The following is a 57,671-nucleotide window of genomic DNA, read 5'->3' as shown; positions in this document are numbered from 1 at the left end:
CGCCCCGGCGGCGTGGAGGCCGTCGCCGCCGACGGCGCTGCCGCCGAGGAGGCTGTCGAGGTCCCCGCGGTGGACGCCGCGAAGGCGACCAAGGTGACCGGCACCGAGCCGATCATCGGCGGCGACCGCCCCGAGCTGACCGAGGCGTCGGTGGTCGTCTCCGGCGGCCGCGGTGTCGGCTCGGCCGAGAAGTTCGAGGTCGTGGAGAAGCTGGCCGACGCGCTCGGCGCGGCCGTCGGCGCCTCCCGCGCCGCGGTGGACTCCGGCTACTACCCGGCCCAGTTCCAGGTCGGCCAGACCGGCAAGACGGTGTCCCCGCAGCTCTACGTCGCCCTCGGCATCTCCGGGGCGATCCAGCACCGCGCGGGCATGCAGACGTCGAAGACGATCGTCGCCATCAACAAGGACGCCGAGGCGCCGATCTTCGAGATCGCCGACTTCGGCGTCGTCGGCGACCTGTTCGCCATCGCCCCGCAGCTGACCGACGAGGTCGGCAAGCGCAAGGGCTGAGCAAGCACCAGGCGAAGGGCGGTCCGGGATTCCCGGGCCGCCCTTCGCCGCGTCGCGAACCCGCCATTCACGGAAGGGCAACCGAAACGTCAGGGGAATGGGGGCGAGACCGTCGCCGCCGGGTGCGTATACCCATTCCCATGACCACATCCCAGGTCCTGCTGAGCACCCCGGAGACGGGGAAGGACGCCCAGCGCTACACGCTGCTGGTGGCGGGCGACGCCCAGGAGATCGCCGCCGCCCAGCGGCTGCGGTACGACGTCTTCGCCGGTGAGATGGGGGCGAGCCTGGACTCGCCGGTCCCCGGCCTCGACGTCGACCGCTTCGACGAGCACTGCGACCACCTCGTCGTGCGCCACGACGAGACCGGTGCGATCGTCGGCACCTACCGGATGCTCCCGCCGGAGCGCGCGCATTCCAGCGGGCTCTACTCGGAAACCGAATTCGACCTCTCCGCGCTGATCGGAATGCGCGGGAAACTGGTGGAGACCGGGCGCTCGTGCGTGCACCCCGACCACCGCAGCGGCGCGGTCGTCAGCCTCGTGTGGGCGGGCATCGCGCGCTACATGCTGCTCTCCGGGCACCAGTGGCTGGCCGGGTGCGCGTCGGTGCCGCTGGCCGACGGCGGCGAGCTGGCCGCGGGCGTGTGGAAGACCGTGAGCGCCAAGCACTACTCCGATGAAGGCCGCCGGGTCGTGCCGCTGCGGCCGTGGAACGTCGACTCCGTCGCCGCGCCCGAGCGCTGTGCGCTGCCGCCGCTGCTCAAGGGCTACCTGCGGCTCGGGGCGAAGGTGTGCGGCAGGCCCGCCTACGACGAGGCGTTCGGCGTCGCCGACTTCTTCGTGCTGCTGGGCATGGCCGACATCGACCAGCGGTATCTGAAGTTCTTCCTCGGGGAGTGAGGCGTGCACGCCTACTTCCCCGCCTCGCCGTGCGGGCCGAAGTGCCTGGACGGCGGCGAGCCCGCGGTCGGGCGGAGCGCCGCGGCCCTGCGGCTGGTGGCCGTGACCGGCGTGCTGCTGGGCGCGCTGCTGACGGCCCCGTTCCTGCCGCTGATCGGCCGGCGGGGGCGCGACGCCGTCGCCAGGACCGTGTTCCGGGGCGTCCTGCGGGCCGTCGGGATCACCCTGACCGTCTCCGGCGAGCTGCCGAGGTCGCCGGGCCGAGGGATGCTGGTGGTGAGCAACCACATCTCGTGGCTGGACGTCGCCGCGGTCTACGCCGTGCGGCCGATGCGCGCGATGGCCAAGACCGACGTGCGCGCCTGGCCGGTGCTGGGCACGCTGGTTGCCGGGGCGGGCACCGTCTTCCTGGACAGGGCGAGCCTGCGCGGGCTGCCGGGGTCGGTCGCCGAGCTGGCGGCGGCGCTGCGCGCGGGCGCGATGGTCTACGCCTGCCCGGAGGGCACCACGTGGTGCGGCCAGGACATCGGCCGGTTCAAGCCCGCGGTGTTCCAGGCCGCCATCGACGCCGGCGTGCCGGTGCGCCCGCTGGCGCTGCGCTACCACCTGCCCGGCGGACGGGAGACGGCCGCGCCGTCGTTCATCGGCGACGAGACGCTCATCGACTCGGTGCGCCGGGTGGTGCGGCTGCGCGGCCTGCACGTCGATCTGAGGGTGGGCCCGGAGATCGCGCCCGGCCGCGCCGCGGACCGGCGCGCGCTGGCCGCGCTCGCCGAATCCGCCACGCGCACCGCGCTGGGGCTGCGGGTGAGGATCCCCGCGCCGAGAAAGGGCTGGACCTCGACCGCGGTGGAGAGTGCACGATGGGCCGGTGACCACGACCGCGCCTGAGCCGAAGGCGGACCCGGACCCCGATTCCGCCGAGAACCCGCTGTGGGGCAAGCAGAACCGCGCGACCACCGTCGGCGTGCTGCTGCTGATCACCATCGGCGCTTTCGAGCACCTGGGCGTGAGCACCGCCATGCCGAGGATGCTCGCCGAGCTGCAGGGCGGTCACCTCTACTCGTGGCCGTTCACCATGTTCCTGGTGGCCAGCGTCATGTCGACGGTCATGGCGGGCCGCGTCGCCGACCGGATCGGGCCGCGCCCGGTGCTGCTCGTCGGACCGGCGGTCTTCCTCGTCGGCCTGCTCGTGGCGGGCACGGCGACGAACATGGCCACGCTGCTGGCGGCGCGCTTCCTGCAGGGGCTCGGCCTGGGGGCGGAGGTCGTGGCGATCTACGTCCTCATCGCGATGATCTACCCCGAGAGCCAGCGGCCCAAGATGTTCGGCCTGCTCGCCGCCGCCTGGGTGATCCCGTCGATCGTGGGGCCGACGGCGGCGGGACTGACCACCGAATCCGTCGGCTGGCGGTGGGTGTTCCTCGGCCTGGCGCCGCTGGCGCTGCTGGGCGTGGTGCTGCTGTTCCCGGCGCTGCGCGCGCTGCCCAAGCCGAAGCAGGCGACGGGCCCGGCCCGCCGCGGCCTGCCGGTCGCCGCCGTGGCGGCCGGTCTCGGCATCGCGGCCCTGACCTGGGGAGTGCAGCACTCCACGCTGTGGCTTGGGCTGCTCGGCATCGCCGCGCTGGCCCCGGCGCTGCTCGTCCTGCTGCCGAAGGGCACGCTGCGCGCCCGCTCGGGTCTGCCGAGGGTGGTGCTCGCCCGCGGCATGTTCGCCGGGGCCTTCTTCGGGGTTGAGGCCTTTGTCCCGCTCACGCTGACCTCGGTGCACGGCTACTCGGCCGCGCTCGCCGGGCTGCCGCTGACCGTCGGCGCGCTGGGCTGGTCGGCGGCGTCGTGGTGGCAGGGCCGGGTGGAGCTGCCGAGGCTGGTGCTCGTGCGCACCGGGTTCGCGCTGCTCGCGGTCGGGCTGGCGGGCATGGCGCTGATCGCCCCGGACTGGCCGCTGGCCTGGACGGCGTCGCTGTGGTGGCTCATCGCGGGGGCGGGGATGGGCATGGCGTTCCCGGCCGTCAACGTCCTGGCGCTGGGGTACGCGCCCGAAGGGGAGCGTGGCTTCGCCTCCTCGGCCTTGCAGGTCTCGGACATGGTGTTCAGCGGCGTGCTGGTCGGCGCGGGCGGCGTGCTGCTCGCCGCCCTGGCCTCGCCGGAGGACCCGACCACGGCGATCGTCCTGATCAACCTGGTCATGGCGGCCGTCGCCGCGACCGGCGTCGCGCTGTTCGCCCGTGCTCGCGACTGATCGGAGCCCGGAGGGGAACCCGGGTGGGAACACAGAGCGTGCGCGCGGTGTTGCAAGTGGGGTGCTGAGCCCCGAGCCGCGCGCCGCCCTGGTTACCCTGGTGGCGCGATGACATACCTCGACCACGCGGCCACCACGCCGATGCTGCCGGAGGCGGCAGCGGCGCTCACCGGGGCGTTGTCCACCGTGGGCAACGCGTCGTCGCTGCACACCTCGGGCAGGCGGGCCAGGCGCGCCGTCGAGGAGGCCAGGGAGTCCATCGCCGCGTCGCTGGGGGCGCGGCCGAGCGAGGTCGTGTTCACCTCCGGGGGCACCGAGGCCGACAACCTCGCCATCAAGGGCGTGCACTGGGGCAGGCGCGGCAAGAAGCGGCTGCTCATCGGCGCGATCGAGCACCACGCCGTGCTCGACGCCGCGGACTGGCTGGGCGAGCACGCCGGGGCCGAGGTCACCTTCCTGGAGGTCGACGACTTCGGCCGCGTGCACGACGACACCATGCGCGCCGCGATCGCCGAGAACCCCGACGACGTGTCGCTGGTCAGCGTCATGTGGGCCAACAACGAGGTCGGCACCGTCAACCCCGTCCGCGAGCTGGCCGAGACGTGCGCGGAGTTCGGCATCCCGTTCCACACCGACGCCGTGCAGGCCGTCGGATCGCTGCCGGTGGACTTCGCGCACTCCAACGCGAGCGCGCTGACGGTCTCCGGGCACAAGGTCGGCGGGCCCTACGGCGTCGGCGCGCTGCTGCTGGGCCGCGACGTGGCCTGCGTGCCGCTGGCCCACGGCGGCGGCCAGGAGCGCGACGTGCGCTCCGGCACCCTCGACGTGCCCGCCATCGTGGCGCTGGCCGCCGCGATCCGGGTCGCCACCGCCGAACGGGCCGAACGCGCCCTGGAACTGGAGCAGCTGCGCGACGAGCTGGTGCGCCGGGTGCTCGCCGCCGTGCCCGGCGCCGTCCTCAACGGAGACCCCGGCCAGACGCACATGGACGGCGGCCCGTCGCGGCTGCCCGGCAACGCGCACCTGAGCTTCCCCGGCTGCGAGGGCGACAGCCTGCTGATGCTGCTCGACGCCCGCGGCATCGAGTGCTCCACTGGCTCGGCCTGCACCGCCGGGGTGGCCCAGCCCAGCCACGTGCTGCTCGGCATGGGGGTGGACCCGAAGCCCGCGCGCGGATCGCTGCGCTTCTCCCTCGGGCACACCTCCACCCGCTCCGACGTCGACGCGCTGGCCGCCGCGATCGGCCCGGTGGTCGAGCGCGCCCAGAACGCCGGGCTGGCCGGGCTGCGCAGGGGGGAGTTCTGATGCGGGTGCTGGCCGCCATGAGCGGCGGGGTCGACTCAGCGGTTGCCGCCGCGCGCGCCGTGGCCGCGGGCCACGACGTCGTCGGGGTGCACCTGGCGCTCTCGGCCAAGCCCGGCACGCTGCGCACCGGCTCGCGCGGGTGCTGCACCGTCGAGGACGCCCACGACGCGCGCCGCGCCGCCGACATCCTCGGCATCCCGTTCTACGTGTGGGACTTCGCCGAGCGCTTCACCGAGGACGTCATCGAGGACTTCGTCGCCGAGTACGCCGCGGGCCGCACGCCCAACCCGTGCCTGAAGTGCAACGAGCGCATCAAGTTCGAGGCGCTGCTGGACAAGGCGCTGGCGCTGGGCTTCGACGCGGTCTGCACCGGGCACTACGCCCGCCTGGAGGACGGCGTCCTGCGCCGCTCGGCCGACGCGGCCAAGGACCAGTCCTATGTGCTCGCGTCGCTGACGCCCGAGCAGTTGCGCCACGCGATGTTCCCGGTCGGGGACTCCACCAAGGACGCGATCCGCGCCGAGGCCGCCGAGCGCGGGCTCGCCGTCGCCGACAAACCGGACAGCTACGACATCTGCTTCATCCCCGACGGCGACACCAAGGCGTTCCTGGAGTCGCGCATCGGCGCCAAGCCGGGCCGGCTGGTCGACGCCGAGACCGGCGCCGTGCTGGGCGCGCACACCGGCGTGCACGGCTTCACCGTCGGGCAGCGCCACGGGCTCGGCATCGATCGGCCCGCCGCGGACGGCCGCCCGCGCTACGTGCTGTCCCTGGAGCCGGTCGACGGGACGGTGAAGGTCGGCCCGGCCGAGCGGCTCGGCGTGGGGGAGATCATCGCCGATCGGGTGATCTGGCCGAACGGGAAACCCCTCGCCGGGGTGGTCGAGTGCGTGGCGCAGGTGCGCGCGCACGGCGGCACCAGCCCGGCCACCGCCGAGGTCCGCGACGGCGCGCTCGTCGTGCGGCCGAGCGCCGCGCTGCGCGGCGTCGCCCCTGGGCAGGCGGTGGTTCTGTACCGCGAGGACGCGGGCGGGGACGTCGTGCTCGGCAGTGCCACAATCCGCTCCACGGTCGCCGCGGCCACCTGATTCCGGTCACCGTCCGCTGCGGCCATTAGTGGGTCGCCGCCAAGTCATGATCTACGCAAAGTAGCTGTCATTACCCCACAGTGACTTCACGTCACCCCGTTACGCAGCAATTATGAAGACCGACGTATCTGACGTGTCGCTGGATGCTCTACTACCAATGGCAGCACAATCCACGACTTGGATACAGAACGTCACGAAGGGTGGGGCGATGGTGACGATGGGCCCGCAGGGTGGACCGGCTATCGACGAGGACTGCCCGCCGGGCGAAGGCACCCGCCTTCCCGTCGGCCCGGCGGTCGCGCTGCTGGAGCGCCACCGCGCCCGCGTCCTCGACCCGGCGTGCGCCCTGCCCGGTCCGGAGGGGACCAGGCCGGGCTCCACCTTCTACCGGGGCGACAGCCTGCTGGTGCCGCTGCGCGTCGTGCGCGACGCCGACGCGCTGGCCCGGCTCAACGACGTGCTCTCCCCGATCGGCGTGGTGCTGGAACCGGTCGTGCCCGAGACCAAGCGCTGGCGGGAGCTGCTGCCGCGGCTGTCCGGCGAGCTGCCCGTCTCGGTGCTGATCCGCCTCAGCGACGACTCGATCCTCGACCAGATGCCCGACCCGTGGTCCCTGCTCGTGCGCCTGCGCCGCAAGCTCGGCGAGAAGGAGACCCTCGGCATCGGACTGGAGCACTTGGCGAAGGCGGCATCGGTGGAACTGCACGGCACCCCGTTCGGACACGGACAGCCCTTCGGCCACGGTCAGCCGTTCGGCCACGGCCAGCCCTTCGGGCACGGACAGCCCTTCGGCCACGGGCAGGGCCCGGCCGGGCTGCCGCTGGCCACCGGCAGCCGCAACCCGGTGCGCCTCTTCGCCCCGCGGCCCCGCCGCCGCGACACCGCCGACATCGGCGCGGGCAGGCGCCCGGTCGTGGCGGTGCTCGACACCGGCATCGGCGAGCACCCGTGGCTGCCGATCGGCGAGCTGGCCACCGACCCGGTCGTGGAGATCGCGCCGGACTTCCAGCAGCTGCTGGCCGACTCCGAGGCCGCGCTGGCCGCCGCGAGCGGGCACCAGCCCGGTCCGTCGCTGGCCTCGCCCAACGACCAGCGCGACGTCGTGCAGCCGCTGCTGGGCCTGACCGACTCGCACAGCGGCCACGGCACGTTCGTCACCGGCCTGGTGCACCAGAACTGCCCGGACGCGCGCATCCTGTCGCTGCGGGTGCTGCACACCGACGGCGTCACCACCGACCGGATCGTGCTGCTGGCGCTGGAGTGGCTGCGCCTGCGCGTGCAGAAGGCCCTGGACGAGGGCACGCCGGAGAAGCTGGTCGACGTCGTCTCGATGTCGCTGGGCTTCTACCCCGAAGCCGACGACACCCAGACCGGCTACCTGCTCGCCGAGGCGGTCCGCAAGCTGACCGAGTTGGGCGTCACCGTCGTCGCCGCCGCGGGCAACGACGCGACGGGGCGGCCGTTCGTCCCGGCCGCGCACGCGCTCAACGCCGACGGCAGCAACGACGGCAACGCGCTGCTGGTCGCCGTCGGCGCGCTCAACGCCTCCGGCCAGACCGTCGCGGCGTTCTCCAACGACGGCGACTGGGTGACCCGCTGGGCTCCGGGCAACGCGCTGGTGTCGACGGTGCCGCTGTGGCAGGGCTCGGCGTCGGGGATGCTGGAGGTGGAGAACGGCGGCTTCACCCGATCGGGGCCGGACGGCGACGACCTCACCACCGGCTTCGCCGTGTGGGCCGGGACCTCCTTCGCCACCCCGGTCATCGCGGGCCTGCTCGCCGACCGCCTCGCCGACCGCCCCGACCCGGCCGACGTCACCGAGCGCCCGCTGCGCGCGGGCGCCGCGCTGGCCGAGGTCGACGTCCACCTGACCGAGTTGGGCTGGCGCCGGTAGCTGCTGCGAGGATGCGGCCGTGAGCAAGCCTTGTCCCTGCGGCATGGGCGACTACGCCGACTGCTGCGGCCGCATCCACGCGGGCACCGCCCGCGCCACCACCGCCGAAGCGCTGATGCGCTCGCGCTACAGCGCTTTCGCCGTGGGCGACACCGAGTACCTGCTGGCCTCCTGGCACGCCAGCACCCGTCCGCCGTCGCTGGAACTGGACCCCGCGCGCCGGTGGACGGGGCTGGAGATCCTCGACCGGGTCGGCGGCGGCCCGTTCGACTCCCAGGGCGAGGTGGAGTTCCGCGCCCACTACCGCGACGGCGGGCGCTCCGGGGTGCAGACCGAGCGCAGCCGCTTCCAGCGCGCGGCGGGGACCTGGTTCTACGTGAACGGTGATCACTGATCAACGACCGGCCATAGGTCAGGGGCCGCGATGACCGTACTGTGGTGAGCCGTGGCCAGCATCCGCGTTCGGGTCCTGCGCCGGGCCGGCCGGTTCCAGCTGCGGGCCCGGCACGCCGTGCACGACTACCGCTTCGCCGACGCGCGCACGGATCTGCGCTCGGCGCTCTCGGCCCTGGACAGCGTCGACCACACCGGTGATCCCGAGCTGACCGCGATGCGCGTGCGGGTGCTGGTCAGCCTGGCCTACGCCGAGGCCGAGAAGGCCGGGGTGCGGCTCGGGTCGCTGGACATCGCCCAGGAGCTGATCCAGCAGCTCGCGGTCGGGCCGCTGCGGCTGGAGCTGCAGGGGCTGGTGGAGCAGCAGCGCGGGTTCCTGCTGGTCCGCGCGGGCCGCGGCGGCGAGGGGATGCTGCTGCTGGACTCGGCGGTGCGGCACCTGGAGACCGGGCTCGAGCAGGGGGTCGGGGACCCGGACGTGCTGGCGGGCCTGCACATCAACCGCAGCCTCGTGCTCATGGACCGCGCCGACACCGACGGGGCGGTCGCGGAACTGCGGCGCAGCGTCGACCTCGCCGAGCGCTACGAGCTGAGCGCGGTCGGCATCAAGGCGCGGCACAACATCGGCTACATCGCCTACTTGATCGGGGATCTGCCGACCGCGCTGCGCGACTTCGAGCGGGCCGCGCACGAGTGCCAGGCGCGCTCGCCCAGCCTGCTGCCGGTGGTGCGCCTGGACCAGGCGCGGGCGCTGCTGGCCGCGGGCCTGCCCGAGGAGGCGGCCCGGCACCTGCAGGACGCGCTGCCGATGCTGCGCAAGCAGCGCGCCGGGCAGGACGCCGCCGAGGTCGAGGTGACGCTGGCCGCCTCGGCGCTGCTGAGCGACCGGGTGCGCGAGGCGCGCCGGTGGGCGCGCTCGGCCGAGCGGCGGTTCATCCGCAGGGGAAACCAGCGGTGGGCTGCGGTCGCCGCGCTCGCCGGGCTGCGCGCGGAGACCGCGGCGGCGCTGGCGGCTGGCCGGGTGCCCCCGGCGCTGCCCGCGGTGGCGGTGAAGCTGGCCGAGGAGCTGCGCGGCCTCGGCCTGGTGGACGAGACCGCGCTGGCGCTGATGCTCGCCGTGCGCCTGGAACTGCGCCGCGGCGACCGGGAGGCCGCGCGCTCGCTGCTGGCGCAGGTGCCCCGGCCGCGCCCGACCACGCCGGTGGACCACCGGATGCTGCTGCGGCTGTGCCGCGCCGAGCTGGCCGTCGCCGACAGCAACCGCAGGCGCGCACTGGCCCAGGCCCGCTCCGGGCTCACCGAGCTGGGCACCGCCCGCGACCGCATGGGCGGGCTCGACCTGGTGTGCGGCACCGCGGTGCACGGCAGGCAGCTCGGCGAACTCGCCGTGAAGCTGACCCTGCGCGGGCGGCCGAGGGCGCTGTTCGACTGGCTGGAGCGCACCCGCGCGCAGGTCTACCGCTACGAGCCGCTGCCCGACATCGACGACCCGCGCATCGCCCAGACCGCCGCCGAACTGCGCCGCAAGCGCCGCGAGGCGCAGCAGGCCCGGCTGTCCGGGCGCTCGGCGGGCGCGCTGGAGAAGCAGACCGCCGCGCTGGAGCGCGAGGTCGTGCGCCTGGGCTGGTACGCCAGCCCGTGGGGCAGGCCGCGCCCGGTGGCCTCGCTGGAGGAGGTCGCCGCCGCGCTGGGCGATGCCGCGCTGGTCGAGTTCGCCGCCTCCGACGGCGAGCTGGTCGCCGTGGTCATCGCCGACGGAGTCACCAGGCTGGTGCGGCTCGGGTCGATGGCCGAGGCGGCCGAGTGGGCGGCGCGGCTCTACAACGACCTCAACGCGCTCGCCCCCGACGTGCTGCCTCCGCCCATCGCGGCCGTGGTGCGCGACTGCGCGGTGCGCAGCGCCGCCCGGCTCGACGCGCTGCTGGTGCGCCCGCTGCTGTCGGTCATCGGCGAGCGCGACCTCGTCGTGGTGCCGACCGGCGAGCTGTACGCGGTGCAGTGGGGGAGCCTGCCCTCGCTCGTCGGCAGGCCGGTCGTGGTCGCGCCGTCGGCGACGGCCTGGCACAGCGCGGCGACCGCGCCCGCCGCGCCGTCGGCGCGGGTGCTGCTGGCGCGCGGACCCGGCCTGACCGGCCGGGTGGCCGAGGGCGCGTCGCTGCGCGGGATCTACCCGGACGCGGTCGACATCGACGGCGACCGGGCGACCGTGGCCGACGTGCTGTCCGTACTGGACGGCGCGGCGCTGGCGCACGTGGCCGCGCACGGCGAGCACGAGTCGACCAACGCGCTGTTCTCCCGCCTGGAGCTGGCCGACGGCCCGCTGTTCGCCTACGAGGTCGCCCGGCTCCAGCGCCCGCCGCGGCAGGTCGTGCTGGCCGCCTGCGAGCTGGCGCTGAGCTACGTGCGCCCCGGCGACGAGGCGCTGGGCTACGCGGGGGCGCTGCTGGCCGCCGGGGTGCCGACGGTCGTGGCCGCCACCAGCCGGGTCGGCGACGAGGCCGCGGCCACCGCCATGGTCGACTACCACCAGCGGCTCAAGGCGGGCCTGGGCCCGGCGCGCGCGCTGGCCGAGGCGGTGGCCGCCGACCCCTACCGCAGGCCGTTCGTCTGCCTGGGCTCGGGCTGAACCGCGCAATCCGGGCGGAAGGCCCGTAGACACGCGTTCGGGGCGCTACCTACGATCACCCCTCTGTGCCGTGACCCACGCCACCTGATCCACCCACCCCCCGAGAGGCGCCGTGATGAGTTCTCCCAACACCCTGTGCTCAGCGTTCCAGGACATCGCGGCCCGCCAGCCGGACCTGGTCGCGCTGCGCACCCCGGGCGACGCGGTGTCGCTGAGGTGGCGGGAGTACGCCGACCGCGCGCGTGCCGTCGCCGCCGGTCTGGCCGCGCTCGGCGTCGGCCGGGGCGACACGGTCGGGATCATGCTGGCCAACCGGCCCGAGTTCCACGTGGTCGACGCGGGCGCGCTGCACCTGGCCGCGGTGCCCTTCAGCGTCTACAACACCCTCGCCGCCGAGCAGCTCGCCTACGTCTTCGCCAACGCGGGCAACTCCGTGGTGATCACCGAGGAGCAGTTCCTGCCCGCGGTCAAGGCCTCCGGGGCCGACGTGCGGATCGTCTGCGTCGAGCCGGGCGTGGCGGGGACGATGTCGCTGGCCGAGCTGGAGGCCGGGGGCGCGGCGGACTTCGATTTCGAGGGCTCGTGGAAGGCCGTCGAGCCCGAGGACGTGGCGACGATCATCTACACCTCCGGCACCACCGGCCCGCCCAAGGGCGTGGAGCTGACCCACCGCAACGTGCTGGCGGTGGCCGACGCGGTGCGCGACGCCTTCGACATCCAGCACGGCGACAAGGTGCTCTCGTTCCTGCCGTCGGCGCACATCGCCGACCGGGTGGTCTCGCACTACAGCTCGATCCTGTTCGGCTCGGTGGTGACCTCGGTCGGCGACGCCAAGCAGCTGGCCGCGGGCCTGGCCGACTGCCACCCGCAGGTGTTCTTCGGCGTGCCGAGGGTGTGGCAGAAGTTCAAGCTGGCCATCGACACCGGCCTGGCCGCCGAGCCGGAGAAGAAGCAGAAGATCGCCAAGTGGGCGATTCAGACCGGCATCCAGCACGTGAAGCTCACGCTGGAGGGCAAGCCGGTGCCCGGCCTGCTGAAGATCAAGCACAAGGTCGCCGACAAGCTCGTGCTCTCCAAGCTGCGGCACAAGCTGGGCCTGGACGAGGCCAGGGTCGCCGTCTCCGGCGCCGCGGCGATCCCGGTGGAGACCATGGAGTTCTTCTGGGGCCTGGGCATCCCGGTCTACGAGGTGTGGGGCATGTCCGAGACCGCGGGCCTGGGCACCGCGTGCAGGCCGGGCAAGGTCAAGCTGGGCTCGGTGGGCGTCGCGGTGCACGGCACCGAGGTCGCCCTGGCCGAGGACGGCGAGCTGCTGGTGCGCTCGGACTCGGTGATGCGCGGCTACCGCGCCGACCCGGCGCGCACGGCCGAGACGATCGACAGCGACGGCTGGGTGCACACCGGCGACATCGGGGTGATCGACGCGGGCGGCTTCGTGTCCATCGTGGACCGCAAGAAGGAGCTGATCATCAACGCGTCGGGCAAGAACATGTCCCCGACGAACATCGAGAACGCGGTCAAGGCGGCCAGCTCGGTCATCGGCCAGGTCGTGGCCATCGGCGACGACCGCCCGTACGTGACCGCCCTCGTCGTGCTGGACGCCGACGCCGCGGCGGGCCTGGCGGGCACGCTCGGCATCGCCGCGGCGCCCGCGGCCATCGCCGAGCACGAGGAGGTCCGCGCGATGGTCGCCGCGGCGGTGCGCGAGGGCAACGGCAAGCTGGCCAGGGTGGAGCAGGTCAAGCGCTTCCGCATCCTCACCTCGGCCTGGGAGCCCGGCGGCGACGAGCTGACCCCCACCCTCAAACTGCGCCGCAAGCCGATCGCGACGAAGTACAGCCACGAGATCGACGACCTCTACGCCGAGTCCCCGACCCCGGCGACGGTCAGCCTCTGAACTTCCCGACCCCGTAGCCGGTGACGGCCGCGGCGAGGCCCACCAGGACCGCGCCCGCGGCCGTCACCGCTGTCGGGGCATGGACGAGTTCGGCGATCACCGCGGTGCTCTGCCCGATCGCCCCCACCTGCACGACCCGCAGCCGAGCCAGCGGCGTCCACCGGACCCCGTCGAGCAGGGCGGCGAGCACGGGCAGGACCGGCAGCGCCCAGAGCGGCTCGGCCGTCTCGGCGAGCACCGTGGCGACGGCGAGTGCGAGCGCGATGAACGCCGCCAAGACGGCGTGGGAGCGCATCACCGCTGGTCGTGACCGCATACCCCGATGGTAGGAGACCCTGGCGGGTGACTATACATTGAGTGTATACACTCGAAGGGGAGTGAGGGGTGCGCGAAACCGGCACCGAGTGGCAGAGACCTGCGCGGGCGAGACCAGGAGGGCTGCCGAGACCAGGGCTGTCTGGACCTGGGCTGTCGAGACCTGGTCGGGGCTGTCCACAGCGGTGACAGGGGACGGTGCGCCTCTCAGCCTCGGCGGCATAACCTGGCGGCGGGGGGCCGGATGCTCGACATCGGCGCCGAGAGCGCACCGTCGTGGAGTCGACGCCCGGCGGGTCAGCGCGGGGTGGGGGTCCAGTCGGAGTTGGCGCCGCAGAGGATCACGCAGGTCAGGCCGTCGATGCGGCCGGCCAGCCAAGCGGCGAAGGGGACGGCCGCGGCGGGTTCGACGGCGATGCGGAATTCCGTCCACAGGCGGTCGCGGGCGGCGAGGGTTTCGGGGTCGGTGACCAGTTCGGAGCGGGAGCCGCGCAGGACGGCGAACGGGGTCTCGCCCACTCGGGTCGCGCCGAGGGCGCTCGCGCACACCGAGTTCACCGGCGAGTCGACCGGTTCCCCCGCGGCGAGGGCGTGGTGCAGGGCGCAGCAGCCCTCGGGTTCGACGGCGACGACCGGCCTGCCGCCGCCCAGCACCGTGCCCGCCGCCAGCCCGCCCCCGCCGACGGCGACCGCGAACACCTCGATGTCGGGTGCGTCGGCGACCGCCTCGGCCGCGCAGGTGCCCTGGCCCGCGACCACCAGCGGGTCGTCGTAGGCGGAGACGTAGTGGCCGGCTTCGGCGCGGGCGGCGGCGTTGGCCTCGGCGTAGGTGTCGCCCACGCGGACCAGCTTCGCCCCCTCCGCCGCGATCAGGGCCGCCTTGGCCTGCGGCGCCGTGGTCGGCACGTAGACGGTGGCCGGGATGCCGAGCAGGCGCGCCGCCGTCGCCACCGCCACCCCGTGGTTGCCCCCCGACGCGGTGACGACGTGCTCGGGGACGGGCCCGCCGAGCAGCGCGTTGAGGGCCCCGCGCAGCTTGAAGGAGCCCGTGCGCTGAAGGTGCTCCAGTTTGAACACCAGCGGCCTGCCGTCGACCTCGGCGCGCAAGACCGGGGTGCGGCGGATGTGCGGTGCGATGCGCTGAGCCGCTGCGACGACGTCCATGCCCCCCACTCTGCCGCACCGGTGACCACCCACCCGCCGCCGCCTGCGAGACTGCCCCGGTGAGCGCCGCACCCTGGGTCCCGGGCGCCGCGACCGGCATCGGGTCGCTGCCCGGTCGCGAGCCGGTCGAGGCCGCCGCCGTCGTGCTCGGCGAGCTGCCGGAGCTGCCGCACCTTCCTGAGCTGCCCGCGCGCGGGCTCGGGGCCGACATGCTCGGCCGGGCCGCCGCGCTGCTGGTCGACTTCGCCGTGGAGCTGGTGCCCTCCGGCTACCGCATCACCGCGCGTCCCGGGCGGGACCACCGCGTGGCGGTCGACCTGCTGCGGCGCGACCTCGACGCCGTCGAGGAGGCGATCGGGAAAGCGGGCGCGGCGCCGCCGGTGCTCAAGCTCCAGGTGACTGGCCCGTGGACGCTGGCTTCCGGGATCGAGCTGCCGCGCGGGCACCGGGTGGTCACCGACAAGGGCGCCCTGCGCGACCTGGCCGAGTCGCTGGCCGAGGGCGTCGCGCTGCACGTCGCCGAGGTGAAGCGGCGGACGGGCGCGCGGGTCGTCGTCCAGTTCGACGAGCCCGGCCTGCCGTCGGTGCTCGCGGGCGCGGTCCCCACCCCTTCCGGCTACGGCACCGTTCCCGCCGTCGCCGCCCCGGAGGCGCGCGAGGTGCTCGCCGCCCTCGTCGACGCCGCGAAGGCCGCCACCGGCACCGCCGTCGTCGTCCACTGCTGCGCCTCGGCCCCGCCGCTGGCGCTGATCCGCGCGGCGGGCGCCGACGCGATCGCCTTCGACGCCACCCTGCCGTTCACCGCGGCGACGCTGGACGAGATCGGCGAGACCTGGGAGTCCGGCGCGGTCCTGTTCCTCGGCGTCCTGCCCGGCGCCACCCCCGAGCGCCCCCCGACGCTGCGCCAGGCCGCCGACCCCGCCCTGCGCCTGGCCGACCGGCTCGGCTTCCCCCGCGCCACCCTCGCCGAGCGCGCCGTGCCGACCCCGGCGTGCGGGCTGGCGGGCGCGACCCCGCAGTGGGCGCGCAAGGCGATGGCGCTGGTCCGCGATGTCGGCAAGGCCTTCGTGGAGCCGCCCGAGTCCTGGTGAGCTCAGCCGACGTGGGCGAGCAGCAGTTCCCGGAACGCCCGCGCCGCCGAGGTCGGGGGCGCGTCGCTGCGGTGGGCGATGGCCACCGTCCGCCGCATGCCCGCCAGGGCCGCCGAGCGCAGGCGCGGTCGGTCGGCCAGCACCAGGCGCGGCACCACCGCGACCCCCAGCCCGGCTTCCACGAACCGCAGGACCGCGTCCATCTCACCGCCCTCGACCGCCAGCGCGGGCTCGAACCCCGCCGAGCGGCACGCCGCCAGCGTGGTCTCGCGCAGGTCGTAGCCCTCGCGGTACATGACCATCGGCCGGGTGCGCAGGTCGGCCACCCGCATCCGCTCCGGCAGCTCCTCGGCGGAGGCGACCACCAGCTCGTCGCGCAGCACCGGGATGGCCCGCAGCGCCGGGTCGACGCCCTGCGGCGGCACGATCACCAGCGCCAGGTCCAGCTCACCGGCCACCAGCGCCGCGGTCAGGTCCCCCGACCCGCTCTCCTGCACCCGCAGGCGCACCCCGGGGTGCTCGTCGTGGAAGGCGCGCAGCACCGCGGGCAGCACCCCGACGCACAGGCTCGGCGTCGCGCCCAGCCGGATGCGCCCGCGCCGCAGCCCGGCCAGCTCGGCGACCTCCAGCCGTGCTGAGTCCACATCGGACAAGATGCGGCTGGCGATGGGGACCAGCGCCGCGCCCGCGGGAGTCAGGGCGACCGAGGGCGTCCGGGTGAACAGCGCCGACCCCAGCTCCGATTCCAGCACGCGGATCTGCTTGCTCAACGAGGGCTGCGCCACACGCGCTTCGGCGGCGGCCCTGGTGAAGTTGAGCGTCCTGGCCACTGCCAGGAAGTACGCGAGCTGCTGAAGCGTCATAGCCCCAGGCTATCGACTCCAGCCGTTTCATGTATTGGACGCCTGTTGGCGCGCGTGCCTACCGTGGCGGCATGCCCACGGAAACCCTGGTGCGCCAGCGGGTTCGGACCTCGGCGGGCCGCAAGGCGGTGATGGCCGTCACCGGCCTCGTCCTGCTCGCCTACGTCGTCGCGCACATGCTCGGCAACCTCAAGGCGTTCGCGGGGGCGGAGTCCTTCGACGGCTACGGCCGGTTCCTGCGCGAGTTCCTCGCCCCGGTCCTGGGCCACGGCGGGTTCCTGTGGCTGGCGCGGATCGTGCTGCTCGCCGCCGTCGTCGCCCACATCGCCGCCGCCGTGTCGCTGACGAGGCAGGCACGCCGGGCGCGGCCGGTCGCCTACGCGGTGCGGCCCAAGTCCTACGCGGCGCGCACCATGCGGTGGGGCGGGGTGATCATCGCGCTGTTCGTCGTCTACCACCTGCTGGACCTGACCTTCGGCGTGCTCAACCCGCACGGCGTGCCCGGCGAGATCCACGCCAACGCCGTCGCCGGGTTCACCCGCTGGCCGGTCACCGCGTTCTACGCGCTGGCCGTCATCGCGCTGGGCCTGCACATCCGCCACGGCATGTGGAGCGCGCTGCGCAGCCTCGGCCTGCGGGTCTCGGCCCAGCCGCTCGCGCTGGCGGTCGCGGTCGCGGTCACCGTCGGCTTCCTGTCCGTGCCGTTCGCCGTCCTGGTGGGGGTCATCGAATGAACTACGACGAGGGTTCCCCGCTGCGCGACACCCGGGCCCCCGACGGTCCGCTGGAGACACGCTGGGAGCGCCGCAGGCTCTCCGCGCGGCTGGTCAGCCCGGCGAACCGGCGGCGGATGCGGGTCATCGTCGTCGGCACCGGCCTGGCGGGCGCCTCGGCGGCGGCGACGCTGGCCGAGCTGGGCTACACCGTGCTGTCCTTCTGCTACCAGGACAGCCCGCGCCGCGCGCACAGCGTCGCCGCGCAGGGCGGCATCAACGCCGCCAAGAACTACGCCGGCGACGGCGACAGCGTCGCCCGGCTCTTCCACGACACCATCAAGGGCGGCGACTTCCGCGCCCGCGAGTCCAACGTGCACCGGCTGGCCGAGGTCAGCGGCGCGATCATCGACCACTGCGTCGCCCAGGGTGTGCCGTTCGCCCGCGAGTACGGCGGCCTGCTCGACACCCGCTCCTTCGGTGGCGCGCAGGTGTCCCGGACCTTCTACGCGCGCGGGCAGACCGGTCAGCAGCTGCTTCTGGGCGCGTATCAAGCGCTTGCACGCCAGATCCACGCGGGACGGGTGCTCAGCCACCCGCGCACCGAGATGCTCGATCTCGTCGTCTCCGCCGGACGCGCCCGCGGAGTCGTCGTCCGCGACTTGGTCTCCGGTGAGATCTCCACGCACACCGCCGACGCGGTGGTCCTGGCGACCGGCGGCTACGGCAACGTCTTCCACCTGTCCACCAACGCCAAGGGCTGCAACACCACCGCGATCTGGCGCGCCCACAAGCGCGGCGCGTGGTTCGCCAACCCGTGCTTCACCCAGATCCACCCGACGTGCATCCCGGTCGGCGGCGACCACCAGTCCAAGCTGACGCTGATGAGCGAGTCGCTGCGCAACGACGGCCGGGTGTGGGTCCCGGCCAAGCAGGGCGACTCCCGTGCGCCGGGGCAGATCCCGGAGTCCGAGCGCGACTACTTCCTGGAGCGCCGCTACCCGCGCTTCGGCAACCTCGTGCCGCGCGACATCGCCGCGCGGGCGACGAAAGCCGTCTGCGACGCCGGGTACGGGGTCGGTCGGGGCGTGTACCTGGACTTCGCCGACGCGATCGGCCGACTGGGCAAGGAGGTGGTCGCCGAGCGCTACGGGAACCTGTTCGAGATGTACCAGCGCATCACCGCCGATGACCCGTACGAGGTGCCCATGCGCATCTATCCGGCCGTGCACTACACGATGGGCGGGCTGTGGGTGGACTACGACCTGCGCGCGACCATCCCCGGGCTGTTCGTCATCGGCGAGGCCAACTTCTCCGACCACGGGGCCAACCGGCTGGGCGCGTCGGCGCTCATGCAGGGCCTGGCCGACGGCTACTTCGTCCTGCCCGCGGTCATCGGCGACTACCTGGCCGACGGCCCGTTCGACGAGGCCGTCGACGCCGAGGAGGCCGAGGACGGCGTCCGCGCCACGATCGCGGCGCTGCTGGCCGTGCGCGGCGACCGCACGCCGGAGTCCTTCCACCGCGAGCTGGGCAGGCTGATGTGGGAGCACTGCGGCATGGAGCGCTCGGCCGAGGGCCTGGCGGAGGCGTTGAAGCGCATCCCCGACCTGCGCGCGGAGTTCTGGCGGCGGCTGCGCGTCGTCGGTTCCGGCACGGCCCTCAACCAGACCCTGGAGCACGCCGGGCGCGTCGCGGACTTCCTGGAACTGGCCGAGCTGATGTGCCTGGACGCCCTGCACCGCACCGAATCCTGCGGCGGCCACTTCCGCGCCGAGAGCCAGACCCCCGACGGCGAGGCCCGCCGCGACGACGCCCGCTTCGCCTACGCCGCGGCCTGGGAGCACGCCGACACCCCGATCCTGCACCGCGAACCCCTGGAATTCACCGCGGTGCACCCGACCGAGAGGAGCTACCGGTGAAGTTCACCGTCCGCGTCTGGCGCCAGCGCGATGCGGGTGACCGCGGCGGGCTGGTCGAGTACGAGGTGGACGACATCACCCCGGACATGTCCTTCCTGGAGATGCTCGACGTCCTCAACGAACGCCTCCTGACCGACGGCGAGGACCCGGTCGCCTTCGACCACGACTGCCGCGAGGGCATCTGCGGCATGTGCGGACTGATGATCAACGGCGCCGCCCACGGCCCCCGGGCCGCCACCACGACCTGCCAGCTCCACATGCGCGAGTTCGACCCCCGCCGCCCCATCACCGTCGAACCCTGGCGCGCCCGCCCTTTCCCGGTCATCCGCGACCTGGTGGTGGACCGCTCGGCCCTCGACCGCATCATCGAGTCCGGCGGCCACGTCGGCGTCCGGCCGGGGGCCGCCCCGGACGCCCACGCCACGCTGGTCGACAAGCCCTCGGCCGACCGCGCCTTCGCGGCGGCGTCCTGCATCGGCTGCGGCGCCTGCGCGGCGGCCTGCCCGAACGGCTCGGCGATGCTGTTCACCGCGGCCAAGGCGGCCCACTTGGCGGAGGTGCCGCCGGGGCAGCCGGAGCGCGCCTCCCGGGCGCTGGACATGCTGACCACGCAGGACGAGCTGGGCTTCGGCGGCTGCACCCAGGTCGGCGACTGCGCCACGGCGTGCCCGAAGGAAATCGGCACCGATGTCATCGCACTTCTCAACCGGGACGCATTGTGGCGGGTAAACTCTTAACTAACCCGGTTGGGCGAGTTGCTCGTTTATGGCGCAGCTCACCCGGATATCACCTCAGGGTGCGAAGAGTGATGACCTCGGGCTGGTTCCTCACCGATTGTAGACAATCTGCCTACTTGTAGCAATCGTGCTGCTACTGTGAGTGCATTCGCCTATTTGGCTTCTTGCTTGCTTTTCGGCCGTCAGTGAGAGTTCTGTCCGCTTTCTCGTGACGGGCCGAGCGACGGTCCGCGCGTCCTTCCTGGGGGTTGGACCGAATGAGGCCGATGGCCGCGCGCCGCTGTGCGCGCTCTGCAAGGGTGCTCGCGCTGGGCATCGCCGTGCTGATGGGACCTGTCGTGGTCCCGCCGACGGCCGTGGCGGCCCCGGTGGCCTACCCGGACTCGGCGCCGACCGAGGCCACGGCGACGGTGATCGCGCGGCAGACGGGCAAGGCCGTGCGGGTGGACGCGCTGACCGACGGGTCCACCGAGGTCCTCGCCAACCCGGACGGCACCTTCACCATGACCCAGCACGTGCTCCCCGTCCGGGTCGAGCGCGGCGACGACTGGGTCCCGGTCGACACCACCCTGGTCCAGCGGCCCGACGGCGGCATCGGGCCGCGCGCGGCGGCGGTGGACATCGCGATCTCCCCCGGGGGCGAGGGCGCGCCGCTGGTCGCGGCGGAGCAGGACGGCGCCGAGGTCGGCCTGGTGTGGCCCGAGGCGCTGCCCCGGCCGATCCTGGACGGCCCGACCGCGACGTACCCGGAGGTGATGCCCGGCGTCGACCTCGCGGTGACCGCCGAGGTCACCGGGTTCTCCCAGGTCCTGGTCGTCAAGAACCGGGAAGCCGGGCGCAACGCCGAGCTGCGCTCGGTCGCCTTCGGCACGCACACCGAGAACGCCGAGGTCCGCGCCGACGAGGGCAACGGCGCGGGCCGCGACAGCGACACCGCGCCCGCCGAGCAGGAGCCCGGCGACGCGCTGGCGGTCGAGGGCGCCGACGGCGAGCCGGTGTTCATCGGCGACGCCACGCGGATGTGGGACTCGGCAGGCGAGGCGACGAGGGCCGAGCGGCTCACCGGCTCCGCCGACGGGGCCAACACCGCGGCCATGGACGCCACCGTGTCGCCGACCGCGGTGACCATCCGCCCGGACACCGACTTCCTCGCCGACCCCGACACCGTCTACCCGGTCTACCTCGACCCCAGCTACACCTGCACCAGCCCGAACTGCGGCAAGGCCCACCACGCGGTCGTCCAGTCGGCGTGGCCCACCGCGCGCAACTACAACCGCACCGACGGCGCCCTGAGCGACCTGAAGGCCGGCTACACCTGCAACGACAGCCCGTGCTCGGTCTCGCGGACCTACCTGGGCATGAAGACCGGCAGCCTCGCCGGGAAGATCATCCACTCGGCGGACCTGCACGTCGAGGTGATCAAGTCGGCGCGCTGCGGGGACGCCACCCCCACCGAGCTGTGGCGCAGCAACTCGATCAACTCCGACTTCACCTGGGCCACCCAGCAGAACTGGCAGCAGGGCTCCGGGTGGGGCACGCGGCTGAGCACGGGCAACGTGACCAACAACCCGACCTACTGCCCTGCCACGGGCACCGGGTCCGGAATGGACCTGAACGCCACCGCCGCCGTGGTCGACGCCGCCGCGGGCGGCTGGGCCGTGACCACGTTCATGCTCAAGGGGCAGAGCGAGTCCGGCGACAGCTCCTGGCGGCGCTTCGACCTGAACCCGTTCCTCGTGGTCACCTACAACTCCCGGCCCAACGCGCCCACCGAGCTGGGCATCACCGCCGCCACCAAGACCTTCCCGTGCACGACCGGCGCGGGCCGGGCCTTCGTCGGCACCCGCACCCCCAAGCTGCGCGCCCGCGTCTCCGACCCCGACGGCGCCACCCTGTCGGCGGGCTTCCGCGTCTTCGTCGGCCCGCACAACAACACCGGCGCCTCGACCGACACCACGGACTCGTCGACCCCGTCCGGGCAGTTCGCCGAGGTGACCCTGCCCGCCGGGCGGATCAGCGCCGACGGCGTGCACACCTGGCGCGTGTGGGCCAACGACGGCGACGTCTCCACGTGGAGCGGCAACTGCGAGATGCACATCGACACCGTCACCCCCGGCACGCCGACGATCACCTCCGCCAGCTACCCGGCAGGCCACCCCGGCGGCGGCGTCGGCGTCCCCGGGACGTTCACCCTCTCCCCGCCCGCGACCGACCCGCACCAGGACATCGACTACTACCTCTACGGCTTCACCGACACCGGCGGCGAGCCCGTCGCCAAGGCGAACCCGTCGCAGCTCAACGCGCCCGCGACGATCTCCTGGGTCGCGCAGAAGTCCGGTCCGCAGGTGCTGACCGTCAAGGCCGTAGACCGGGCGGGCAACACCTCCGCGGCGGTCAACTACCCCCTCACCGTCGCCGACTACCAGGTCGGGGTCTCGGGCAAGGTCGCGCACTGGTCGTTCGCCGACAGCCTCGCCGACACCAGCGGCATCAAGACCCTCGGCTTCACCGGCCTGCCGCCCGAGGGCAGCTACGGCCCCGGCGCGAACGACGAAGGCGCGGGCGCCCACTTCGCCCCCGACGCGGGGATGCACTACCAGACCTCCGGCGCCCTCGTGCGCACCGACCGCGCGTTCACCCTCTCCGCGTGGGCCAAGCTCACCTCCGACACCCAAGACCACGTCGCACTCGCGCTCACCGGCACCGTGGGCACGGCGGTGGACCTGCGCTACAGCCACGCCGACGCCGCGTGGGCGGTCGTGGCGACGGGCGGCGACGGCGGGTCCGTCATCACGAAGGTGACCGCGCCGGCGACCCTGGACGCCTGGACCCACTTGGCCGTCGTCTACGACCCGGCCGCGGGCAACGCCCTGCGCCTGCACGTCAACGGCGCCGTCGCCGGGCAGGGCACCGTCCCGGGAAGCCTGTGGAACGCCACCGGGCCGCTGTTCATCGGCGGGGGCAAGACCCAGACCCAGCCCGCCGACTACTTCACCGGCGCGCTGGACACCATCCGCCTGCACGACAGCGCCCTGGACACCACCCAGATCGCGGCGCTGCACGCGGGCACCGGCTCCCACGCCCCGACCGCGGAGTACCTGCTGGAGAACGACCTGCTCAACTCCGGCAGCAACTACGACCTGTCCTGGGCCTCGACCACGAACTACGGCACCGGCTACGACGGCAAGTCCATCGACCTCGACCGCAACGTCGGCCTGCGCCCGAAGACCTCCATGCCGGTGATCAGGACCGACCAGGACTTCTCGGTCGGCGCGTGGGTCAAGCTCAGGGACAAGGACCGCCACTACGCGGTGGTCAGCCAGGACGGCGACCGGATGGCGGGCTTCCTCGTCCGCTACGCCTCCGACGTCGACCGCTGGATCTTCGGCCTGGCCGACCAGGACACCGACGCGGGCACCTACCAGTGGGCCATCGGCACCACCTCCCCGAAGATCGGCGAGTGGACCCACATCACCGCCGTCCACGACGCCACCACCGACAAGATCCGCCTTTATGTCAACGGCGTGCTGGAAGCCGAGCGCACGCAGGCCACGCCGATGTTCACCGCGACCGGCGGCTTCGCCATCGGCAACTACCGGGCGCGCGGAACCGGCTCCGGGCACCTGAGCGGCGACATCGACGAGGTCGCGGTCTACAACGGCGTCCTGAGCCCGAGCGCGGTGGCGGACCTGGTGAACACCCCCGTCGAACGCGCCCGCTACCTGCTCGACGTCGACGGGGCCGACCAGGTGGGCGGGCCTGCCGCGTCGGTGTACGGCACGGGCGTGCAGTGGGGCAGCGCGGGCGGGCACCAGGCGGGCCTCTTCGCCGGGCACCACATGGAAGGGACGGGCGTGGTCTCCGGTGGGGCTCCATTGGCCCAGTGGTCCTTCGACAATGCGCTGACCGACGCGTCCGGCAACGGTCGGACCCTCCAGCACCGCAACGCCACCACGACGACGACGGCGACCTACGGCGCACCCTGGGTCGGCACCCACGGTGTGCAGCTCAACGGGACCGACCAGCGCCTGCAGACGACCGGCCAGCTGGTGAACACCGCGTCGAGCTTCACCATCTCCGCGTGGGTCAAGCTCGACCGGGCCAACGCCTCCTTCACCGTCGCCTCGCAGGACGGCAACCAGACGAGTCCGTTCATCCTCCGCCATTCCGGCACGCTCAGCCGCTGGGTGTTCGCGGTGACCAGTGCCGACCAGACCAACCCCGGGTTGACCCAGGCGGTGTCCACGCTGCCGGGCAAGGTCGGCTACTGGACACACCTCGTCGCCGTGTACGACGCGGCGACAGGCCGCGCCCGCTTGCACGTCGACGGCGAACTGGACCACGACGTCGCTGTCGCGGCTCCGTGGGCGTCGACCGGCCCGTTCGTGCTGGGCCGCCTCAAGGCGGGCAGCGGCCAGGGCGAGTTCCTGCCCGGCGCGCTGGACGAGGTCAAGGTCTACGACCGCGCCCTGGCCGCCGCGGACGTGCACAAGCTGTGGAACCTCGGCAGCGACGTGCACGCGCCGCTGCCTGAGGAGTTCCGCGCCGACCGGTCGTTCACCATCGCCGCGTGGGCCCGTCCCACCGACTACGGGCCGATCGCGCGCAAGGTGTTCTCACTGGGCGGTTCCGGCCGGTTCTCGGCCCTCACGGTGGGGTACCGGCCCGAGTGGCAGCGCTGGGGCGTGCTCGTCGAGGGCTCGGGCGGCGCCGTTCCCGACCCGAACTGGATCCTCAGCGACAACGAGGCCTCGACCTACGGCGCGAACAGCGACGGGTGGGTGCACCTCGCGGTGTCCTACGACGCCGTCCGGGAGAAGGTGCTCTTCTTCGTCAACGGCGTCGAGCAGACCACGGTGCCGGTTGACGGCACCACCGTCGAACCCGCGTCGGGGACGACGCCCTACCACTGGTACGCGGGCGCGGACCTGCAGATGCCCGACCTCGGCGACCAGCTCCTCATCGGCAGGATCACCTGGATGGGACTGGCCGCGCACAACTGGTCCGGCGCCATCCGCGACGTCCGGGTGTTCAGCGGGGTGCTCCCGCGGTCCTGCGACCACAACCCGGTGTGCTTCAGCCAGCTGCCCGTGCTGTGACCGTCCCGCGACCGGCTTCGGACAGATCTCGTTCCCTGGGGAGAACAATGCGCTACACCCTGCTCAAGTCAGCCGCTGTCGTGGCGGTGATGGCCGTGGCCGCCACGACGGTCACCGCCGTCGCCGCCCCCGTCCCCGCCGAGGCCCGCGACGCCGGTCCGGGGGTGAGCAAGGAGCGCTCGGTCCCCGGCAAGGCGCTCGCGGTCAAGGTGCCGCCGCGGGCGGAGCTGCCCAACCACGTGCCGTCCACGGTCGCCTGGCCCGCCGCGGGCAAGGCGGAGCTGGTGTCCGGGGGCGCTCAGGCGACCTCCGGCGCGCCCGTGCGGATCTCGCGGGCGGCGGCGAAGGTGACCGTCGAGACGTTCGGGCGGGAGGTCGCGCGCAAGGCCCGGGTCGACGGGGTCGTGATGAAGGTGTCCGGGGCCGCGGGCGGGTCGGTCACGGTCGACCTGGACTACAAGGGGTTCGCGGGCGCCTATGGCGGCGACTACGGCTCCAGACTGACCTTCACCCAGTACCCGGCGTGTCTGCTGAGCACTCCGGAGAAGCCGGAGTGCAGGCAGGGCACGCCGCTGAAGTCGGCCAACAACGCCCGTGACAAGCGGCTCACCGCGGCGGTCCCGCTGACCGCCGGGCCGACCCGGCAGCGGAGCACCGGGACGGTCGTCGTCGCCTCGGCGGGCGGGTCGGGGTCCGGGGGCGACTACTCCGCGACCGACCTCGCGCCGTCCGGGTCGTGGTCGGCGGGGACCTCCAGCGGTGACTTCACCTACTCCATCCCGATGACCATGCCGACCGCCCCCGCCGGGCCCGCGCCGCAGCTGGCGCTGGCCTACTCCTCCGGCTCCCTCGACGGGCGCACCTCGGCGACCAACAACCAGGCCTCCTGGGTGGGCGACGGCTGGGACCTGTCCGCGGGCGGGTTCATCGAGCGCGGCTACACCGCGTGCTCCGACGACCCCGGCAACCAGGGCGGCACGCAGGTCGGCGACCTGTGCTGGAAGGACCTGCCGGACGAGGAGCTGACCGTCTCCCTCGGCGGGCTGTCCGGCAAGTTCGTCAAGGACACCGCCACCGGCAAGTTCCGCCCGGAGAAGGACGACGGCTCGCGCATCGAGAAGCTCACCGGCGCGGTCAACGGCGACGACAACGGCGAGCACTGGAAGGTCACCACGATCGACGGCACCCAGTACTTCCTGGGGCTCAACCAGCTGCCCGGCTGGACCTCGGGCAAGCCGGTGACCAAGTCGGTCTTCACCATGCCGGTCTTCGGCAACAACGCGGGCGAACCCTGCCACCAGAGCGCCTACGCGAACTCGGTGTGCACCCAGGCCTACCGCTGGAACGTCGACCTCGTCGTCGACCGCCACGGCAACGCCATGGCCTTCTACTACGACACCGAGATCAACCACTACAAGCGCGCCGGCCAGCAGGGCACCGACACCCCGTACGTCGCGGCGGGCCGCATCAACCGCATCGAGTACGGCCTGCGCTCCAACGCCCTGCACGCCCCCGCGCCCGCCCGCGTCGTGTTCGACGTCGCCGAGCGCTGCCTGCCCTCGGGCGCGATCACCTGCGCCCCCGCGCAGCTGACCGAGGCCAACGCCGCGCACTGGCCGGACGTGCCCTTCGACCGGATCTGCGCCGCCGGAGAGGACTGCGCGCAGCGGTACTCGCCCGCGTTCTTCACCCGCAAGCGCCTGACGAAGGTCCGCACCCAGACCCACGACGGCACCGAGCACGTCGACGTCGACTCCTGGGCGCTGCGCCAGCAGTTCCCCGGCGCCGCGGGCACCGAGCCGTCGCTGTGGCTGGCGGGCGTCACCCGCACCGGGCACACCGGCGGGACCGCGGCCCTGCCCGAGATCACCTTCGGCGGGCTGGCGATGGCCAACCGCGTCGACGCCACCGAGGGCCTGCTGCCGCTCACCCGCTACCGGATCGTCCGGGTGACCGGTGACGCGGGCGCGGTCACCGAGGTCGTCTACGCCGACCGCGACTGCGTCCGCGGCACCCGCATGCCCGCCAACCCGCACACCAACACCATGCGGTGCTACCCGGTGTACTGGACCCCGCCGGGCGCCCAGGAACCGGTCCTGGACTGGTTCCACAAGTACGTCGTCAAGGAGATCTCCGAGGACTCGGTCACCGGCGGACCGCAGGAGATCATCACGAACTACGAGTACCCGGGCGGCGGGGCCTGGCACTACGACGAGAACGACGACGCCGACGCCGCCGAGCGCACGTGGTCGCTCTGGCGCGGCTACGGCCTGGTCCGGACCATCCAGGGCGCGGTCGGCTCCACCAGGACCATCTCCGAGGTCCGCTACCTGCGCGGTATGGACGAGGACGTCCTGCCCAACGGCGGCAAGCGGGACGTGCACGTCACCGACGGCGACGGCGGCACCATCGAGGACGACGACCGCCTGGCCGGGTTCGAGCGCGAAACGCTGCTGCACAGCGGCGGCCAGGTCGTCTCGGCCACGGTCAACACCCCGCAGCTGATCGAGACCGCCAACGACGGCGCCGAGTCGGCGTACATGGTCCGCACCCAGCAGACCGAGACCCGCAGCCGCCAGGAGAACGGCCAGTGGCGGCGGACCAGCACGGCCACCACCTTCAACTCCCTCGGCCTGGCCACGCGCGAGGACGTGGCCGGCGATGTCGCCGTGACCGGCGACGAGACCTGCTCGGAGACGACCTACCTGAGCGACAGCGCCACCTGGATGCTGTCCTACGCCTCGCGCGTGCGGACCATCGCCAAGCCGTGCTCGGCCTGGCCGGGCACCGAGGACGACGTCGTCACCGACGTCCGCTCCTCCTACGACGGCCAAGCGCACGGCACCGCGCCCACCCGCGGCGTCGTCACCACGTCCGAGCGCTGGACCGGCGGCAGCACCTACCAGGTCGTCAGCACCACCGAGGTCGACGCCTACGGCCGCGTCACCAAGTCGACCGACGCCGACGGCGGGGAAACCCTGTCCAGCTACGAGCCCGCGACCGGTGTGCCGCACACCTACCGCGTGACCAGCCCGAACGGCTGGGTCACCACGACCGTCCGCGACACCGCGCGCGGCCTCGTGCTCGCCGAGATCGGCATCAACGGCGAGCGCTCCGACCTGGCCTACGACCCGCTGGGCAGGCTCACCGCGGTGTGGAAGCCGGGCCGCTCCAAGGCCGACGGCAAGTCCGCGAACGCCCTATACGCCTACCAGTACCGCACCGACGGCCCCACTGTCGTCACGTCGCAGTCGCTGCGGGAGAACGAGACCTACGCGGTCAGCTACGACCTCTACGACGGGTTCCTGCGGCCCCGCCAGTCCCAGACGCCCTCGGCGATCGGCGGCAGGCTGGTCTCCGACACCTTCTACGACTCGCGCGGCAACGTCGTGCGCACGCACAACGCGATGTACAACCTCGACGCCCCGGCGCCGCAGCTGTTCACCGTCGCCAACGACGGCCTGATCCCGAACAAGACCGTCACCGACTACGACGACCTGTCCCGGCCGCTGGAGCTGGTCCAGTACACCTCGGGTGTCGAGGTGTCGCGCACGAAGACCCGCTACAGCGGCGACAACACCTACACGACCCCGCCCAGCGGCGGCGTGGCCGTCGGCGTCATCAAGAACGCCAACGGCGCGATCGTCGAGCGGCGCGAGTACCACCAGCACAGCGCGAACGGCGTCTACGGCCCGTCGGCCACCTACGACTCCACCCGCTTCGCCTACTCCCCGCGCGGGCAGACGTCGAAGGTCACCGACGCCCAGGGCAACGAGTGGACCTACGAGTACGACAAGCTCAGCCGCAAGATCGCCGACACCGACCCGGACCGCGGCCGCACCACCTACGCCTACGACGCGCTAGACCAGCTCGTGTCCACCACGGACGCGCGCGGCAAGACGCTGGCCTACGAGTACGACTCCATCGGCCGCAAGATCGGCCAGTACGAGGGCTCGCTGACCGGGACCAAGCTGGCGTCCTGGACCTACGACACGCTCCGCAAGGGCGCGCTGACGTCCTCGACCCGCCACATCGGCCAGGACGCCTACACGACCCGGGTGGACAACTACGACAACCTGGGCAGGCCGACGAAGACGTCGGTGGTGATCCCGTCGGCGGAAGGGCTGCTGGCCGACACGTACTCCTTCGAGGCGAGCTTCTCGGCGGTCAACGGTCAGCTGCTGTCGGAGAAGATGCCCGCGGCAGGCGGTCTCGCCGCCGAGAACGTGATCCACACCTACGACGCCAACGGGCTGCCGAACTCCACCTACGGCCTCAACACCTACGCCTCCGACCACCAGTACTCCCCGTTCGGCGAGACCCTCCTGCTGGCGATGGGCGTGAGCCCGCGCCGCGCCTGGCTCAAGAACACCTTCGAGGAGGGCACCCGGCGGCTGACCAACGTCCTGATCACCCGCAACACCAGCGCCACCACCACCGCCCAGGCCGTCAACCGGTCGCTGAGCTACGACCCGGCGGGCAACATCACCCGCATCTCCGACGTCCCGGTGGGCGGCCCCGCCGACACCCAGTGCTTCGAGTACGACCACCTCCAGCGCATGAAGTCGTCCTGGACCCCGTCCTCGGGCAACTGCGCCGCGGCCAAGTCGGTCGCCGCCCTCGGTGGCTCGGCCAGGTACTGGCACGACTACACCTTCGACACGATCGGCAACCGCACCACCAAGACCAGCCACGCCACGGCGGGCACCACCACCGAGACCTACGAGGTCCCCACCTCCGGCCCGGCCTCGGTGCGCCCCCACGCCGTCAACGCCGTCGTCCGTGTCGGCCCCAACGGCACCGCCCGCGACGAGTTCACCTACGACGCCGCGGGCAACACCGTCACCCGCAAGATCGGCGGCGACACCCAGACCCTGGAGTGGAACGCCGAGGGCAGACTGACCAAGGCGGTGGAGGCCGACGGCGACGAGTCGACGTATGTGTACGACGCCAACGGCAACCGCCTGATCAAGCGCGAGCCGACGGGCAAGATCCTCTACCTGCCCGGCCACGAGGTCATCGCCCTCGCAGGCGCCACGACGACCACCGGCAAGCGCTACTACAAGCACGCGGGCGAAACCGTCGCCCTGCGCACCTCGGTGGCCGGCCTGACCTACATGTTCGGCGACCACAACGGCACCGACACGACCAACATCGCTCCCGGCAGTGGTGCGGGCAGCATGTTCGTCTCGCGCCGCAACTCCGATCCGTTCGGTGTTCCGCGGGGCACTCAGCCGAGCTTCTGGCCGGACGACAAGGGCTTGGTCGACGGGGTGAAGGACACCACGGGCCTGACGTCGATCGGGGCCCGCGAGTACGACCCGGTGACCGGCCGCTTCATCAGCGTCGATCCGCTGATCGACATGGCGGACTCGCAGCGGATGAACGCCTACGCCTACGCCAACAACAGCCCGGTGACGTTCACGGACCCGACGGGGCTGAACTTCAGCTGCATGGAAGGCATCCTGCGCTGCGGCAAGGACGGCGGCCGGGAGCGGGCGGCGGAGAAGGAGAAGAAGCGCCAGAAGAAGCAGGTCGTCCAGCAGCAGTCGAGGAAGCAGGCCGCTTCCGAGGCGGGCATCTCCGAGCCGGAGATGCGGCAGCTGGAGGAGGACGCGGCCTCGGATAAGGGCTTTTGGGGGGTGATGAAGGAGGAGCTTCCGGAGATCATCGGTGACCTGACGGGGTTGAGCGATATCCGGGACTGCTTCACGAACTTCGACATCTGGGCGTGTGCTGGGCTGATTCCGGTCGGACGGCTGTTCAAGCTGGCGGCGAACATCGGCAAGGTCATCGGCGCTGTGCACAAGGCGCTGAAGTGGGAGGAGCGCGTCAGCAAGGCCCGCGCCCGCCTCAGCGGGGTGTACCGCCGTACCGAAGATCTCGTTCGCCAGGGGATGGCCAAGCTCGACGATGTCGCCGACACTGCAGGCGCCACGTGTAAGCGCCACAGCTTCCCGCCGGGCACCAGAATCCTGTTGGCGGATGGCTCAACGAAGCCGATTGAGACCGTAGTCGTCGGCGACAGGGTACTGGCCACTGACCCGCACGGTCGGACCACGAGTTCCCAGTCGGTCACGGCAACTTGGTTGCACAGCGATGAGCCCGACCGCACCACGTTGATGGTGAAGTCGAGTGCTTCGGCGAAACCCGAGGTCGTCTCGGCGACGGACTGGCACCCGTTCTGGGTGGACAACAAGAAGTCCTGGGCCGCAATTAGTGATGTTGCTGCTGGCGATGACCTCGTCTCCCATTCTGGACAAAGGCTGCGCGTTGTCGAAGCTTGGAAGTCTCGAGTGGTCGGCGTGGTGCACGATCTGACGATTGATCGTGTCCATTCCTACTATGTCATGGCTGGCCGCTCCAGCGTCTTGGTCCACAACTGTGGGACCCCGACTGATGACGATGCGGTGCCGGGGATCGTATGGCGCTCGCTCGCGAGAGGTGAGGATCCGGCGGTGGGGCTCAGGGCGCGTGATGTCTCCGCTGACAGTGTTTCCCCGCTTTCGCACGTCGCTGGTGCGAAGCGGACCCCGTGGGTGTCGACAAGTAAGCTTCCCAGTGTGGCTTTCGACAAGTACAACGGCGGACATGGCGTGGTCGCCATCGATCTCAGCCGAGTGGTCGGCACGGTGGAAGACGTGTCATCGGGATTCCCGGGGAAGGGGAGGATTGACGCCTACGCGAAACGTGACCAGGAAGTGCTCATCTTCGGTGAAGTGCCCGCTGACGCTATTGTGGGGTACTGGCCATGAGGTCTCACGATGACCCGGCTGTGTTGGAAGCGCTCGACCTCGCCTGGGATTCCGATGAAGGCTTTCTCGGGCAATTGCGTTCGGGAAGATTCTTGGCCGAGGCGGGCGCCGGTTATCTCGTACTCCTGCAGTCGATCGAAGTAAAGGAAGGCGAGCGCCTTCATGCGGACTTCGTCCGGCTGACCTGGTTCGCGCCGATGTTCATGGAGTGGAATGTGGAGCGGGCGGTGAATCGCGGAGCTGACAAGGAATCCGTGCATCGCATCGTCGATCAACTTCGGGAGCGAATCATGGAACTGCTCGGCACGCCGTGATGGCACAGGACGTCTTGGTGGTGATCGATCCTCGGAAGAGGCTGTCTTCCGTAGTCTTCCAGTGCAGATGGCTGGGAGGTGATGGGGCTGCACCACGCCATGACCGATGTCTAAGCCGTCGTCATGCCAGCGGGCGGGGTCTACCGCACGGAGGACGGCGGGAAGTCGTTCGCCCCCAGCGACAAGGGCCGACAGGTCGCCGATTCCTTCCTCTTATCAGCGGCAGAAGGCGACATGACGATCCCGGACGAACTGCGGGCGGCGCTTCAGCATCTCCGTGCGATGCGTGCGTTGCGACCTGGGGGAGGTGACGATGGGGCGCGGCGGCGCTGGTGTACGGACATGGCCGCGGCGCTGGAATCGGTTGCGGCCACCGCGGTGTTCGTAAGCGACAGTGAGCAGGCGTCCGTGGAGGCCGCTGAGTATCGGCGGAAGGCCGCTGAGCGAAGCGGGATATGAGACCGGCTTGACAAGGACATCTGCGGTCGTCGCTGGTGCGGCATGGTTCCGGCCGCAGCGGCCGGACGCCGACATCGCTGCTTTTGATGCCGCAGCGCGGGAGTTTGCCGGCGACTCGACCTTCCGGTTGTCATCTGCGGAGCGCGCGGCTCGGTCCTGCTCGCCGCGATCGGGGGTGATGACCGGTTGGTGCGGTTGGCCGAGGTTCTGATCCGGGCAGAACGAGCTGGTGGAGCCCGCGCTGGGGAAGCCTGAGGAGGTCGTGGCGATCATGACCGGCCTGGCGGCGCACCTGTTGCGCGAGCCCGCAGTCCGCCCAGGCCAGGTGACCGACCTCTTGGTGATAGCGGAGGCAGTGGTCGACGAGGCCATCAAGCGCTAGGCGGGTGCGAAGGCCGAAGATCTCTTCGACGCGGTCCTACGTGGTCCGAAGCCGAAGTGGTGCCGAGCAGTCTGACAGTCATGCCGGGAATGAATTGCGGTTGATATGATTCTCATGGTGATCGCCTCGGGTACGCCGAGCAAGGTGGCCGAATATGAACGAGCGGCTGCGGGGTACGCCGATCTCGAGGTCCGGTTCGGTTCAGTCCCTGAGACCGGGGCGGATTGTGATGCCGTGGTGATCACGGTGCCCATCGCGCATGACTGGCACGGAGGGTTTCCGGTCATCGGCAGAGCGCAGGTTCTGCTCAATGAGCGAAACGATGACTCTCCTCCGTTCGTGGTCACCACGATTCCGTTCGAGATCGGGAACTTTCCTGATGTCAGTGATTGGAGCGGTGAGTACGAGTACATGCGGTCGGTGTTGGAAGCCGGGATGAGAGAGCTGGTGAGCGTCCTGGGTGAGGCGTCGCTTCGGGTGCTGGTGCACAGCGACGGGGCCGGTTTCTCAGGAATGTCGGCTTCGGCGCTGGTCGAGGCCGTGGTGCACGTCAGCGCAATCGACTACCGCGTCCTCGAATCCTGAGCGGGAAGCCGGGGGGGCGAGGACATCTGCGGCTGTCGGTGGTGCGGCGTAGCGTGGCGCGCACCACAAGCGAGGAGGGGCGATGGCGCAGGACGTGTTGGTGGCGATCGGTACTCGGAAGGGGCTGTTCCTGGCCTCTTCCAGCGCAAACGGCTGGGAGGTGACGGGGCCGCACCACGCCATGACCGATGTCTACGCCGTCGCCATCGACACCCGGGGCGACACCCCGCGTCTGCTCGCCGGGGTGACCTCCGAGCACTGGGGTCCCGGCGTCGCCACCAGTGACGACCTCGGCAAGACCTGGCACGAGCCCGACCGCGCCCCCGTGGCCTTCCCCGCCGACACCGGAGCCGCCCTCACCCGCGTCTGGCAGCTCGCCCCCGGGCCGAAGGACCAGCCCGACGTCGTCTACGCCGGTGCCGAGCCCTCCTCCCTCTTCAAATCCACCGACGGAGGCCGCACCTTCGACCTCGTCCGCGGCCTCTGGGACCACCCCCACCGCGAAACCTGGGAGCCCGGCTTCGGCGGCCAGGCCGTCCACACCGTCATCCCGCACCCCGCCAACCCCGACCACGTCACCGTCGCCATGTCCGCGGGCGGGGTCTACCGCACCGAGGACGGCGGGAAGTCCTTCGCGCCCAGCAACAAGGGCATCAAGGCCTACTTCATGCCCGACCAGTTCCCCGAGTACGGCCAGTGCGTGCACAAGCTCGCCCAGCACCCCGCGCGCCCCGACCGCTTCTACGCGCAGAACCACCACGGCGTCTACCGCAGCGACGACGCGGGCGTGACCTGGAAGTCCATCGCCGACGGCCTGCCCTGCGACTTCGGCTTTCCGATCGTGGTGCACCCGCACGATCCGGACACCGTCTACACCTTCCCGATCGTGGCCGACGGGCACCGCTTCCCGCCCGACGGGCTCTGCCGGGTCTACCGCAGCCGCGACGCGGGGGAGACCTGGGAGGCCCTCGACAACGGGCTGCCCAAGAACCCTTACTGGACCACGATCCTGCGCGACGCCATGTGCGCCGACGACGCGGACCCGGCCGGGGTGTACTTCGGCTCCCGCTCCGGCGACGTCTACGGCAGCCGCGACGGCGGCGACAGCTGGGCGCTCATCGCCCAGGACCTGCCCGATGTGCTGTCGATCCGGGCGGCGGTGGTCTGATGGTCGTCGTCCGGCTGCCGGGGGTGTTGCGGCCCAAGGCCGAGGACCGCGCGGAGGTGGAGGTCGACGTGCCCGCGGGCACGACGCTCGGGGAGGTGCTCGACGTGCTCGCCGAGCGCCATCCCGGTCTGGAGCGGAAGCTGCGCGACGAGCAGGGCGACTTGCGCCGGTACGTCAACTTCTACGTCGACGGCGAGGAGTGCCGCCGTCTCGGCGGCAAGGACACCCCGCTGCCCGCGGGCGCGGTGGTCCAGATCATCCCGTCGGTCGCGGGCGGGTAGCGGCGCGGGTGGTGGCGACAGTCCGCCATCGCGCGGCCGAGCGGTTCGCGGGCCGATAGCGTTGCCCGGGTGACCCCCACCGAGCGCGCTGAGCGGTTCTGGACTTCCTGGCACGAGGTGCTGCCCACGATCGCCGCCGCGCTCGGGGACCGGGAGCCGCAACGGGTCGAGCAGCTGCTGTGCGACCTCGTCGCCGAGCTGCACCCGGATCTGCACTTCGCGCTGGAGCGCGGGGAGCGGGCGATCTACGCCTTCGTGGTCACCGGGCAGGAGGACCCCGAGCTGCGGCCGGTCACCGACGCCTGGAAGGCCGCCGCGCCGCCGGACGACGCGATCTGGGAGTTCCACGACTCGGTGCCGCCGGTGCCCGACCCGACGCTGGTCACGGTCAACATCGGGCAGCACCGGGTCTCCCTCGCCGATGTCCGGGTGCACGCGCAGGTCGACGGGGACGTCATCGACGTCGCCGTGCACCACCCGCTGCTGTCGGAGCTGGCGCCCGACATGCGCCAGGCGATGACCTTCATGCCGCTCGACGCGACCCTCGGCGAGCGGGTGGCCGGCAAGCGGCTGCGGCGGGTGGAGACGGCCGAGCAGGAGCCCGAGGACACGATCGGGTTGCTCGAACTGCGCGACCTCGTGCGCGGTCTGCCGAGCTGAAAACGTCAGTCCCCACAGCTAGTCTTGGGCCTGTGACCAGTGAGAACACTGAATCTCCCGATGTCCCGGCTCAGGTGCGAGACCGCCACGCGGTGCTCGCCGAGGAGCTGCTGGGCCACCAGTTCCGCTACTACGTCCTGGACTCCCCGGCGATCTCCGACGGCGAGTTCGACGCCCTGCTGCGCGAGCTGGCCGAGCTGGAGGAGCGGTACCCGATCCTGGTCACCCCCGACTCGCCCACGCAGCGGGTCGGGGGGACGTTCTCGACCGAGTTCGCCGCCCACGACCACTTGGAGCGGATGCTCAGCCTCGACAACGCCTTCGACCTCGACGAGCTGTCCGCCTGGGTCGAGCGGGTGCGCCGCGAGGCCGCGGATGCGCGCTACCTCTGCGAGCTGAAGATCGACGGCCTCGCCGTGAACCTGCTCTACCAGGACGGCCGCCTCACCAGGGCGCTGACCAGGGGCGACGGCCGCACCGGCGAGGACGTCACGCTCAACGTGCGGACGATGTCCGGCGTCCCCGAGCGGCTCAGCGGCACCGAGGAGTTCCCGGTGCCGACGCTGGTCGAGGTGCGCGGCGAGGTGTTCTTCGAGGTCGAGGAGTTCCTGGCGCTCAACGCGCGGCTGGTGGAGGCGGGCAAGCCGCCCTTCGCCAACCCGCGCAACACCGCCGCGGGCTCGCTGCGGCAGAAGGACCCGCGGGTGACGGCCTCGCGCAACCTCAAGCTGATCTGCCACGGCTTCGGCAAGCGCGACGGCTTCGAGCCGGTGGCGCAGTCCGAGGCCTACCGGGCGCTGACGGCGTGGGGCCTGCCCGTCTCGCCGCACACCGTGGTCCTCGACAAGCCGGAGGACCTGGCCGAGCACGTCAAGCACTGGGGCGAGCACCGCCACGACAACTCCTACGAGATCGACGGCGTCGTCATCAAGGTCGACCAGGTAGCCCTCCAGCGCCGCCTCGGCACCACCTCGCGCGCCCCGCGCTGGGCGATCGCCTACAAGTACCCGCCGGAGGAGGCGACGACGACCCTGCTGAACATCGAGGTCAACGTCGGCAGGACGGGCCGGGTGACCCCGTTCGCGGTGATGGAGCCGGTGAAGATCGCGGGCTCGACGGTGTCGCTGGCGACGCTGCACAACGCCTCGGAGGTCAAGCGCAAGGGCGTGCTGATCGGCGACCGCGTCGTCATCCGCAAGGCGGGCGACGTGATCCCCGAGGTCCTGGGCCCGGTGGTCGACGCGCGGCCGGACGACGCGCGCGAGTTCGTGATGCCGACCGAGTGCCCGGTCTGCGCGACGCCGCTGCGCCACGAGAAGGAGGGCGACGCCGACATCCGCTGCCCGAACGCGCGCGGCTGCCCGGCGCAGCTGCGGGAGCGGCTGTTCCACCTGGCCGGGCGGGGCGCATTCGACATCGAGGGGCTGGGCTACGAGGCGGCCTCGGCGCTGCTCACCGCGGGCGCGGTGGCCGACGAGGGCGACGTGTTCGACCTGGACGAGGACAAGCTCATCCGGGCGGACCTGTTCCGCACCAAGGCGGGCGAGCTGTCGGCCAACGGCCGCAAGCTCCTGGCGAACCTGGACGTGGCCAAGCAGCGTCCACTGTGGAAGGTCCTGGTGGCGCTGTCGATCCGCCACGTCGGCCCGACGGCGGCGCAGGCCCTGGCCAGGGAGTTCGGCTCGATCACCGCGATCCGCGACGCCGAGCAGGAGAGCCTGGCAGGTGCGGAGGGTGTGGGCCCGACGATCGCGGCGGCGGTCACGGACTGGTTCGCCGTCGACTGGCACGCCGACGTGGTCGAGAAGTGGCGCGCGGCAGGCGTGCGCATGACCGAGGACCGCGACGACTCGGTGCCCAGGACCCTGGAGGGCCTGTCGATCGTGGTCACCGGCAGCCTGGCGACCTACTCCCGCGACGAGGCCAAGGAAGCGATCATGGCGCGCGGCGGCAAGGCCTCGGGCTCGGTGTCGAAGAAGACGGCCTTCGTCGTGGTGGGCGACGCGCCCGGATCGAAGTACGACAAGGCCGTGCAGCTCAAGGTGCCCGTCCTGGACGAGCCCGGCTTCACCCTCCTGCTGGCCGACGGCCCGGACGCGGCCCGCGAAGCGGCCACAATCGGCGACGGCACGGAACGGCCGTCACCCCCCGTCAAGGAGGGTGACTCCTAGTCCGGAAGAACCACCGACACGATCCCGGCCAGGTGCGCCAACCGCGCCACCTCGGCCGCCCGGAACATCGGCCCACCGGGACGCCCCACGAGCAGCACCCGCTCAGGCTTGCCGACCGGCGTGGCCGCCAACTCCGTGCCCAGCTCCCGCCACGTCTCCGGCACCCAGCTCTCCTCGCCGTCGAGGACCGTCGCCCGCGCGAGCGGCATCCACGGCAGATCGAGTTCCTGCAGCTCAGGCGCCGCCGTCGACGCGGCCAGCCGCCCCGACGGCCCGATGACCAGCGCCCACCCCGCCCGGATGATCTTCGGGACGCCTTGGGTGAAGATCGCCAACCCGCCCTTGGGGTCAGCCGCGACCTCCTCGACCAGCTCCAACTCCCGGTGCGTGTCCAGCACCCCCGCATACGGCCGGACCGCGTCCACCTCAACACCCTCGACCGACTCGGCCGCCGTGATCAGCACATCCGGCAGACGCCCACCAGGCAGCTCGACCACGAGGTCGTCAATGGCCGTCCCACCGACCCGCTCCACCACGTCAACACTGAGGATGTCGGCCCCGATGGCCCCTAGCGCGGTAGCCACCGCACCCAGCGTGCCCGGGGAGTCCGGGAGCTGGACCCGGATCAGGAATGACACCTCGAACGCCTCCGCACATCGTCGACCTCACAGCACCGGACTCCCGACCGGTCGCCATGCCGACCGCTGATTGTCGCAGACACCTCCTCCGCCCGGTCCACCCCGGACCGCATGGCGGGATAAACGCACGCCTCACCCCCACCCCATCGGACCCCGCCCCCGAAAACAGAACCACCACGCAACCCCGAGGGAACCGGCCTGGAACCCGCCAGGGACCCACGAGGGACCCACGAGGGAGCCGGGACCAACCCGTTCGAGCCCCCGACCTGCGGCCAAATAGACTCCGCTGGACAAGACCCGCGAGACCCCGGGGGTTCGTGCCCAGTGCCCAGCATTTCCCGCGACGAGGTCGCCCACCTCGCCCGCCTGGCCCGGTTGGCCGTCTCCGACGACGAGCTGGACCTCTTCGCAGGCCAGCTCGACCAGATCGTCGGCGCGGTGGCCGCCGTCGGCTCCGTGGCCGACCAGGACATCCCGCCGACCTCGCACGCGGTCCCGCTGACCAACGTCTTCCGCGCCGATATCGTGCGGCCGGGACTGACCCAGGCGCAGGCGCTGGCCGCCGCGCCCGCCGCCGAGGACGGCCGCTTCCGCGTGCCGCGCATCCTGGGGGAAGAGGCATGATCCGCAAGACGGCCGCCGAGCTGGCCGAACTCATCCGCACCCGCGAGGTCTCCGCCGTCGAGGTCGCCCAGGCGCACCTGGACCGCATCGCCGAGGTCGACCCCGCCGTGCACGCGTTCCTGCACGTCGACACCGAGCGCGCGCTCAACGCCGCGCGGGCGGTGGACGAGGACATCGCCGCGGGCCGCGAGGCCGCCTCACCGCTGGCCGGTGTGCCGATCGCGGTCAAGGACGTCCTCACCATGGAGGGCGCGCCGACGACCTGCGGTTCGCGCATCCTCGAAGGCTGGCAGCCGCCGTATGACTCCACCGTCGTGCGCAAGCTGCTGGCCGCGGGCATGGTCATCCTCGGCAAGACCAACATGGACGAGTTCGCGATGGGCTCCTCCACCGAGAACTCCGCGTTCGGCACCACGCGCAACCCGTGGGACCTCGACCGCATCCCCGGCGGCTCCGGCGGCGGCTCCTCGGCCGCGCTGGCCGCCTTCGAGGCGCCGCTGGCCATCGGCACCGACACCGGCGGCTCGATCCGCCAGCCGGGGTCGGTCACCGGCACCGTGGGCGTCAAGCCCACCTACGGCACCGTGTCGCGCTACGGGCTGGTCGCCTTCTCCTCCTCCCTCGACCAGGCCGGGCCGTGCGCGCGGACCGTCGAGGACGCGGCGCTGCTGCACGAGGTCATCGCCGGACACGACCCGATGGACTCGACCTCCATCGACGTGCCGGTGCCGCCGGTCGTCGCGGCCGTGCGCGAGGGCAAGACCGGGGACCTCTCCGGTGTGCGGGTCGGCATCGTCACCGAGCTGGGCGGCGAGGGCTACCAGGAGGGCGTGCTCTCGGCCTTCCACGAGGCCGTCGAGCAGCTGCGGGCCCTGGGCGCGGAGATCGTCGAGGTGTCCTGCCCGAGCTTCACCCTCGCGCTGCCCGCCTACTACCTGATCGCGCCGAGCGAGGCGTCCTCCAACCTCGCCCGTTTCGACGCGATGCGCTACGGCCTGCGCACCGGCGACGACGCCACCCGCAGCGCCGAGGAGGTCATGTCGATGACCCGCGAGGCGGGCTTCGGGGCCGAGGTCAAGCGCCGCATCATGCTCGGCACCTACGCGCTGTCGGCGGGCTACTACGACGCGTACTACGGCTCTGCGCAGAAGGTCCGCACGCTCATCACGCGCGACTTCGAGTCGGCCTTCCAGACCGCCGACGTGCTCATCTCGCCGACCACGCCGACCACGGCGTTCCGCATCGGCGAGCGGGTGGACGACCCGATGGCCATGTACCGGGCCGACCTGTGCACCATCCCGTCCAACATGGCGGGCAACGCCGCGCTGAGCGTCCCCTGTGGACTCGCCGAGGGGCTGCCCGTCGGTCTGCAGATCATGTCGCCCGCGCTGCAGGACCACCGCGGCTACCGGGTGGCCGCCGCCTACGAGGCCGCCCGCGACGCCGCGCAGGGCGGAGCCCTCATCCACCGCGTTCCCGAACTGGAGGCCGCACGCTGATGGCGCAGAAGAAGATCAAGGGCACGTTCGGGATCGTCAGCGCGGTGGCCTCGGCCACCAGCGCGGTCAGCACCCTCAAGACCGCCCGCAGCGACAAGGACAAGCTGGCGCTGGCCAACGCGATCGGCAGCATCATCGTGGCCGTCACCGGCGTGCTCATCGCCGTCCGGGCGTTCAGGGACGACAAGTGACCACACTGGAGCTGATGGACTACGACGACGTCGTCGCCCGCTTCGACCCGGTCATGGGTCTTGAGGTGCACGTCGAGCTGTCCACGAACACCAAGATGTTCTGCGGCTGCCCGACCGCCTTCGGCGCCGAGCCCAACACCCAGGTCTGCCCGACCTGCCTCGGCCTGCCGGGCTCGCTGCCCGCGCTCAACGGCGCGGCCGTGCAGTCGGCGATCCGCATCGGGCTGGCGCTGAACTGCTCGATCGCGCAGTGGTGCCGGTTCGCCCGCAAGAACTACTTCTACCCCGACATGCCGAAGAACTTCCAGACCTCGCAGTACGACGAGCCGATCGCCTTCGACGGGTTCCTCGATGTGACGCTGGAGGACGGCGAGGTCGTCCGCGTGGGCATCGAGCGCGCCCACATGGAGGAGGACACCGGCAAGTCGCTGCACGTCGGCGGCGCCACCGGCCGCATCCACGGCGCCGACCACTCGCTGCTGGACTACAACCGCGCGGGCGTGCCGCTGATCGAGATCGTCACCAAGCCGATCACCGGCACCGGCGCCCGCGCGCCCGAGGTGGCCCGCGCCTACGTCACCGCCCTGCGCGACCTGCTCAAGGCCCTCGACGTCTCCGACGTGCGGATGGACCAGGGCTCGCTGCGCTGCGACGCGAACCTGTCGCTGATGGCGAAGGACGCCGCCGAGTTCGGCACCCGCACCGAGACCAAGAACGTCAACTCGCTGCGCAGCGTCGAGCGCGCCGTGCGCTTCGAGATGACCCGCCAGGCCGCGCTGCTGGCCTCGGGCGGCTCCATCACCCAGGAGACCCGCCACTTCGACGAGGCCACCGGCCACACCTCGGCCGGTCGGCGCAAGGAGACCTCCGAGGACTACCGGTACTTCCCGGAGCCGGACCTGGTCCCCATCGCGCCGTCGCGGGAGTGGGTCGAGGAGCTGCGCGGCACGCTGCCGGAGATGCCGTGGGAGCGCCGCAGGCGCATCCAGTCCGACTGGGGCCTCTCCGACGCCGAGCTGCGCGACCTGGTCAACGTCGGCGCGGTCGACCTCATCGCCGCGACCGCCGACGCGGGCGCGCCGCCCGCCGAGGCCCGGTCGTGGTGGGTGTCGTACCTGGCCCAGCAGGCCAACAGCCGCGGCGTCGAGCTGGCCGAGCTGCCCATCACCCCGGCCCAGGTGGCGGCGGTGATCGCCCTGGTGGCCTCCGGCGACCTGACCAAGGCCCTGGCCCGCGAGGTCGTCGACGGCGTCCTCGCCGGTGAGGGCGAGCCCGCCGACGTGGTGGAGAAGCGCGGCCTCAAGGTCGTCTCGGACGACTCGGCGCTGTACGCGGCGGTGGACGAGGCGCTGGCCGCACAGCCGGACGTCGCCGCCAAGATCCGCGACGGCAAGGTCGCCGCGGCGGGCGCGATCGTCGGCGCGGTCATGAAGGCGACAAAGGGCCAGGCGGACGCCAAGCGGGTGCGCGAGCTGATCATCGAGCGCTGCTCGTAACCCTGGGACAGGTTCCAGGACACGCGCGGAGGGGCCGTCCCGGTGGGGCGGCCCCTCCGGCGTCGCGCGGTCAGTCCTGCCCGCCGCCCTCCAGGGCTTGCAGGACGATGATGAGGGCGCGGTCGTCGCTGGAGACCGGCGTGCCGCCGCGCTTGTTGACCGTGCCCGTGACGGCGACCGAGTCGTTGACCAGGTCCAGGCCGGACAGGCGGCCGAAGCCCTCCTCGTCCTCCATGCTGAGGTTCGGCTTGCCGGTGAAGGTGCCGTCCGGGGCCTGCGGCAGGTTCTCCAGGTGGCCCGCGGTCGACATGGCCACCCACAGGACCTGCGAGGTGGACGCGCAGCCCGCGACGCCCGGCTTCTCCGGCCACGACCAGGCGGGGGTGCCCAGCGGCCTGCCGTACTCGACCTTGTGCAGGACGTCGGCCTTGGCGGTGCGGTCGGTGACCCAGGTGCGGGAGCCGTCGAGGGAGGCGCAGACGCCGCCGGGGGCGGTCAGGCCGGAGGCGACGACGGCGGTCTTCGGGTCCGGGTTGTCCGGGTGCGGCTTGCCGGAGGCGTCCAGGCGCAGCAGCTTGCCCGCCAGGGACTTCGGGTCGGCGGGCCTGCCCGCGTCGCCGGTGGCCAGCAGCAGGCCGCCCCGGTGGTCCAGGGCCAGCGCGCCGCGGTTGCCGCGGGCGCCGCGCGGGATGCCGGTGAGCACCGGCTTGGCGCTGTCGCCCGCGGCGATGCGGACCAGCCGGTTGTCGGTGCGGGTGGTGACGTAGGCGAAGATCAGCTGGTCCTCGGCGTAGGAGGGCGACAGCGCCAGGCCGGTGAGCCCGCCGTCGCCCGCCGCGTCGACCGGCACGGTGGCCACCACCTCGGGGTCCACGCCCTTGCGGACCAGCAGGATGCGGCCGGTGGTGCGCTCGCCGACCAGGGCGGTGGGGTTGCTGCCGTCACCGGGCAGGGCCGCGACGGCGGTCGGGGAGTCCAGGCACGTGGCGAGCACGGCGGGGTGGAAGTCGGTGCAGCCGTCGGGCGGGGGGATCGAGGTCGGCGGGGGCTGGTTCGGGCCGCCGCCCGGACCGCCGCCGCCACCGCCGGGGCCTTCCTCGCGGGGGGCCGGTCCGGCCTGCGCGGTCAGCGGCGTCTGCGGCTGCCAGCTCCGCGGCGGGGGCTGCTCGGTGAACGTCGCGCACCCGGCGACGGCCGCCAGCCCGCTGGCTGCCAGCGCGACAAGTCGGCGGCGTCCCATGCACCGAGGCTAAACGGATGTCCGTGAACCGTGGGTTAGGGCGAAAACCGGGTGGCCCGCGCGGTGACGGGCATTACGCTGGCCCGCACGCATGGAGTGGATCAGCGGCAGATCGCCCGGCTCGGGACCGGGAGGGCGCGGGTTCGAGTCCCGCCTCCATGTCGTCCTGGCGTAGTTCAGTTCGGCAGAACACCCGGCTCTTATCCGGGAAGGCGCGAGTTCGAGCCTCGCCGCCAGGTCTTCGCGCATCACGAGCTGTGGGGTAGTCATGTCCGATTACGCGTTCGACAGGTTGGAGCGCGCGCTGCGCGCGGCAGTGTCCGCACCGGACCGCGCGGGCCGCGAGCGCGCTCAGGCCAAGGCCGAGCAGTGGCGGGCCGTGCTGTCGGGGATCGCCTCCGGCGAGCTGGTCGTCGGGTCGCGGACGCCGGTCGCGAACACCCCCGCCTGGGTGACGCTGGAGGTCGCGCACGGCGGGTTCGCCACCGGCCGGTACCTGTCCGAGGCGCCGCTGCGCGAGGACGAGGCCGCACGCGTGCGGTCCCTGCCCGCCGACGCGCCGGGGAGCACCGACCGCGAGCGCCTCAACCTGTACTACCTGGCCGACGAGGGGCAGGCGGAGCTGCTGCGGGCTCTGGCGAGCGGCGGCTTCCAGGTCGAGGTGCCCGAGGACGCGGCGCTGGCCGTCGTGGCGTGGCTGCTGGAGCAGAAGCGGTACGAGGCCGCGCTGGACCTGGTCGCCGAGCTGCGCCCGCTGATGCACCGGCTGCGCATGACCCCGAACGTGGGCCCGACGTCGCGGCCCGGTGGCGCGCTGGTGCGGCTGCGCAGCGCGGGGGAGGTGCGCGCGGGGCTGCGGGAGAAGGCCGTCGCCCCGCGGATCGCGGAGATGCTGGAGGTGCTGCGGGTGTGGAACCCGCTGTACGACCGCCTGGTCGCCCTCTGGTGCGAGACGGTCGGCCCCGCTGACCCGGGCGCGGACCCGGGTGAGGTCGAGCTGCCGCACCTCATCGACGGCGTGGTGGTCGGCGGCTGGCCGTGCCGGGTGTGGCCCCACGACTGGGCGCGGCGCCGGGAGGAGTGGATGGCCGACTACGCCGCCGCCACGGCCGAGCACCCGCTCGCCACCGGTCACCGGGCCCCGAAGGGCAACTTCGCCCGGCTGCGCACGGCGCTGTACACCTGCCCGCGCGGCAGCGCGAACCTCACCGCGCGCCAGGTCGGCTGGGTGCGCCGCGCGCTCGCCAACACGATCACCAAGCACGGCGCGCCCGGCTCGGAGCCGCGGGCGGCGCTGCGCGCCGTCCAGGCGGCCGTCGCCGCGCGCCCGACGCACGCCGCGCTCGCCGAGGTCCTGGCCGCCCGCCTCGACCGCTACCCCGACGACGGCGGCGTCCCCGCCCTCGACCCGCTGGCCGAGCCGGCCGCCGACGGCGAGTCCCCCGACGTGCCCCCGGGCGCGCCGATCCCCGCCCACCTGCTCGCCAAGGCGGCCAGGGCGCTGGAGGCGCCGGTGGGCGAGCTGGTCGACCGCGGGGTGATCACCTCCGGCGAGGTGCTGGCCCAGGTCCTGCCGCAGATCACCGCGCACGTCCTCGCCGCAGACGTCGAGGACACCCGCCTCGCCGGCCTGCTCGGCCAGGCCTACGCCGCCTTCCGCCGCAGGCGGAGCCTGCTGCTGCTCAACCTGGAGCACCAGGTCCGCTTCACCGAGCTGCCGTGGATCGCGGTCCTGGAGCCGCTGCGCACTCGCACCGCCGACACCGGCCTCGCCGCCCGCCGCGCCCTGACCTCGGCGACCACCCTCGCTCTGACCGCGTTCCCGCACACGATCCTGCCGAACCCGCTGGTCAGCGAGTTCGGCGCGCTCGCGGGCCAGGCCGGGCTGCGGGTGCCGCTGGTCGAGGAGGTCGCCGCCGACATCTTCATGGGCACCTTCACCGCCAAGTGGCGCACCGCAGCCGAAACCGCGAGCCGGGTGCTGGCCGGGACCCTCTACGCCCGCTACTACGACCTGCCGCCCGCCGAGACCTGGGCGCCCCCGCCCCGCCGCCTGCTGACCCGCCGCTGGGGCAAGCAGACCGCCGAGGACTTCGCCACCCTCTGCGCGACCCGGGCCCGCGAGGCCCGGGGGACCGCTCGGGTGGGCGGGGTCGCGGCCAACGGCACCGTCCTCGAGCAGAGCCAGATCCTCACCACCCACAACCTGGCCACCCTGGTCGACGCGCTGGACCTGCGGCCGTGGCTCGCCGACCACGCGCCCCGGCTCGCCATCGCGGCCCTGGACTGGGTCGTGCGCAGGCAGGCGCTGCGGATCACCGAGCCCCACGCCGCGCTGTCGATGGTCAAGAACGCGGCGTACGCGTGGCGGCAGGCGATCTTCTTCCTGAGCTTCTGCGAGCCCGCGCAGCAGCGGGAGGCGGTGGAGCGGATGCGGCTGCAGGTGGGGGACGGGCGGCTGGTCCCCGCGGTCGACGGCCTGGCCCACGTGGTCGGCGGCGGCCGGTTCCCCGCGGAGGGCGCGGGCGTGCGGTTCCTCGGGTGGACGGCGGGCAAGCCCCACTGGTGGCTGGCACCGGAGTCCACCGCCACGACCCGCGGCTGACCCCGCCCCCCTGACCGGGGCGGGGTCAGCGCAGCGCCCGCTCCACGGCGGTGACGCGGGCCTGGAGGGCGGCCAGTTCGCGGACGACCTCGTCCGGGGCCTCCAGGGGCAGGAAGTGGCTGGTCGGGATCACCCTCGTGCGGGCGTGGGGCAGGACGGCGGCGGGGCGGACCGCGCGCGTCGGGTCGGCGACGACGTCGTACTTGGCGGCCAGGACGGTGACCGGGCAGGTGAGGCCGGTCAGGTCGGGTTCGGGGACGTCGGCCAGGGCCAGGGCCAGGGTGACGTACCAGCGCCAGTCGTGGCGCAGGAAGCGGCGCAGGGCGCGGGCGACGTCGTCGGGGTCGGCGCCGGGGAGCATGAAGCCGGAGTGCTGCATGGCCACCGCCATCCGGCGGTTCACCGGGATGCGGTGCAGCACCTGGTCGACGGCGGGCCCGCAGGCGCGGATCAGCCGCGCGGCGCCCAGCGTCAAGCGCTTGCGCACGGGGGCCGGGATGCCCAGCACGCCCAGGATGCCGCCGAACAGGTCGCCGGGGACGCCCGCGGCCAGCAGGAGGCCGGACACCCGGCCGGGGTGGCGCAGGGCCAGCTCGGCGGCGACCATCACCCCCACCGACCAGCCCATCACCACGCACCGCTCGATGCCCGCGTCGTCCATCACCGCGATGGCGTCGGCGACGTGGTCGGCCAGGGTGATGTGGGACGGGTCGGCCGGGCGGTCGGAGCCCATGGTGCCGCGGTGGTACCAGCTGACGACCCGCACGCCCGAGGACGGCAGCACCAGGGCGGGCCAGGCCTCGGGGAAGGTGCCCAGGCCGGGGCACAGCAGCACGGGCGGGCCCGCGGACTCGGTCCGCCAGGCGCGCAGGCGGGTGCCGTCGGCGGCGCGCAGGTCGTGTTCGCGCATGGTGGTCCCAGTCTGCCGGCCGACCCGCTGCGCCGAACCGGTGAATTAGGGTGTTGTTGTGACGACAATTGCTCTGGTGCCCGACGACCAGGCGGTCCAGGCCCTCGCGGACGTCCGCGGGCTGCGCGCGGTCCGCTACCAGACCCTGGACGAGCTGCCCGACGAGGCGGAGAAGGCGCAGGTGCTGGTGCCCGGCATCGGGGTGCCCGCCGGGTCCGACGTCGCCGCGCACCTGCCGTCGCTGCGGCTGGTGCAGCTGCTCACCGCCGGGGTCGAGGCGTGGGTCGGGAAGGTGCCCGAGCACGTGCTGCTCTCCGCGGGCCGCGGCGCGCACGGCGCGACGACCGCGGAGTGGGCGATGACGGCGCTGCTCACCATCTACCGCGAGTTCCGCGAACTGGAGGACGCGCGCCGCGCCGGTTCCTGGGCGCCGCGGGTCACCGAGACGCTCTGGGACAAACGGGTCCTCGTCGTCGGGGCGGGTGACCTCGGCAGGCAGATGCGCCGCAAGCTCACCGCCTTCGACGCGCACCCCACCCTGGTCGGCACCCGGGCCCGCGACGGCGTCCACGCCGTCGCCGACCTGCCCGACCTGCTGCCCGAGCACGACGCCGTGGTGGTCGTCGTCCCGATGACCTCGGCCACCCGCGGCATGGTCGACGCCGCCTTCCTTGCCCGCATGCGCGACGGCGCGATCCTGGTCAACGCCGCCCGCGGCCCCGTTGTCGACACCGACGCCCTGCTCGCCGAACTCCAGTCCGGCCGCCTGCGCGCCGCCCTCGACGTCACCGACCCCGAGCCGCTGCCCGCTGGCCATCCACTGTGGACCGCGCCGGGCCTGCTGCTGACCCCGCACGTCGGCGGCAGCGCGTCGGGGCACCGCGAGCGCGCCTACCGGGTGATGGCCGAGCAGATCGCGTTGTTCGTCGAGTCCGGTACCACGGCCAATCTGGTGCGCGGGGAGTACTGATCCCCTAGTCTTCGCGCGTGAGCAGCAGCGACAGCGACTACTTCCGGCCCTCGGAGGCGCAGAGCACCGCGGCCTACGACAGCCCGTACGACACCAACGACACGACCGTCCTGGCCAGGCCGAACATGGACGAGGACAAGCCCGCGGTCGACACCCACCGCTGGCACGTCGGCGCCGACCTCGGCCTGCTCGTCCTGCGGGTGGTCCTCGGCGCGCTCTTCCTCGCCCACGGCCTGCAGAAGGTCTTCGGCATCATGGGCGGCCCCGGCATCGAGGGCTTCGCCGCCGCGCTGACGGAACTCGGGTTCCAGCAGGCGACGCTGCTGTCCTGGGTGACCGGCGTGAGCGAACTCGGCGCGGGCGTGCTGCTGATCCTGGGCCTGTTCACCCCGGCGGCGGCGTCGGCCGTGGTCGGGGTGATGATCTCCGCGATCTGGGTGCGGGTGGACATCGACCTGTTCGTCGGTGGGGTGGAGCTGGAGACGATCTACCTGGCGGCCGGGTTCGCGCTGCTGTTCACCGGCGCGGGCCACTTCTCGCTGGACCGCAAGTCGCCCTGGTTCCGCCGCGCGCCCGCGTTCGGCTTCCTGTTCCTGATCCTGGCCCTCGGCCTCGCGGCGGTGTCGCTGTTCGTCCTGCGGTAACTCGCCGGAGAACCACGAAGGGGGAGGGCGTGACGCCCTCCCCCTTCGCTCCTTTCAGCAGGCTTATGCCGTCTCGGTGATCGGCCGGTCCACCCACGACATCAGGCCGCGCAGCTTGCGCCCGGTCTCCTCGATCGGGTGCTCGGCGCCCTGGTCCTGGAGCTTCTTGTAGTTGCCCCGGCCAGCCTCGTCCTCAGCCACCCACTCGCGGGCGAAAGTGCCGTCCTGGATCTCGCCCAGGATCTTCTTCATCTCCTCCTTCACCGCGGGCGTGATGACGCGCGGGCCGCGGGTCAGGTCGCCGTACTCGGCGGTGTCGGAGACCGAGTAGCGCTGGCGGGCGATGCCGCCCTCGTACATCAGGTCCACGATCAGCTTCAGCTCGTGCAGCACCTCGAAGTAGGCGATCTCCGGGGCGTAGCCCGCCTCGGTCAGCACCTCGAAACCGGTCTGGACCAGCGCCGACGCGCCGCCGCAGAGCACGGCCTGCTCGCCGAAGAGGTCGGTCTCGGTCTCCTCGGTGAAGGTGGTCTTGATGACCCCGGCGCGCGCGCCGCCGATGGCCGCGGCGTAGGACAGGGCCAGCGCCTGCGCACCGCCGGTGGCGTCCTGGTGCACCGCGATCAGCGCGGGGACGCCCTTGCCGTCGACGAACTGGCGGCGCACGAGGTGGCCGGGGCCCTTGGGGGCGACCATGGCGACGTCGATGTTGGCCGGGGGCTTGATCAGGTCGTAGCGGATGTTGAAGCCGTGGCCGAAGAACAGGGCGTCGCCGTCGGAGAGGTTCGGCTCGATGTCCTCGGCGTAGATGAAGCGCTGCTTGGTGTCGGGGGCCAGCACCATGATCAGGTCCGCCTCGGCCGACGCCTCGGCCGGGGTGAGCACGCGCAGGCCCTGCTCCTCGGCCTTGGCGCGGCTCTTGGAGCCCTCGGGGAGTCCGATGCGGACGTCCACACCGGAGTCGCGCAGGCTCAGGGCGTGGGCGTGGCCCTGGCTGCCGTAGCCGATGACGGCGACCTTGCGGGCCTGGATGATGCTCAGGTCGGCATCGGCGTCGTAGAAGATCTCGACGGACATGCGGGTGGTACTTCCCTTCGAGTGGAATGAACTAGCGGACCGCGGTCGCGGTGATGGAGCGCGGCCCGCGCCCGATGGCGACCATGCCGGACTGGACCATCTCGCGCACCCCGTAGGGCTCCAGCATGCGCAGCAGTGCCTCGATCTTGTCCGCGGTGCCGGTGGCCTCCACGGTCAGCGCCTCGGGCGAGACGTCGACGACCTTCGCGCGGAAGAGCTGCACCGTCTCCAGCACCTGGCTGCGCACGGTGGCGTCGGCCCTGACCTTGACCAGCAGCAGCTCGCGCTGCACGGCCGCGGCGGGCTCCAGCTCCACGATCTTGATGACGTTGACCAGCTTGTTGAGCTGCTTGGTGACCTGCTCCAGCGGCAAGTCCTCGACGGCGACCACGATCGTCATCCGGGACACCTCGGGGTGCTCGGTCGGACCGACGGCCAGGGAGTCGATGTTGAAGCCGCGCCGGGAGAACAGGCCCGCGACGCGCGCCAGCACGCCGGGCTTGTTCTCGACCAGCACGCTCAGGGTGTGGGTGGTCATGTGCTCAGTCCTCGTCGAACAGCGGTCGGATGCCGCGCGCGGCCATGATCTCGTCGTTGCCGGTGCCCGCGGCCACCATCGGCCACACCTGGGCGTCCTTGCCGACCACGAAGTCGATGACCACCGGCCGGTCGTTGATCTCCATCGCCCGGTTGATCACCGCGTCGACCTCCTCACGGGTCTCGCAGCGCAGCCCGGCGCAGCCCAGCGCTTCGGCGAGCAGGGTGAAGTCGGGGATGCGGTGCTTGTGCGTGCCCAGGTCGGTCTGGGAGTAGCGCTCGCTGTAGAACAGGTTCTGCCACTGGCGGACCATGCCCAGGTTGCCGTTGTTGATCACCGCGACCTTGATCGGCGCGCCCTCGATGGCGCAGGTCGCCAGCTCCTGGTTGGTCATCTGGAAGCAGCCGTCGCCGTCGATGGCCCACACGACCTTGTCCGGGCAGCCGAACTTCGCGCCCATCGCCGCGGGCACCGCGTAGCCCATGGTGCCCAGGCCGCCGGAGTTCAGCCAGGTGGCGGGCTTCTCGTACTTGATGAACTGCGCCGCCCACATCTGGTGCTGCCCGACGCCCGCGGTGTACAGCGCGTCCGGGCCCGCGATGGCGCCGATGCGCTCGATGACGAACTGCGGCGACAGCGTTCCGTCGGCGGGCCACTCGTAGCCCAGCGGGAACTTCTCCCGCCAGGAGCCGGTCTGCTCCAGCCACGGGGTGATGTCGGCGGGCGTGCCCTGGGCGCGCTCGGCGCGCACGGCGGCGATCAGCTCGACCAGGATCTCCTTGCAGTCGCCCACGATCGGCACGTCGGCGCGGCGGTTCTTGGAGATCTCGGCCGGGTCGATGTCGGCGTGCACGATGGCCGCGCCCGGGGCGAAGGTGTCCAGCTTGCCGGTCACCCGGTCGTCGAAGCGCGCGCCGAGGGCGACGATCAGGTCGCTGCGCTGCAGCGCGCCCACCGCCGGAACGGTGCCGTGCATGCCGGGCATGCCCAGGTGCTGCGGGTGCGAGTCGGGGAAGGCGCCGCGCGCCATCAGGGTGGTGACGACCGGGATGCCGGTCAGCTCGGCCAGCTCGATCAGCTCGGCGGAGGCCTGCGCCTTGATCACGCCGCCGCCGACGTAGAGGACGGGGCGGCGGGCGGTGGAGATCAGCCGGGCGGCCTCGCGGACCTGCTTGCCGTGCGGGCGGGTCGTCGGGCGGTAGCCGGGCAGGCGCAGCTCCGGCGGCCAGGAGAAGGAGGTCTGCTCCTGCAGGACGTCCTTGGGGATGTCGACCAGCACCGGGCCGGGGCGGCCGGTCTTGGCCAGGTGGAACGCCTCGGCGATCGTCCTCGGGATCTCCGCGGGATCGGTGACGAGGAAGTTGTGCTTGGTGATCGGCAGGGTGATGCCGCAGATGTCGGCTTCCTGGAAGGCGTCGGTGCCGATCAGCTGGCGGGTCTGCTGGCCGGTGATGGCGACCACCGGGACCGAGTCCATGTTCGCGTCCGCCAGCGGGGTGACCAGGTTCGTCGCGCCCGGACCCGAGGTGGCCATGCACACCCCGACCTGGCCGGTGGCCTGCGCGTAGCCGGTGGCGGCGTGCCCGGCGCCCTGCTCGTGGCGGACGAGGACGTGGCGCACCTTCGTGGAGTCCAGCAGCGGGTCGTAGGCCGGGAGGATCGTGCCACCCGGGATGCCGAAGACCACCTCGACGCCCACCGCCTCCAGCGACCGGACGAGCGACTGCGCGCCGGTCACGCGGACCGGCGCGCCCGCGGGCGGGGCGGGCTTGGGACGCGCAGGCGCGGCGCCAGGAATGCCTGCGGCCGGGGTGGGCCGCGAAGTTGCGCTGGTCATCTCTGCCTCGTGGGTAGAAGGAGTCGGGTCCGGACACGAAAAAACCCCCGCCGACCACCAGTGGTCAGTGCGAGGGTCCGCGCGTTCGACGCAGTGAGGAGGACTTCCGTCAGCGTCGAACGCGCGGCGGAAGTACGAGGAGAAACTGCATCGGCACGATCGTGACGGTAGAGCGTCAGCGGTTTGTGCGTCAACTCTGCGGGACGGTCCTCTCGGATGTTGGACACGACCGGGGGACCCGCGCGCGGGGGGCGGCACGGCGTTGTGCACCATCTAGGGGTGTCTGAGCAGGAGATCCCTTCCCGACTTGTCTTCCGCGTCCCGCAGGTGTCGATCCTCGCGGCGCTCCTGGTGGCGATCTGCGCCACACCGGTCGCCGCGGCCATCCCCGCGCTGGCGGTCATCTACCTGCTGCCGGTGGCCGCGATCGTGTGGATCGTGCGCGTGCGCACGGTCGCCGACGCGTCGGGGCTGGCGGTGCGCAAGGTCGTCGGCGGCACGACACTGGCGTGGGACGACCTCAAGGGCCTGCTGCTCAGCCCGAAGGGGACCGTGAGCGCGGTGCGCGCCGACGACACGCGCGTCGCGCTGCCGTCCGTGCGCACACGGCACCTGTCCGCGCTCGCGCTCATCAGCGGCGGGCGCATCACCGACCCGACGCCCTCGGCGGACACCGACGGCGACACCGTGCCCACGACCGAGGCCGAACCCGTGCACGAACCCGGGTCCGAGGCTGTGGAACAGAACACTGCGCAGTCAGACAGTGGGGAGTCCGACGATCCCACCGCCGAGAAGTCGGAATCCGCCAGGACCGAGACCCGGTCCGACGCGGAGTAGCCTGGACGGCACCGCTCCCCGCACCCCGCAAGAGACGAACCGAATGACTGGAGGAGCCGTGCCAGCGCTGCGCTCCCGCACCACCACCCACGGCCGCAACGCCGCGGGCGCCCGCTCGCTGTGGCGGGCCACCGGCATGACCGACGACGACTTCGGCAAGCCGATCGTGGCGATCGCCAACTCCTACACGCAGTTCGTGCCCGGCCACGTGCACCTGCGCGACCTCGGCGACATCGTCGCCGAGGCCATCAAGGCCGCGGGCGGGGTGGCGAGGGAGTTCCACACCATCGCCGTCGACGACGGCATCGCCATGGGCCACGGCGGCATGCTCTACTCGCTGCCCTCGCGCGAGATCATCGCCGACTCCGTCGAGTACATGGTCAACGCGCACCAGGCCGACGCGATCGTGTGCATCTCCAACTGCGACAAGATCACCCCGGGCATGCTCAACGCCGCGATGCGGCTCAACGTGCCGACGGTGTTCGTCTCCGGCGGGCCGATGGAGGCGGGCAAGGCCGTCGTCGTCGGCGGCGTCGCCCACGCCAACAGCGACCTGATCACCACGATCGCGGCGTCGGCGAACAGCGCCGTGGACGAGGCGGGGCTGTCGGAGGTCGAGCGCTCGGCCTGCCCGACGTGCGGGTCGTGCTCGGGCATGTTCACCGCGAACTCCATGAACTGCCTCACCGAGGCGCTGGGCCTCTCGCTGCCCGGCAACGGCTCCACGCTGGCCACCCACGCCGCCCGCCGCGACCTGTTCGCCCGCGCGGGCACGACGGTCATGGACCTGTGCAGGCGCTGGTACGGCGAGGACGACGAGACGGCGCTGCCGCGCACCATCGCCTCCCGCGCGGCGTTCGAGAACGCCATGGCGCTCGACGTGGCGATGGGCGGCTCGACCAACACCGTCCTGCACATCCTCGCCGCCGCGCAGGAGGGCGAGATCGACTTCACCCTCGCCGACATCGACGCGGTGTCGCGGCGCGTGCCGTGCCTGAGCAAGGTGTCGCCGAACTCCGACTACCACATGGAGGACGTCCACCGGGCGGGCGGAATCCCCGCCATCCTGGGCGAGCTGTACCGGGGCGGGATGCTCAACACCGAGGTCCACTCGGTGCACAGCCCGACCATGGAGCAGTGGCTGTCCACCTGGGACATCCGGGCCGAGTCGCCGTCGGAACAGGCCGTCGAGCTGTTCCACGCCGCGCCCGGCGGGGTGCGGACCACCCAGGCGTTCTCCACCTCCAACCGCTGGTCGAGCCTGGACACCGACGCCGAGGGCGGCTGCATCCGCTCGGTCGAGCACGCCTACACCGTCGAGGGCGGGCTGGCCGTGCTGTGGGGCAACCTGGCGGAGTCCGGGGCGATCATCAAGTCGGCGGGCATCGACGAGGAGCTGTTCCGGTTCCAGGGCCCCGCGCGGGTCGTGGAGAGCCAGGAGGAGGCCGTGTCGGTCATCCTCGGCAAGAAGATTCAGGCCGGCGAGGTGCTGGTCGTGCGCTACGAGGGACCGGCGGGCGGGCCCGGCATGCAGGAGATGCTGCACCCGACGGCGTTCCTCAAGGGCTCGGGCCTGGGCAAGAAGTGCGCGCTGATCACCGACGGCCGCTTCTCCGGTGGGTCGTCGGGCCTGTCGGTCGGGCACATCTCGCCCGAGGCGGCGGGCGGCGGCACGATCGCCCTGGTCGAGGACGGCGACCAGATCCTCATCGACGTCCACGAGCGCAGGCTGGAACTGCTGGTCGACGCCGACGTCCTGGCCGAGCGCCGCGCCAAGGTGCAGGCCAGCGAGCGGCCCTGGCAGCCGGTCGACCGCGTCCGCTCGGTCACCGCCGCCCTGCGCGCCTACGCCCGCCTGACCACGGACGCCTCCACCGGCGCCGTGCGCGACCCCAACCGCTGACGGCTCACCGCCGGGGCGGCGGCAGCAGCGCCGCCGCCTCGGCGATCCCGTCGAGGAAGGCCGGGTCGGGGGAGCCGGTCACCGGCTCGGTCTCGGCGATGACGACGAGCGGGCCGAGGCGGCGGGAGCCGTAGTTGTGGCCGGTGAACCCGACCCCGGAGACCTGGAGCAGGGACAGGGCGATGGGGGAGACGTTCCCGGTTCCGTGGCGGTCGGCGAGGGTCTGCAAGCGCTCGGCCGCCGCGGCGTTCGGCATCCGGACCCAGGAGACGGACAGGACGATGGTGTCGGAGCCCTCCGACAGGACGAAGAGGGCTCGGTTGAGGGATCGGCAGGGGTTCGTGGCGAAGAAGCGGTGGACGTCGCCGTAGGAGTTGCCGAAGCAGTCGACGGCGTTGTGGGCGCGGCTGCGCAGCTGGCGCAGGCCCATGTTCTTCCAGGTCTTGGCGCGGTTGCCGGTGCGCGCGGCGGCCTTGCCCGCGTCGACCTTCACCCGCACGACCTGGCCGCCCAACGAGCCCGCTCCACTTCCCGCAGCGCCTCCTGCCGCCCCACCACCCACGCCTACGCTCGCCACAGTGATCCCGGCAGCCGCCGCCGCAGCGGCGACCTTGGCTTTGGCTGTGGACCTGGAGTCAGTCGACGCGAACTGGCCCAGTCGATTGCGCGGCCGGTCGGCCATCTCCCACCCCCAGTCAACGAGGGTGGCTGGGATGCGCCGCTTGGCGGGAGAGGAACGGGCGGGTAACGCCCGATCGGCCCAGCCCCGCTCAGAAGTCGGGGTCGGCGCGGAGGGTGATGAGGGCGGCGGGGGCCAGGTGGGGGTGGAAGGTCCAGCCCGCGAAGCCGCCCCAGGCGATCGACTCGCGCAGGTACTCCACCAGGGTGATGTCCGGCTTGCCGGTGACGCCCTTGATCAGCGGATCGGCGACCTGGCTGGGTAGCTCGATGGTGTGGTCTCCGCCTGCCAGGTTCGCCTTGCCGAGTTCGTCGGGGGCGAGGGGGAACTCGAAGGCGGCGGAGTCGGTGCGGTGGTCCCACTCGTAGGCGAGGGAGTAGGCGTTGCCCAGGCACAGGGGGTCGGGGAACTCCGGGCTCGGCGGCCTGGTGCGGGGGGCGGGCTGGCGGTGGTAGGTGAGGTCGAGGACGGCGCAGTCGCCCGCGAACCAGACCTCGCCGACGCGGCGCAGGCAGGCGTCGAGGGCCAGCGGCAGGCTGCCGATCTTCTCGGTGAGCGAGTCGATGAGGGCGTCGTCGTCGGGGGGCTCGTGCGGGGGGACGATGGGGTCCGCGCCCGCCCAGCCCAGTTCGGGGAGTGCGGCGGCGATGCGGGCGACGTGCAGGGCGACGCGGTGCATGGTCTCGTCGGCGACGGCGGTGGCGTCTTCGGCCAGCGCGTCGGGGACGGGTCCCAGCGCGCGCAGCTCGGCCCACACGGCCTCGCGGTCGCCGCGCAGGTAGCGCCGGTAGTACGAGGTCACCCCGCTACGCTACTGAGCGCGACCGGTCTGGAGCGGGATCGACACGACCCCGGCCTGCGGTATACCTGGTCGGGCCGAACCCTGTAGCGACGAGGAGACCACGGTGATGGACAGCGCCCCCATCTACGACGACAAGGCCGAGGTCCGCGGCAACCTCGACCTCACCACCGCCGAATGGCAGCGCGCCGCCGAACCCGACGCCGACCCCGACGGCGAATACGTCGAGATCGCGTTCGTCCCGCACACCGACGACAACACCTACGTGGCGATGCGCAACAGCAAGTACACGGGCCCCGAGGACACCGTCCTCGTCTTCACCATGTCGGAGTGGGACGCCTTCGTCGAAGGCGCCAAGGCAGGCGAATTCGACGAACCATGGTGACCAGGTGACCGACGGCCCGGTCTGGGTACCCCCCGAGGAAGCCGCCCCCTGGCCGGACGAGCCCGCCCCCACCCGCGCCCTCCACCCCACCGACCGCACCCCCGACGAGCCCACCCCGGGCCCCCGACCGCCGACGGCGCCATCGGAGGACTCCCGGCCGGGCCAGGAGACCATCCGCCAGCGGCCGACCGCACCACAGGGCGACGCCGGTCCGCGTCCGGGACCTGGGATTACGGGCCAGCTGCCAGTGGCCCAGCCCGGTAGGCCCGCACCGCAGGGGTCCGGGAGTGGGATGGTGCGCGGTCATGGGGCGGGTCCGGGTGCGCAGCAGGGCGGGCCGGTTGTGCCGGGACATGGTGGGGTGTCGCGTGGCCAGGTGGGTTCGCCTGGGGCGCAGGGTGGGCATGGGGTGACGGGGCAGGGGGGTGCGCCCGCGCCGCGGCAGGCGGGTGGCTTTTCCGGGGGGCAGGGCGGTGGTCCTGGGCAGGCAGCGGCTTCTCGGTCGGGGCCGGGACAGGCCCAACCGAGTGCGGCGTTCCCCCTCCCGCAGGCGAACCCGCCGCCGCGCGCCGCGACTCCGCCGCGACCCGCCGAACCGGGCCGACCGCCGCTGCCTCCGGCGCAGTACCCCGCACCTTCCGACCACTTCCCGCGCCCTGGCACGCCCGCGCAACCGCCACGCCCCGGGACGCCCACCACCTCTCAGCCTGCACACCCGAGGCCCGTGTCTCAGTCCGCGCCTCCGACCTCATCGGTGTCCGGCCATCGGGGGCCGCCCGCACCCGCTCAGCCTGCGCGTCCCGGGGCTGCGGGTCCTTCGCCGTCCGCACACCCGGGGTCGTCCGCGTCCGCTCAGCCCCCGCACCCGGGGGTGCCTGGTTCTGGTCAGCCCGCGCCCCCGGGGATGGCTGCTTCCGCTCAGCCTCCGCGTCCCGCAGCACCCGCTTCCCCCCAGGCTCCGCACTCAGGTCCACCAGCCCATTCCGCCCGCCTGACGCAGTCCCCACCCACGCCACCGCTCCCCCCTGGCCCGCATCCCGGTGCTTCCTCCGCTGCTGCTCCGCATCCTGGTGCTGCGCCCGCTGGCGGTCCGCATCCCGGTGCTTCGCCCGCTGCCGGTCCGCACCCTGGTGCCTCTGCCACCGGTCCGCACCCCAGCGCACACTCCACCCCCGCCATCCCCTCCAACGCCACCCCACTCGCGGGCCCCCCTCCCGGCCTCCCCCCACCACCCGCCCCGGCCCGCCCCCGCCCAGCGCGGCG

General features: G+C 72.5%; 44 protein-coding genes and 2 tRNA genes (1 of these 46 running past the window's edge). 35 read left to right on the top strand and 11 right to left on the bottom strand.

Annotation, left to right across the window (positions count from 1 at the left end):
• From ACFPM7_RS04100 to ACFPM7_RS04055, 10 genes are all read left to right on the top strand, one after another.
• Positions 1–510, top strand: partial view of an electron transfer flavoprotein subunit alpha/FixB family protein gene (locus ACFPM7_RS04100; protein WP_378243963.1) — the 3' portion only. It extends 459 nt beyond the left edge of the window; only the last 510 of its 969 coding nucleotides appear in the window; the start codon falls outside the window, past its left edge; the stop codon is at positions 508–510.
• Between the two features lie 140 nt (positions 511–650).
• Positions 651–1,412: a GNAT family N-acetyltransferase gene (locus ACFPM7_RS04095; protein WP_378243961.1), complete on the top strand. Its 762-nt coding sequence runs from the start codon at positions 651–653 to the stop codon at positions 1,410–1,412.
• A gap of 3 nt (positions 1,413–1,415) precedes the next feature.
• Positions 1,416–2,303: a lysophospholipid acyltransferase family protein gene (locus tag ACFPM7_RS04090; protein ID WP_378243959.1), complete on the top strand. Its 888-nt coding sequence runs from the start codon at positions 1,416–1,418 to the stop codon at positions 2,301–2,303.
• Positions 2,284–3,654, top strand: coding sequence for an MFS transporter (locus ACFPM7_RS04085; protein WP_378243957.1), 1,371 nt, complete (start codon positions 2,284–2,286; stop codon positions 3,652–3,654). The genes ACFPM7_RS04090 and ACFPM7_RS04085 overlap by 20 nt, the downstream gene beginning before the upstream one ends.
• A gap of 108 nt (positions 3,655–3,762) precedes the next feature.
• Entirely contained in the window at positions 3,763–4,959 is a 1,197-nt protein-coding gene (locus tag ACFPM7_RS04080; RefSeq protein WP_378243955.1) for a cysteine desulfurase family protein, read from the top strand.
• A complete protein-coding gene (gene mnmA, locus ACFPM7_RS04075; RefSeq protein WP_378243953.1) occupies positions 4,959–6,047 on the top strand; it encodes a tRNA 2-thiouridine(34) synthase MnmA in 1,089 nt (362 codons plus the stop codon). The genes ACFPM7_RS04080 and mnmA overlap by 1 nt, the downstream gene beginning before the upstream one ends.
• A gap of 208 nt (positions 6,048–6,255) precedes the next feature.
• Positions 6,256–7,941, top strand: coding sequence for a S8 family peptidase (locus tag ACFPM7_RS04070; protein ID WP_378243951.1), 1,686 nt, complete (start codon positions 6,256–6,258; stop codon positions 7,939–7,941).
• 43 nt (positions 7,942–7,984) lie between these two features.
• Positions 7,985–8,335 carry a YchJ family protein gene (locus tag ACFPM7_RS04065; RefSeq protein ID WP_378244995.1) on the top strand — a complete coding sequence of 117 codons (351 nt, stop codon included), beginning with the start codon at positions 7,985–7,987 and terminating at the stop codon, positions 8,333–8,335.
• Positions 8,336–8,386: 51 nt separating this feature from the next.
• Positions 8,387–10,960 carry a CHAT domain-containing protein gene (locus ACFPM7_RS04060; RefSeq protein ID WP_378243949.1) on the top strand — a complete coding sequence of 858 codons (2,574 nt, stop codon included), beginning with the start codon at positions 8,387–8,389 and terminating at the stop codon, positions 10,958–10,960.
• A 115-nt stretch (positions 10,961–11,075) separates the two neighbouring features.
• On the top strand, positions 11,076–12,857 hold the full coding sequence (locus ACFPM7_RS04055; RefSeq protein WP_378243947.1) for an AMP-dependent synthetase/ligase: 1,782 nt from the start codon (positions 11,076–11,078) through the stop codon (positions 12,855–12,857).
• Here ACFPM7_RS04055 and ACFPM7_RS04050 read toward each other — a convergent pair.
• Both ACFPM7_RS04050 and ACFPM7_RS04045 read right to left on the bottom strand, forming a co-directional pair.
• The gene (locus tag ACFPM7_RS04050; RefSeq protein WP_378243945.1) at positions 12,847–13,173 is read right to left on the bottom strand and encodes a hypothetical protein; all 327 of its coding nucleotides are present in this window, start codon (positions 13,171–13,173) and stop codon (positions 12,847–12,849) included. The genes ACFPM7_RS04055 and ACFPM7_RS04050 overlap by 11 nt on opposite strands.
• Before the next feature lie 296 nt (positions 13,174–13,469).
• Entirely contained in the window at positions 13,470–14,336 is an 867-nt protein-coding gene (locus tag ACFPM7_RS04045) for a serine/threonine dehydratase (RefSeq protein WP_378243943.1), read from the bottom strand.
• A gap of 59 nt (positions 14,337–14,395) precedes the next feature.
• Between ACFPM7_RS04045 and ACFPM7_RS04040 the strand changes: the two genes are divergently transcribed.
• The gene (locus tag ACFPM7_RS04040; protein WP_378243941.1) at positions 14,396–15,427 is read left to right on the top strand and encodes a methionine synthase; all 1,032 of its coding nucleotides are present in this window, start codon (positions 14,396–14,398) and stop codon (positions 15,425–15,427) included.
• A gap of 2 nt (positions 15,428–15,429) precedes the next feature.
• Here ACFPM7_RS04040 and ACFPM7_RS04035 read toward each other — a convergent pair whose 3' ends face one another.
• On the bottom strand, positions 15,430–16,290 hold the full coding sequence (locus ACFPM7_RS04035; protein ID WP_378243939.1) for a LysR family transcriptional regulator: 861 nt from the start codon (positions 16,288–16,290) through the stop codon (positions 15,430–15,432).
• Positions 16,291–16,361: 71 nt separating this feature from the next.
• Between ACFPM7_RS04035 and ACFPM7_RS04030 the strand changes: the two genes are divergently transcribed.
• From ACFPM7_RS04030 to ligA, 12 genes are all read left to right on the top strand, one after another.
• Complete coding sequence (locus tag ACFPM7_RS04030) at positions 16,362–17,024, top strand: succinate dehydrogenase cytochrome b subunit (RefSeq protein WP_378243937.1); 663 nt, start codon at positions 16,362–16,364, stop codon at positions 17,022–17,024.
• Positions 17,021–18,925: a fumarate reductase/succinate dehydrogenase flavoprotein subunit gene (locus ACFPM7_RS04025; protein WP_378243935.1), complete on the top strand. Its 1,905-nt coding sequence runs from the start codon at positions 17,021–17,023 to the stop codon at positions 18,923–18,925. The genes ACFPM7_RS04030 and ACFPM7_RS04025 overlap by 4 nt, the downstream gene beginning before the upstream one ends.
• On the top strand, positions 18,922–19,662 hold the full coding sequence (locus ACFPM7_RS04020) for a succinate dehydrogenase/fumarate reductase iron-sulfur subunit (protein WP_378243933.1): 741 nt from the start codon (positions 18,922–18,924) through the stop codon (positions 19,660–19,662). Before ACFPM7_RS04025 ends, ACFPM7_RS04020 begins: the two co-directional genes overlap by 4 nt.
• A gap of 299 nt (positions 19,663–19,961) precedes the next feature.
• A complete protein-coding gene (locus ACFPM7_RS04015; RefSeq protein WP_378243931.1) occupies positions 19,962–24,761 on the top strand; it encodes a LamG domain-containing protein in 4,800 nt (1,599 codons plus the stop codon).
• A gap of 47 nt (positions 24,762–24,808) precedes the next feature.
• Positions 24,809–31,516, top strand: a complete 6,708-nt coding sequence (locus ACFPM7_RS04010) for an RHS repeat-associated core domain-containing protein (protein ID WP_378243929.1) — start codon at positions 24,809–24,811, stop codon at positions 31,514–31,516.
• Between the two features lie 20 nt (positions 31,517–31,536).
• On the top strand, positions 31,537–31,830 hold the full coding sequence (locus tag ACFPM7_RS04005; RefSeq protein WP_378243927.1) for a hypothetical protein: 294 nt from the start codon (positions 31,537–31,539) through the stop codon (positions 31,828–31,830).
• Between the two features lie 688 nt (positions 31,831–32,518).
• Positions 32,519–32,671, top strand: a complete 153-nt coding sequence (locus tag ACFPM7_RS04000) for a hypothetical protein (RefSeq protein ID WP_378243925.1) — start codon at positions 32,519–32,521, stop codon at positions 32,669–32,671.
• A 117-nt stretch (positions 32,672–32,788) separates the two neighbouring features.
• A complete protein-coding gene (locus ACFPM7_RS03995; RefSeq protein WP_378243923.1) occupies positions 32,789–33,256 on the top strand; it encodes a hypothetical protein in 468 nt (155 codons plus the stop codon).
• An 82-nt stretch (positions 33,257–33,338) separates the two neighbouring features.
• Positions 33,339–34,424, top strand: a complete 1,086-nt coding sequence (locus tag ACFPM7_RS03990; RefSeq protein ID WP_378243921.1) for a WD40/YVTN/BNR-like repeat-containing protein — start codon at positions 33,339–33,341, stop codon at positions 34,422–34,424.
• Positions 34,424–34,705, top strand: coding sequence for a ubiquitin-like small modifier protein 1 (locus ACFPM7_RS03985; protein WP_378243919.1), 282 nt, complete (start codon positions 34,424–34,426; stop codon positions 34,703–34,705). The genes ACFPM7_RS03990 and ACFPM7_RS03985 overlap by 1 nt, the downstream gene beginning before the upstream one ends.
• A gap of 69 nt (positions 34,706–34,774) precedes the next feature.
• Complete coding sequence (locus tag ACFPM7_RS03980) at positions 34,775–35,365, top strand: hypothetical protein (protein WP_378243917.1); 591 nt, start codon at positions 34,775–34,777, stop codon at positions 35,363–35,365.
• 32 nt (positions 35,366–35,397) lie between these two features.
• Positions 35,398–37,536, top strand: a complete 2,139-nt coding sequence (gene ligA, locus ACFPM7_RS03975) for an NAD-dependent DNA ligase LigA (protein WP_378243915.1) — start codon at positions 35,398–35,400, stop codon at positions 37,534–37,536.
• On the opposite strand, the gene ACFPM7_RS03970 is transcribed toward ligA, so the two are convergent.
• A complete protein-coding gene (locus tag ACFPM7_RS03970) occupies positions 37,533–38,174 on the bottom strand; it encodes an ACT domain-containing protein (protein WP_378243913.1) in 642 nt (213 codons plus the stop codon). The genes ligA and ACFPM7_RS03970 overlap by 4 nt on opposite strands.
• 324 nt (positions 38,175–38,498) lie before the next feature.
• On the opposite strand from ACFPM7_RS03970, the gene gatC reads away from it, so the two are divergent.
• The 4 genes from gatC to gatB are packed head-to-tail and all read left to right on the top strand — an operon-like array spanning position 38,499 to position 41,984.
• Positions 38,499–38,798: an Asp-tRNA(Asn)/Glu-tRNA(Gln) amidotransferase subunit GatC gene (gene gatC, locus ACFPM7_RS03965; RefSeq protein ID WP_378243911.1), complete on the top strand. Its 300-nt coding sequence runs from the start codon at positions 38,499–38,501 to the stop codon at positions 38,796–38,798.
• On the top strand, positions 38,795–40,297 hold the full coding sequence (gene gatA, locus ACFPM7_RS03960) for an Asp-tRNA(Asn)/Glu-tRNA(Gln) amidotransferase subunit GatA (RefSeq protein ID WP_378243909.1): 1,503 nt from the start codon (positions 38,795–38,797) through the stop codon (positions 40,295–40,297). Before gatC ends, gatA begins: the two co-directional genes overlap by 4 nt.
• Positions 40,297–40,488 carry a hypothetical protein gene (locus tag ACFPM7_RS03955; protein ID WP_378243907.1) on the top strand — a complete coding sequence of 64 codons (192 nt, stop codon included), beginning with the start codon at positions 40,297–40,299 and terminating at the stop codon, positions 40,486–40,488. Before gatA ends, ACFPM7_RS03955 begins: the two co-directional genes overlap by 1 nt.
• A complete protein-coding gene (gatB, locus tag ACFPM7_RS03950) occupies positions 40,485–41,984 on the top strand; it encodes an Asp-tRNA(Asn)/Glu-tRNA(Gln) amidotransferase subunit GatB (protein ID WP_378243905.1) in 1,500 nt (499 codons plus the stop codon). Before ACFPM7_RS03955 ends, gatB begins: the two co-directional genes overlap by 4 nt.
• Positions 41,985–42,054: 70 nt before the next feature.
• On the opposite strand, the gene ACFPM7_RS03945 is transcribed toward gatB, so the two are convergent.
• Positions 42,055–43,224, bottom strand: coding sequence for a PQQ-dependent sugar dehydrogenase (locus ACFPM7_RS03945; RefSeq protein ID WP_378243903.1), 1,170 nt, complete (start codon positions 43,222–43,224; stop codon positions 42,055–42,057).
• Positions 43,225–43,314: 90 nt separating this feature from the next.
• On the opposite strand from ACFPM7_RS03945, the gene ACFPM7_RS03940 reads away from it, so the two are divergent.
• The 3 genes from ACFPM7_RS03940 (at position 43,315) to ACFPM7_RS03930 (ending at position 45,829) form a co-directional block, all read left to right on the top strand.
• Positions 43,315–43,386 (top strand) — tRNA-Pro (locus ACFPM7_RS03940).
• Positions 43,387–43,389: 3 nt separating this feature from the next.
• A tRNA-Lys gene (locus tag ACFPM7_RS03935) sits at positions 43,390–43,463 on the top strand.
• 29 nt (positions 43,464–43,492) lie between these two features.
• Positions 43,493–45,829 (top strand): hypothetical protein, encoded by a 2,337-nt coding sequence (locus ACFPM7_RS03930; RefSeq protein WP_378243901.1) that lies wholly within the window; start codon positions 43,493–43,495, stop codon positions 45,827–45,829.
• 25 nt (positions 45,830–45,854) lie between these two features.
• Here ACFPM7_RS03930 and ACFPM7_RS03925 read toward each other — a convergent pair whose 3' ends face one another.
• The gene (locus ACFPM7_RS03925) at positions 45,855–46,739 is read right to left on the bottom strand and encodes an alpha/beta fold hydrolase (RefSeq protein WP_378243899.1); all 885 of its coding nucleotides are present in this window, start codon (positions 46,737–46,739) and stop codon (positions 45,855–45,857) included.
• Positions 46,740–46,797: 58 nt separating this feature from the next.
• Here ACFPM7_RS03925 and ACFPM7_RS03920 point away from each other — a divergent pair, with 58 nt between their 5' ends.
• Both ACFPM7_RS03920 and ACFPM7_RS03915 read left to right on the top strand, forming a co-directional pair.
• The gene (locus tag ACFPM7_RS03920) at positions 46,798–47,709 is read left to right on the top strand and encodes a 2-hydroxyacid dehydrogenase (protein ID WP_378243897.1); all 912 of its coding nucleotides are present in this window, start codon (positions 46,798–46,800) and stop codon (positions 47,707–47,709) included.
• 17 nt (positions 47,710–47,726) lie between these two features.
• Positions 47,727–48,353 (top strand): DoxX family protein, encoded by a 627-nt coding sequence (locus ACFPM7_RS03915; RefSeq protein ID WP_378243895.1) that lies wholly within the window; start codon positions 47,727–47,729, stop codon positions 48,351–48,353.
• 63 nt (positions 48,354–48,416) lie between these two features.
• On the opposite strand, the gene ilvC is transcribed toward ACFPM7_RS03915, so the two are convergent.
• From ilvC to ACFPM7_RS03900, 3 genes are read right to left on the bottom strand one after another with little or no spacing between them, the layout of a single operon-like run.
• Positions 48,417–49,430 carry a ketol-acid reductoisomerase gene (gene ilvC, locus ACFPM7_RS03910; RefSeq protein ID WP_378243893.1) on the bottom strand — a complete coding sequence of 338 codons (1,014 nt, stop codon included), beginning with the start codon at positions 49,428–49,430 and terminating at the stop codon, positions 48,417–48,419.
• 31 nt (positions 49,431–49,461) lie between these two features.
• Positions 49,462–49,968 (bottom strand): acetolactate synthase small subunit, encoded by a 507-nt coding sequence (gene ilvN / locus ACFPM7_RS03905; RefSeq protein ID WP_378243891.1) that lies wholly within the window; start codon positions 49,966–49,968, stop codon positions 49,462–49,464.
• 4 nt (positions 49,969–49,972) lie between these two features.
• A complete protein-coding gene (locus ACFPM7_RS03900) occupies positions 49,973–51,805 on the bottom strand; it encodes an acetolactate synthase large subunit (protein WP_378243889.1) in 1,833 nt (610 codons plus the stop codon).
• A gap of 279 nt (positions 51,806–52,084) precedes the next feature.
• Between ACFPM7_RS03900 and ACFPM7_RS03895 the strand changes: the two genes are divergently transcribed.
• Positions 52,085–52,642 (top strand): PH domain-containing protein, encoded by a 558-nt coding sequence (locus ACFPM7_RS03895; protein ID WP_378243887.1) that lies wholly within the window; start codon positions 52,085–52,087, stop codon positions 52,640–52,642.
• 58 nt (positions 52,643–52,700) lie between these two features.
• Complete coding sequence (gene ilvD, locus ACFPM7_RS03890) at positions 52,701–54,545, top strand: dihydroxy-acid dehydratase (protein WP_378243885.1); 1,845 nt, start codon at positions 52,701–52,703, stop codon at positions 54,543–54,545.
• Positions 54,546–54,549: 4 nt separating this feature from the next.
• Here the strand turns inward: ilvD and ACFPM7_RS03885 are convergent, their stop codons facing one another.
• Together ACFPM7_RS03885 and ACFPM7_RS03880 are read right to left on the bottom strand one after the other, a co-directional pair.
• Positions 54,550–55,059, bottom strand: a complete 510-nt coding sequence (locus ACFPM7_RS03885; RefSeq protein WP_378243883.1) for a hypothetical protein — start codon at positions 55,057–55,059, stop codon at positions 54,550–54,552.
• Positions 55,060–55,315: 256 nt separating this feature from the next.
• Complete coding sequence (locus ACFPM7_RS03880) at positions 55,316–56,026, bottom strand: hypothetical protein (protein WP_378243881.1); 711 nt, start codon at positions 56,024–56,026, stop codon at positions 55,316–55,318.
• Positions 56,027–56,132: 106 nt separating this feature from the next.
• On the opposite strand from ACFPM7_RS03880, the gene ACFPM7_RS03875 reads away from it, so the two are divergent.
• On the top strand, positions 56,133–56,408 hold the full coding sequence (locus tag ACFPM7_RS03875) for a DUF397 domain-containing protein (RefSeq protein WP_378243879.1): 276 nt from the start codon (positions 56,133–56,135) through the stop codon (positions 56,406–56,408).
• Positions 56,409–57,671 lie beyond the last annotated feature (1,263 nt).

The organism is Actinokineospora guangxiensis (assembly GCF_042657845.1).
GTDB lineage: Bacteria > Actinomycetota > Actinomycetes > Mycobacteriales > Pseudonocardiaceae > Actinokineospora > Actinokineospora guangxiensis.
The sequence above is the reverse complement of the archived record's forward strand: the minus strand, read 5'-3'. Positions and strand labels throughout refer to the sequence as shown.

Excerpts from the sequence above, each read along its gene's own strand:
- ACFPM7_RS03945 (WP_378243903.1), bottom strand. The coding sequence starts at position 43,224 with ATGGGACGCCGCCGACTTGTCGCGCTGGCAGCCAGCGGGCTGGCGGCC.
- ACFPM7_RS04055 (WP_378243947.1), top strand. The coding sequence starts at position 11,076 with ATGAGTTCTCCCAACACCCTGTGCTCAGCGTTCCAGGACATCGCGGCC.
- ACFPM7_RS03900 (WP_378243889.1), bottom strand. The coding sequence starts at position 51,805 with ATGACCAGCGCAACTTCGCGGCCCACCCCGGCCGCAGGCATTCCTGGC.
- ACFPM7_RS04065 (WP_378244995.1), top strand. The coding sequence starts at position 7,985 with ATGGGCGACTACGCCGACTGCTGCGGCCGCATCCACGCGGGCACCGCC.
- mnmA (WP_378243953.1), top strand. The coding sequence starts at position 4,959 with ATGCGGGTGCTGGCCGCCATGAGCGGCGGGGTCGACTCAGCGGTTGCC.
- ACFPM7_RS04095 (WP_378243961.1), top strand. The coding sequence starts at position 651 with ATGACCACATCCCAGGTCCTGCTGAGCACCCCGGAGACGGGGAAGGAC.
- ACFPM7_RS04080 (WP_378243955.1), top strand. The coding sequence starts at position 3,763 with ATGACATACCTCGACCACGCGGCCACCACGCCGATGCTGCCGGAGGCG.
- ACFPM7_RS03955 (WP_378243907.1), top strand. The coding sequence starts at position 40,297 with ATGGCGCAGAAGAAGATCAAGGGCACGTTCGGGATCGTCAGCGCGGTG.
- ilvC (WP_378243893.1), bottom strand. The coding sequence starts at position 49,430 with ATGTCCGTCGAGATCTTCTACGACGCCGATGCCGACCTGAGCATCATC.
- ACFPM7_RS03925 (WP_378243899.1), bottom strand. The coding sequence starts at position 46,739 with ATGCGCGAACACGACCTGCGCGCCGCCGACGGCACCCGCCTGCGCGCC.
- ACFPM7_RS03930 (WP_378243901.1), top strand. The coding sequence starts at position 43,493 with ATGTCCGATTACGCGTTCGACAGGTTGGAGCGCGCGCTGCGCGCGGCA.
- ilvN (WP_378243891.1), bottom strand. The coding sequence starts at position 49,968 with ATGACCACCCACACCCTGAGCGTGCTGGTCGAGAACAAGCCCGGCGTG.
- ACFPM7_RS04045 (WP_378243943.1), bottom strand. The coding sequence starts at position 14,336 with ATGGACGTCGTCGCAGCGGCTCAGCGCATCGCACCGCACATCCGCCGC.
- ACFPM7_RS04070 (WP_378243951.1), top strand. The coding sequence starts at position 6,256 with ATGGTGACGATGGGCCCGCAGGGTGGACCGGCTATCGACGAGGACTGC.
- ACFPM7_RS03875 (WP_378243879.1), top strand. The coding sequence starts at position 56,133 with ATGGACAGCGCCCCCATCTACGACGACAAGGCCGAGGTCCGCGGCAAC.
- ACFPM7_RS04030 (WP_378243937.1), top strand. The coding sequence starts at position 16,362 with ATGCCCACGGAAACCCTGGTGCGCCAGCGGGTTCGGACCTCGGCGGGC.
- ACFPM7_RS03985 (WP_378243919.1), top strand. The coding sequence starts at position 34,424 with ATGGTCGTCGTCCGGCTGCCGGGGGTGTTGCGGCCCAAGGCCGAGGAC.
- ACFPM7_RS04010 (WP_378243929.1), top strand. The coding sequence starts at position 24,809 with ATGCGCTACACCCTGCTCAAGTCAGCCGCTGTCGTGGCGGTGATGGCC.
- ACFPM7_RS04050 (WP_378243945.1), bottom strand. The coding sequence starts at position 13,173 with ATGCGGTCACGACCAGCGGTGATGCGCTCCCACGCCGTCTTGGCGGCG.
- ACFPM7_RS03990 (WP_378243921.1), top strand. The coding sequence starts at position 33,339 with ATGGCGCAGGACGTGTTGGTGGCGATCGGTACTCGGAAGGGGCTGTTC.
- ACFPM7_RS04025 (WP_378243935.1), top strand. The coding sequence starts at position 17,021 with ATGAACTACGACGAGGGTTCCCCGCTGCGCGACACCCGGGCCCCCGAC.
- ACFPM7_RS04035 (WP_378243939.1), bottom strand. The coding sequence starts at position 16,290 with ATGACGCTTCAGCAGCTCGCGTACTTCCTGGCAGTGGCCAGGACGCTC.
- gatA (WP_378243909.1), top strand. The coding sequence starts at position 38,795 with ATGATCCGCAAGACGGCCGCCGAGCTGGCCGAACTCATCCGCACCCGC.